Below are 57,671 nucleotides of genomic sequence, written 5' to 3'. Positions count from 1 at the left end.
ACCTACGATCGCCATTCTGTTTGTTGCTGCAAACACCTTAAAGCCTCCGCCGTCTCAACCTGCGGAAATTGCCCATAAAAGCGACTGACACTGTAAAAAGGGTGAGGAGTCTCCAGAACGATCAACTTATCGGCCATCTGGGCCAAAAATCCCATCAAATCTGCCGGGGCGACAGGCGCGCAAATCCACAAAGCCGCCGGTTGCTGCGACTCCACAGCCTTAGCCGCCACAGCCATCGTCATCCCCGTAGCAATGCCGTCATCTACCAAAATCGCCAAAGCCCCAGCCGCGCTGATATCTGGGCGTCCAGGAGACAAATCTGCCAGCAGAGATTGAGCATTATTTTGAGCCAGGGGCAATGCTGATTTTTGCAAGCGTAAATTGTGCTGCTTTTGCTTTTCCCAGAGGACGTGACCGTCAGCAGTTGCAGCCCCGATCGCCAATTCTAAATTATCTGGGCGAGTAATTTTCTTAGCAACAACCACATCCAAAGGACAGCCCAAGCGACGCGCCACGGGCACAGCAACGGGCAAACCCCCGCGCGGCAAGGCGTAAACAATCGGTTTCACCGCCTGCTGTGTCATTAAACTCAACTTGCCGAACTCGTCCACAACTGCCTCGGCCAGTTTTTCGCCTGCATCGGCGCGATCGTCAAAAAACGGGTTAGAGAACATATTTTTGCCTGTACGAGCTCAACCAAACAATTGGAGATTGTGCCAGTGTTAATTGGAGATTGTGCGATCGAGCGTAGCTATCCCGTAGCGAATCGACAGCATCGCACACAAGCATCTAGCCAATCTCAAATCACCAAACCCGATCTAAACTATAAACTCTAGACTCCAAAATCTCTCCCTAATTGTAAAATTTATGTCGAGCGACTTGCAACTCAGCCTTTTTGACAACAATCAAAGTGCCACTTTCCAAACAGACTCAATACCAGCAAATGCCAAAATTCCCATCCCTCCCGGCACTTATCAAAATATGGAACAAATCGGCGAGCACTGCAACCGCTGCTACCGCTGCGAATTGGGCAACAGCCGCACTCACGCCGTCATCGGGCGCGGCAATCCTCAAGCCTCAATTTTGATTGTGGGAGAAGCGCCCGGACAAAACGAAGATGAAACCGGATTGCCCTTCGTCGGGCGATCGGGCAAACTGTTAGATAAGATTTTAGAATCCGTGGGATTGAGTGCAGAAACCGACGTATTCATTGCCAACGTCATCAAATGTCGCCCTCCCAACAACCGCCCTCCGACAGCAAAAGAAATCGAAGCTTGCAAACCATACTTGCTCGAACAAATTCGCATCTTAGACCCCAAAATTATTTTATTAACTGGTGCAACAGCCCTCAAAGGTTTGCTAAGCGACAAGCGACCAATTAGTAAAATCCGAGGTCAATGGATTGAATGGGAAAATCGTTTGTGTATGCCAATTTTCCACCCGTCGTACTTGCTGCGAAACCCCTCCCGCGAACCGGAGACTCCGAAATGGTTTATGTGGCAAGATATGCAGGCAATAAAAGCCAAATTGGATGAATTTAAAACGGTAAGTTAAAGAGAACATGATAAATCTCGCTTTTACGAGAGTCTCGATCCCCCTAAATCCCCCTTAATAAGGGGGACTTTGACGCTCACTCTTGTCCCCCCCTTATTAAGGGGGGCTAGGGGGGATCGAGGGTCTAATCGTCAAACAGTAGCTTGTTGGCAACTGGTATTAAAATAAGTAAATTATGTTAATCTAAAAATATTAAACCAAAAAAATTTATGAGTCAATGCCTTAATCCCGACTGCCCGCATCCAAACCCACCCATCACCAAATTCTGCCAACGCTGCGGCAACAAACTGCTCCTCAGAGACAGATACCGTGCAGTTAAATACATTTCCGAAGGTGGTTTCGGCCGTACATTCAAAGCGGTAGATGAACATCGACTTGATACAATCTGTGTGATTAAACAATTTCTCCCGCAGCTACAAGGGAGTGCAGCTATTCAGAAAGCGACGGAGTTATTCAAACAAGAAGCAGTGAGACTGCGAGATTTGGGTAAACATCCTCAAATCCCTGATTTATTGGCATTTTTTGAACAAGATAAACGCTTCTATCTAGTACAAGAATTTATTGACGGTGAGGATTTATTAAAAGAATTACAGCAGCAGGGAAAGTTTAGCGAAATACAGATTAAGCAATTACTGACTGAATTGCTACCGATATTAGATTTTGTGCACAAGCAAAAGGTCATTCACCGAGATATTAAGCCGGAAAACATCATTAGAAATTCTTACGGTTCTCTAGTCTTGATTGACTTTGGAGTTGCCAAGGAATTGAGCGGTAGTGTTTTGACTAGAGTGGGAACTGTGACTGGCACTCCTGGTTATGCAGCACCGGAACAAATGCAAGGTCATGTTTTTCCAGCGAGTGACTTGTATAGTCTTGGTGTAACTTGCATTCGGTTATTAACCGGGTGTTTGCTGGAAGAAAATAATGGAACTTGGGTTGACGAACTTTTTGACCCGATGCAAATGGCATGGGTATGGAGAAATAAGGCAGTTTCCATCAGCAATGACTTGGGGCAAGTATTAGATAAAATGCTCCTGTTTCCAGTGGGTGCGCGTTATCAATCAGCAGCAGAAGTCTTGCAATCTCTTAATCCTGTCTCAGTATCACCTACTAAAATACCAGCGCCACCACAAGCAAAACCCTTTCAGTCTTTACAAGTAGCATCTACTCAAATATCAGCTAAATCTCAACGAAAACCCTCTCAGTTGCAATCCTTTACTGAAGATTGGGGTAATGGCATTACTCTGGAAATGATTGCTATTCCCGGTGGAACTTTCATAATGGGTGCGCCGAAAACTGAAGCAAAAAGCTTTGATAACGAAAAGCCGCAACATCGGGTAACAATTCAACCTTTCTTCATGGGAAAATATGCTATTACTCAAGCACAGTGGAAAGCTGTAGCTAAATTGCCAAAGATTCAATATGACCTCCACCCAGACCCCTTTAGATTCAAAGGTAATAATCGACCAGGAGAACAAGTTTGTTGGTATGATGCTGTGGAATTTTGTGCTAGGTTATCTAAAAATACCGGACACAATTATCGCTTGCCCAGTGAGGCAGAATGGGAATATGCTTGTCGTGCTGGTACGACTACGCCGTTCTATTTTGGTCAAACAATTACTACTAATCAGGTTAACTATCACGGCAACTATTCTTACAATAATTCACCAAAAGGTCAGTATAGAGAACAAACTACAGATGTAGGCAGTTTTCCCGCCAATGTTTTTGGTTTATACGATATGCACGGCAATGTTTACGAATGGTGCGCTGACCCCTGGCATGATAGCTATCACGGAGCACCGACTGATGGCAGCGTATGGGATGAGAATAGCAATGATCATCGTTATAAAAATTATCTTGATTTATTAGTCCAATCTAAAAATGATAACAAAGCTCGGCTCTTGCGCGGTGGTTCGTGGTACAGCAATCCGGGGTACTGTCGTGCGGGCTTTCGCCACTGGTATCAGCCATCTACCCGCAACAACAACATCGGTTTTCGGGTGGCTTGTGTTGCCGCGAGGACTTCTTAGCCCTTTACACTTCTCCTTTTGCATGACAATCTCGCAACCACAAACGAATCGCCTCAGCAATTGCGCTTTTCTCACTTTCTGGCGGCGACAACGGACGAACATCCGCCACTCTACTAAACCGAGAAACAATTTTTACTAATTCCCAGCCCTTCTCCGTTTTAGTTAAAAACAGCCAGTGATATTGCTGAATCTCCACTCGCTGTCCCCCGCGATACTGCCGTTCTAATGTAGTAATAAAAACTTGACTGGCATTTTCAGGAAGTACATCTTTAAATTTTAAAGGTAGCGGTTCAAACTCCGGGCGACCTGCTAAAATTATTTGACGCTGCACGTAACCGATCGCTCTAGAATTGTTAGGAGCAAAGCCCGATCGCACAATTACGCGATTAGCATAACTCGGCAAATCTTGCAACAGGCGATCGACCAAAGTTTCTAAATCAGCGGGACAGGGCGATCGCACTAACAAACCATACCGACTTGCATTGATACTGTTAGTATCATTAGTCACAAAATTAACTGCCCAAGTCGGAGTTCCAACCGCAGATATCAGCAGATAAACACAGATAAACGCAGATAAAATTTTATTGGCGTTCATCGGCTTTTATCGGCGGTAAAAAACAACATTTCTATTGTTACTCCAACTCTTCACAAATACGGGTAAAAGCCGCCACTGGATCGGGCGCAGCAGTAATTGGCCGCCCAATCACCAGATAATCCGCACCAGCTTTCAAAGCAGCCTTCGGAGTCATCGATCGTTTTTGATCGCCCCCATCAGCCCATTTCGGACGCACACCGGGACAAACTAACAGAAAATCATCCCCGCAACTCATTCTTAACTGTTCCACCTCTTGCGGAGAACAAACAGCACCAGCTAAACCCGTTTCCTTAGCCAACAATGCCATGTGCAAAGCAAATTCTGGCAACTCCAAAGGTATTTTCAACTCAAAAGCCAACTGTCGCGAATTCAAACTCGTTAACAGGGTAATTGCAATCAACTTAGGAGTCGGTTTATCCACAGCCGCCGCCCCTTCAGTCAAAGCCAAATGTGCCGCTTTCAAAGCATCTTTACCACAAGTAGAATGGATCGTCAATAAATCCACCTTATACTTAGCAGCAGCCCGACAAGCACCAGCCACAGTATTCGGGATATCGTGAAACTTCAAATCGAGAAAAATCCGCTTTTCCCGCTGTTTTAAAATTCCCAAAATCCCCGGCCCGGAACTCACAAACAGTTCCAAACCGACTTTCCAGAAAGATACATCAGGCAGTTTGTCCAGAAGTGCGATCGCCTCTTCTTGACTGGAAACATCCAAAGCAACAATAATTCGATTATCAGCGTTCATCAGCGTTCATCTTCAGTATTCATCTGCGGTTAAAAAAGAGATTCAAGACACCAATCGCACAAACTTATTCTTCCCAACCTGCAAAACCTTACCGCATAAATCAGCAGGTGATTCAAAAGCAATATTAACATCAGAAACTCGATCGCCCTCCAACTTCACCCCGCCGCCCTGCATCAACTTCCGCGCATCGCCGCTGCTTTTACAAAGCCCGCTAGCACTCAGAATATAAAACAACTTAGCCGGAAACTGGACATTTGCCAAAGAAAACTCGGGCACTGCATCAGCTTGTCCAGCAGCACCTTTAACCAGCGCCATTGCATCTTGTTGTGCGCGATCCGCCGCTTCCGAACCGCGATACTGGCGCACCACATCCACAGCCAAAAGTTTCTGTTTTTCTCGCGGATTTTCTGGCAATTCATCAAGTGGCAAATCTGTCAATAGTTCAAAATACTGGGCGATCGAACTATCAGCAATTTTCTCCAACTTAGAATACATCGTCAGCGGGTCTTCCGACAAACCCACATAATTGTTCAAAGACTTCGACATCTTCTGCACCCCGTCAGTCCCGATCAAAATCGGCATCAGCAAACCAAACTGCGGTTTCATCCCAAAATGCCGCTGCAAATCTCTCCCCACCGCAATATTAAACTTTTGGTCACTTCCCCCCAACTCAACATCAGCTTCCAAAGCCACCGAATCGTAACCCTGCATTAGTGGGTACAGAAACTCATGCAGATAAATCGCATTCTCCTGCTGCATCCTGTTATCAAATCCCTCTTTAGCGAGCATCTGCTGCACCGTCATCGTGCCTAGCAGTTCCAAAATCTTCGCCATGTCCAATTTTGACAACCACTCGGAGTTATAGCGAATTTCCAAACGTCCGGGCGTGTCAAAATCTAGAATCGGACGCACTTGGTCTAAATAAGTTTTGGCATTTTCCGCCACTTGTTCTGCCGTCAACTGGCTACGCATCTCCGACTTACCTGTGGGATCGCCAATTCTTGCGGTAAAATCTCCGATGACCAGTACCGCTGTGTGACCAGCATCTTGAAAAGCCCGCAGCTTGCGGAAGCAAATGCTGTGTCCCAAGTGAATGTCCGCCCCTGTGGCGTCAATTCCGAGTTTGACGCGCAAAGGTCGATCGACTTTTGCCATAAATTGGGCCAGATTTTCGTCAGGGTTGCTAGAATCAGGTCGATCAGGAAAAATCTCGCTGACGCCGCGGTAAAGCGCTGAAAGGTTAGGAGTTATCATCGGGGAGCGATCGTCCATCATATTATTTTGCCAAAGTGCAGCAGAATTAGTTACACTCACTGGTTGACGCATAAAAACATAACTATCAAGCTACTATAATCCCAAAGCTGACCGGCTTTCATTAGCTGACCCCGCCCAAAAACGGATACCAGCCCCCGACAACAGTCGTGGAGATCCCCAAATTTTAGACTCTTGTTCAAACTCCCAGATTCATCTGTGGAATCAATCTAAAATCTAAAATCTAAAATCTAAAATCGACTGACAGTCTCTAGGTTTCGCATCTAAAATTAAAAGTCTTAAACCCCAAATCGAGTGAGGAAGTGAAATCCACGTGTCAACCAACGCAGTCCGCAATAACACGGAAAACTCAGCCCCCGTATTCGAGTTTGTTCAGTCAGTCAGTAAAGTGACCGCCGGAACCATACTCAGCATGACAATGCTTGCCAGTTCCGTAGTCGCTGGTGGACTGGTTGGCTTAGCGATCAGCTTCCGCAATTTGCCAGATGTTCGGATCTTGCAAACCTACTCTCCCACAGAAACTACCCACATTTACGACATCAACGGCAAGCCGCTAGCCAGCATTCACGACGAAGCCAACCGGGATGTCGTACCCCTTGACCAAATCTCGCCGAACCTGAAACGAGCTGTTTTGGCGATCGAAGATAGCAACTTCTTCACCCACAAAGGCATCAACCCCGGCGGGATAGCCCGAGCTCTGATAGTCAACCTAGAGAAAGGTAGAACCGTTGAAGGCGGCTCGACTATGACTATGCAGCTAGTCAAGAACCTGTTTCTATCTCCCCAGTCAAAATTTAGTCGCAAGGTAGCTGAAGCGGTAATGTCTATCCGCTTGGAGCAAATTCTCAACAAAGACCAAATTCTGCAACTATACCTGAATCAAATCTACTTAGGGCACAACTTGTACGGCGTAGAGACAGCCTCTCGAAGCTATTTCAACAAATCAGCAAGTAATTTGACTCTTTCGGAAGCAGCGATGCTGGCAGGCTTAATTTCTGCCCCCGAAGAATACAGTCCTTTCGTCAATTACAAGTTGGCAAAAGAGCGGCAAACCCTCGTTTTAGGCCGCATGAAGGATCTTAAATGGATTACGCCGGCCCAAGAGACTGCTGCCCGCCAGGAAAAAATTAAGCTAGGCAAAATTACCTCTTTTGGGGGATCTCAAGTTCCTTACGTAACACAAGCCGTAGTCCAGGAACTAACAAGGCGTTTCGGGCGAGATGCCGTGGTTAAGGGAGGAATGCGCGTTCAAACCACGATCGACCTCAAAATGCAGCGCATAGCCGAAGAAACCGTGAAAGCGTGGCACAATCGGCTTTACTACCAAGGGCTGTTTTACGATCGCGAGGAAGGTCAAATTGCCCTAGCCGCCGTCGATCCCCGCACCCACTTCGTCAAAGCAATGGTTGGCGGCGTCGATTATGAAAAGAGTCAGTTCAACCGCGCCATTCAAGCACGCCGCCAGCCCGGATCTTCTTTTAAGCCTTTTATCTACTACGCTGCCTTTGCTAGCGGCAAATACGGCCCGGATTCAGTTGTCTACGACTCCCCTGTCGGCTACCGCGACGGCGACGGCTACTACTACCCTCAAAACTACGGTGGCGGCTTTTCCGGTGCCGTCAGCATCCGCAGAGCTTTAGAAGTATCTCTAAACATTCCCGCCGTCAAGCTGGGCCAAGAAGTCGGATTGAATAAAGTGATTGAGATTTGCCGCGTGCTCGGCATCAGAAGTCCGATGGAACCGGTGATTTCTTTGCCATTGGGTGCCGTTGACCTCACTCCTTTAGAAATGGCCGGAGCTTTTGCTACCTTTGCGAACAACGGCTGGCATTCTGACACCACGTTTATCGTGCAAGTTACTGACAGCAGCGGCAATGTCTTGCTCGACAATACGCCAAAACCCAAATTAGTTCTTAATTCCTGGGCTGCGGCATCTGTCAACAGCGCCCTGCAAGGGGTAATTAGCAGCGGAACGGCAAGGGCTGCTCAACTTGGGCGACCGGCTGCTGGGAAAACTGGTACAACTTCCTCAGAACGGGATATCTGGTTTGTGGGTTACGTGCCGCAGTTGTCGGTGGCTGTTTGGATGGGCAACGACAATTACAGACCGATGAGCTACGGTGCTACTGGCGGTACTATTGTCGCCCCTGTTTGGCGTGATTTTATGAGCCAAGCTTTGGAGGGAGTTCCCGCAGAAAGTTTCAAACCTGCTTCATCTTTTGAGCGGCCTTAATTATCAGTGAGTAGGCAGTAGGGAGTAGGCAGTAGTTGAAAATTACCCCTTAGTTGTTTTATCTTCCTTCTTCCTTCTTCCTGACATCCGTTACATCCGTTACATCCGTTACACAATCCGTTGCCGAACTTCCTTCTTCCTTCTGATCCCTAGGATTGTTTTTCCAGCTCAGATTTCATCCGCTCCAGCGTTGAGTTCATTTGCTCAAACATCTGCTGGGGCGTGATACCAAATTGATTGAGCTGTGTTTTTAACTGCTCTACAGTCATCTGAGCCATGAAGTCCTCCGACAGCTCAAAGCGCTTCATAAAAATACGGTAGCGCTCCATCATCGATTCCATCTGAGCGATGAACATTTTCTTGCCTTCGCGATCGAATTTGCCGTAATTGCCACCTAGTTTGATGAGAGATTGATAGTCTTCAAACAACAGCTTGGCTTCTTGCTGAACAATTTCTGAATCAAAAAATCCCATAGCTTTCCTAATTTTTTAATATTCTACTAATTTTGATCTAGGCGAGAAATCCCGCTGCTTTTTCTACTATTTTATCAGTTGCCGGAGGAAGTCCCTACCCCTTAAGGCGCAACAATAAGTAGAAATTTCCGTACAGGATAAGGCATGGGAATGGGGCATTGGGCATTGGGCTTGCGATGACAACAGTCAACTGTCAACAGTCAACTGTCAACAGTCAACTGACTTTAAACTTCCCCGATGCGTTCTAGAGGCCAAAACCGCACTACAGCGCGGCCGATGATATTCTGCTTAGGTAAAAATCCCCACCTGCTGGAGTCGTTGCTGTTGTTGCGGTTGTCTCCCATCACAAAGTATTCATTTTCTGGGACGCGATAAGGCCCCCACTGGTATTTAGGAGGTTCGGCAATATATTTTTCGACGAGGGGTTTGTCGTTGAGATAAACTAAACCTTTTTTAACAGCGACGGTTTGACCCGGTAAGCCAATTACCCGCTTGATGAATGCTTGGTCTTGGGTAAAGCCTTGTTCTTGCAACTTTTCGGGCGGGGCAAATACTACGATGTCGCCAGTTTTGGGAGGTTCGAGGTAGTAGGAGATTTTTTCCACTACGACGCGATCGCCCACGTGCAAAGTGGGTACCATAGAATCTGAGGGTATGTAGCGCGGTTCGGCGACCAAGGCTCGAATCACTATTGCTAAACTCAAAGCAATAATCACTATCTGAAGATTTTCTCGCTGCGACTTCCACGCTTTCTGCCACCAGCTTTCAGGCGGATTTTCTGCTACTTGTGTACCCACATTCTTTTTTTCAGATGTCATGAAAGTCCTCGCTATATAGTTGCCACTAATTATCTGATTAAGCTCGCTCAGCATTTAAATTGCATCTCAAGAAATAATCCAACCATGAGCGAGCTGGGCACGCGAACCCGCCCAAAATATACAATTTAAATGCTGTCCAGCTTACCATTGAAGTATGTCGCTGTTAATTACTAGACGTGAAGTGCAGGCATTCGCAAACAATCTTGAAAAGCATCTGCGTTGCATCTGCGGTTTCCCTATCAATCAAAGATTTATGCCATAACTCTCCTCTTGATATTAACTCATAAAAAAGGCAGAGAATTTAAATTCTCTACCTTTTTTATGTGAGGATTTTGAGTTGTTTGCGATTACGAGATAGGTTATTTCCAAACTTAACTCGCGATCGCACTTACTCAAACTTACTCAGCGCCTTGGGGCAGCAATTCCCGCTTTTGACCTTGCAGCACCTTAACAATTCCGTCCTCGCCCACATCCACAACAGCGGTGTCGCCGTCTTTGATACGGCCAGAAAGGATTTCCTCAGCCAAGCTGTCTTCCAGCAAGCGCATGATGGCGCGGCGCAGGGGTCGGGCTCCGTAGCTGGGGTTGTAGCCTTCTTCTACCAGCCGTTCTTTGAATTTTTCGGTCACTTCCAGGGTGATTCCCTGTTCTGTCAAACGACCGAACACTTCTTTGAGCATGATGACCGCGATTTCCTTGACTTCTTCCTTGTTCAACTGGCGGAAGACGATAATTTCGTCGAGTCGGTTGAGGAATTCGGGGCGGAAGTAGTTTTTGAGTTCTTCGTTAACCAAAGAACGAATGCGGTTGTAATTAGCATCGGCTTGGTTGTCGCTGAACTCGAAGCCGAGGCCGCCGCCGCCTTTTTCAATCACCTTAGAACCGATGTTTGAGGTCATGATCAGCAGCGTGTTTTTGAAGTCCACGGTGCGACCTTTGGCATCTGTTAAGCGGCCGTCTTCCAATATTTGCAAAAGCATATTGAAGACATCGGGGTGGGCTTTTTCGATTTCGTCGAACAGCACGACGGTGTAAGGACGGCGGCGGACTGCTTCTGTGAGTTGGCCGCCTTCGTTGTAGCCGACGTAGCCTGGAGGAGAACCGATGAGTTTGGAGACGGTGTGCCGTTCCATGTATTCGGACATATCCAACCGAATCATCGCGTCTTCGGAACCGAAGAAGTAGCCGGCTAGGGCTTTGGTGAGTTCGGTTTTGCCGACGCCGGTGGGCCCGGAGAAGATGAAACTGGCGATCGGGCGATTGGGATTTTTCAAGCCAACTCGAGCGCGACGGATGGCGCGGGAAACGGCTTTCACTGCTTCTTCCTGTCCGATCAAGCGCTGGTGCAAGGTATCTTCCATGTGCAGCAGCTTTTCCGATTCGGATTCGGTCAGTTTGTTTACCGGGACGCCCGTCCAGCTTGCCACGATTTGAGCGATATCTTCTTCGGTGACTACTGGCGATGGGTCGGTTTCGCCGGTGCGGGCCGAGTCGGTTTTTTTGGCTTGGGAAATAGCGCGAATTTCGGCTTTGATGGTCATTTCTCGATCGCGCAATTCGCCGGCTTTGTCAAAGTCTTGAGAACGCACCGCTTCGTCTTTATCTTTGAGGACTTGGCGGAGTTCTTTGTCAAGTTCTTTGGCTGCGGGGGGCAGTTGGGAGTTGATCAAGCGAACTCTAGAACCAGCTTCGTCTACCAAGTCAATTGCTTTGTCTGGGAGGAAGCGATCTGAGATGTATCGGTGAGAGAGTTTGGCTGCCGCTTCGAGGGCTGTATCCAAGATTTTCAGCTTGTGGTGCTGTTCGTAGCGTTCTCGCAGACCGAAGAGAATCTCGATCGTCTCGTCAACGGTGGGTTCGCCGACCATGACGGGCTGGAAGCGCCGCTCTAGGGCTGCATCGCGCTCGATGTGCTTGCGGTACTCGTCGAGGGTCGTAGCACCGATACACTGGAGCTCGCCTCTAGCCAAAGCCGGCTTGAGAATGTTGGCTGCGTCGATCGCCCCTTCAGCCGCACCTGCACCGATCAAAGTGTGCACTTCGTCAATCACCAAAATCACGTTACCCGCCGTGCGGATTTCGTCCATGATTTTTTTGAGGCGTTCTTCAAATTCGCCCCGGTATTTAGTACCGGCGACGAGCAAGCCGATGTCGAGGGTAACGACGCGCTTTTCTTCGAGGATGTCTGGGATGTCGTTGTTAGCGATGCGTTGGGCCAGACCTTCGGCGATCGCGGTTTTACCAACTCCGGGTTCGCCGATGAGCACCGGGTTATTTTTGGTGCGGCGACCGAGGATTTGAATTACCCGTTCGATTTCTTTTTGGCGTCCGACTACTGGGTCTAGTTTGCCATCGACCGCCATTTGAGTGAGGTTGGCTCCAAATTCGTCGAGAGTTGGAGTTTTGGTGCGAGCGCCGCCGCCAGTGGCTGCGACTTCTGCGGTTTCTCCCAGCATCCGAATCACTTGGGTGCGGACTTTCGACAAGTCTACTCCCAGATTTTCTAAGACTCTGGCCGCTACTCCTTCACCTTCGCGGATCAGGCCCAGCAGCAGGTGTTCAGTGCCGATGTAGTTGTGTCCGAGTTGGCGAGCTTCTTCTAGGGATAGTTCTAGAACCCGCTTGGCGCGGGGGGTGAACGGAATTTCGACTGCTACGAAGCCGGAACCGCGCCCGATGATTTTTTCCACTTCAATGCGCGCGTCTTTTAGGTTGACGCCCATTGATTTGAGGACTTTTGCTGCAACCCCGGTTCCTTCACCGATCAGACCCAGGAGGATCTGTTCTGTCCCTACGAAGTTGTGACCCAGGCGGCGAGCTTCTTCCTGGGCCAACATGATTACTTTTATTGCTTTTTCTGTGAAGCGTTCAAACATGATTTATTCCCATCACCTGCTGCTATGTGCCCGTTTCGAGGTCACGCTCGCACAACGAGCGTTTGTGTTCGAGTGTTAACTCGTACTGCTTATTCTAGCGCGACACTCCCAACCTATCTGCCGCACTCGGCTGCGGTTGCAGATTCCAGGCTCATGTTGCAGGGTGGCTTTCAACTGGGAAGACCCAAATGGTGGCTGACCTACAACCTCCCCTAGACTGCAAGAAGATTGCTCTTCTCGGCCCGTGCCCAACCTACGACTGCGTATTGATGGATTCTAGCATAATCTTTTTGGCTGTCATGCAGGCGCAAAATGGATATTTCTCCAAGTGACAGGCCAGGTTTTGTACAAAACTTATTAGTTAGATTCACGATCGATCCCCTAAACTCACCCTTAAGCTGTTGTCCATCTCAAGAATCTGTTGGTTTGGGAGGGCGAGAGCGAGCTGGGCTTTCTTTATCTAAAATTTTGCCCCCGATTCGTTGAAGATTTGGGTATTGTTCCTGTTGTCAGTTGTGCGATCGCTACTGAGCAATTAGTAAGTGTTGCTACACTCCGAAGGGTTTGGCTCAGACTATACTCTGCACGGTTCAAACGAGCGCGAAGCAAAGCGGTAAGTATGATGGTGCAGGCAGAGGTTTCTTCCCATGCTGAAGTTGATTGCCTATGAAGATTTTGAACTAAATTTATATCGAGTAACCCATTATTTGTCAATGCAACTTAAAGACTCAATAAATTACATTTAAAACTCAAAAAAATCGATCGCCAAATGCCAGTTTTTCTGATGCAGCCGCTCGCAAATTTGCACTTTCTCAACCGCTAAATATTGCAGAAATTCGGGTTTCTCTATGCCGCTGCGCCACATTACCAGAGCATCTTCTCCGGTGTCTTCGTAGTAGCGTTTCCGCCGTCCTGCCTCTTTAAAACCAAATTTTTTGTACAGTGACACTGCGGCTAAATTAGATTCCCGCACTTCTAAGGTTGCCCGTTCTAATTGTCTATAGTGAGCCTTTTTTAGTAAATCCCAAAGCAGAGCTTGTCCTAAACCCTGACCTTGAAAGCGAGGATGAATTGCCAAAATTGTAATGTGAGCTTCTTCTAAAATTGCCCACAGGCAACCCAAACCGATCAGGGTTGGGGTAAGTTTTGAGTTGGGAGTTGCTGGCGAGCATCTCTCAATACTGAGCGATTTTGAGTTGAGAATGCTGTTCGGCTCGATCGACTTCAGTTCGCTGTCGAATCTTTCTGATTCGCCGACCTCGGTTTCCGATGCCCACAAACCCAGTAAATCGCTGTTAGGACTGCCTAACTCGCGCCCATAGCCTTCTAAAGTCCACAGTCCGCCAAAACAGAGGCGATCGAGTTCGACTGCACTGTTGAGGTGTTCGGCGGCGAGATGTTTAATTTGTAGAAAACGCACGGCTGTAAATTGTACACTGGAAAACACAGTAGCGATTAGCTGTTTGTTGCTAGTTTTGAGTCATGACTCACAAGTCTCCAGACATTAGTCTACTGCCAACGACCAATGACTGCTGATTAATGACTGCCGACTGCTGACTGCTGATTAATGACTGCTGACTAATAACCTAGGATAGTTATTGCGCGATGGTATCAACTCAATCTTTCGGGGTCGAATCGGGACTTAAGTATCTGTCTGAGTCGAAGCCGGCCCTGCAAAATCGATCGCCCAATCAAGAACTGTTACCGCTGACAGCCAGTGTTAACAGCAGCGATCGGTTGGAAATCGGAGGCTGCGAGGTGACAGCTTTGGTGGAGCAATTTGGCTCGCCGTTGTATATTTTAGACGAAGAAACGCTGCGGGCGGCTTGCACCCAGTACCGGGATGCTTTCGAGCGTTACTATCCGGGCGAATCCCAAGTGCTTTATGCTTCTAAAGCTTGGAGTTGTTTGGCAATTTGCGCGATCGCAGCTTCCGAAGGCTTAGGCATAGATGTCGTATCCGCCGGAGAAATCCACACTGCACTGCAAGCCGGCGTCAACCCCGACAAAATCTACTTCCACGGTAACAACAAGTCTCGCGAGGAACTACAGCTAGCTGTCGAAAACGGCTGCATTACCGTAGCCGACAATTGGCGGGATTTAGAGACTTTAGCAGAGTTGGGAAAATTGGGTGTCAGCAGCCTCACAGGTGGACCGACACGAGTTATGGTGCGGTTTACTCCTGGAATTGAGTGTCACACCCACGAGTACATTCAGACGGGTCAAATCGACAGTAAATTTGGCTTCGATCCCAACTCGCTCGATCGAGTATTTACTTTCATCAGCCAACAGCCGTCGTTATTTTGCGTGGGAGTGCACGCTCACATCGGCTCTCAGATTTTTGAACTGCAACCCCATGACGATTTAGCCGAAGTCATAGTTCAGGCATTGACAAAAGCACAGAGTTATGGTTTGCCAGCAACAGAAATTAATATTGGCGGTGGGTTGGGCATTCGCTATACTGAAGCGGACGATCCTCCTAGCATTGAAGATTGGGCTCGTACGATTTGCAAGGCAGTGGTAGCAGCTTGCGAGCGGCAGCAATTGCCCTTGCCTAAATTGCTTTGCGAACCTGGTCGATCGCTCGTGGGTACAGCTTGCGTTACAGCTTACACCGTTGGCTCTAAAAAAGTCATTCCGGAAATGCGGACGTATATAGCTGTCGATGGCGGAATGTCGGACAATCCGCGTCCTATTACCTATCAATCAGTTTATCGAATCCTCGCAGCCGGCAAAATGTCTGCTCCCTTAACGGAAACAGTGACAATTGCTGGGAAACACTGCGAATCAGGCGATGTTCTGATTAAAGATGCCAAATTGCCAGAGTGTGGGGCCGGAGATATCCTAGCCGTTCCGGCTACAGGGGCATACAATTACAGCATGGCTTCTAACTACAACCGAGTGCCCCGACCGGCAGCGGTTTTAGTTAGAAATGGGGAAGTTAACACGATTATACAGCGGGAAACTTACCAGGATTTGCTGAGGCTTGACCGCCTTCCTGAACGACTCGGAGCTCAAAAGTTAAAAGTTAAAAGTTAAAAGTTAAAAGAAAGACAATCCATGTTTACTTAGTGATGATTGCCTTTTCACTTTTAACTTTTGCCTTGTTCAGTCACGCGATTAGATTGACACTCCCCGGTCTAAAAACACGGGGATTTTCAGCATATTCCTTATAACAACTGTTCATGGTTCATGGGTTCGAGTGCATCACGGTTCGCGGTTCACAGGCGGTAGCGTTCGATGAACCATGAACAATCAACAATCTGGCTTTGACTTGACCCTCGTTCAGTCCTTATTGATTCAAGGGATCGATATTGGACTGGTTTTTGCCCTTGCGTATTTGGTGCTCGTCATTGTTGGCGAGCGCAGAACGCTGTGGATGGTACGGGGATTTATTATTTTGATGCTGGCGGCGGCGGTGAGCAACTGGGCTGGATTGAGGCTGTTGCACGTTGCCCTCAACAGCTTGGTGACGGGTTCTGCTGTGGCAATGGCGGTAATATTGCAGTCGGAGTTTCGCCGATTTCTGGAACAATTGGGTCGGGGGGAATTTCGGCAATTGTTTGGACGCGATCGCCGACAAAAACCCGAACCGGACAGCGTAATAGATGAAATTGTGGACGCAGTAAAAGAACTTTCGCAAAACCGCACGGGCGCTTTACTAATTATAGAAACAGATTCTCCGATCGACGATCGAGATTTTTCGGTGCCGGGACTAAAGCTAAATGCTGAAGTTTCTAAAGAATTGTTGCAGACAATCTTTCAGCCGCAAACTTTGCTGCATGACGGAGCTGTTTTGATTCGAGGTTCGCGGATCGTGTCGGCGGGGGTAATTTTGCCTTTGTCCGATCGCACTGCGTCGCGGCAGTTGGGAACCCGCCATCGGGCGGCAATGGGGATTACGGAACGGGTGCAAGCTTGCGTGTGCGTGGTGGTGTCCGAGGAAACGGGTTCTATTTCTTTAGCCCAGATGGGAAGTTTAAATCGACCTTTGACTAGCAACAAACTTAAGGAATTGCTGGAAGCAAAGCTGTTTCCGTCCGAGGGAGAAAGAGCTGTGCCTCCAATTCCGATCGGCAATCTCGGACGCCAGATAGGATTGAAGGGAGTGACGCTGTTAAAACGGATACTGCGCCGTTAGTCGGGTAATCGGGAGAAACCATGAGTCAAGGAATTTGCTTGGAAAAGTTGCCGGAGGATCTGCAACAAGAACTACTGCCTAAGCACATAGCAGTGATTATGGACGGGAACGGGCGCTGGGCTCAGAAGAAGGGGTTGCCGCGGATTGCGGGACACCGCCGAGGAGCTAGCACTTTGAAGGAACTGCTGCGCTGCTGCAAAGATTGGGGGATTCCAGCTTTAACGGCCTATGCTTTTTCGACGGAGAATTGGGGGCGGCCGGCCGGGGAAGTGGATTTTTTAATGAGTTTGTTTGAGGGAAAGTTGCGGCAAGAATTGCGCGAGATGGTGGACGAGGACGTGCAAATTCAATTTATGGGGAATTTGCAGGCTTTGCCGAAGTCTTTGCAAGCCCAAATCGAGCGTTCTGTGACGGCCACTCAGCACAATCAGGGGATTTTGTTTACGGTGGCGACGAATTACGGAGGGCGTCAGGAGATTGTACAAGCTTGTCGGGCGATCGCCACTCAGGTGAAAGAGGGCAAGTTGCAGCCGGAGGAGATTGATGAGGTTTTATTTAAACGCTATTTGTATACTGCTGATGTTTGTGACCCGGATTTGCTGATCCGGACGAGCGGGGAAATGCGGTTGAGCAATTTTCTACTATGGCAAATGGCTTATTCGGAAATTTACATTACTGAGACGCTGTGGCCGGATTTTGATCGATCGGAGTTTCACCGCGCTTTGTCTGATTATCAGAAGCGCAGTCGCCGATTTGGCAAAGTCTAACGATTTTGGATTTTGGATTTTAGATTTTAGATTTTTTGGTTGATTTTTCAGTTTCCAAGTAGGTGTCGATTGTGACCGAGTATCTCCATGAAAGTAAAAAACGTTTTTACGCCACGTGCGATCGTCCTGCACAGCACAATACAGCGAGCGGGACGATCGCAATCTCATGTAAATGCTTGCACGGTTGATGCTTCTTACCTGGATTCCCCATCTAAAATCTCATACCAATTTCACTCATCTCCGGCTCAACATAACGATTTTAGATTTTAGATTGGAGGACAAATCTAAAATCTAAAATCTAAAATCTAAAATCTAATTAGGGGCCGGAGAAAACGGCCGCTTCAATGTCCTGACGTGAGAGGGAGTATTTGAATGCTCGCTGAATGTCTTGGCCGTCGGCTCCAGCATCGATGTAGCGGACGGTGAGTTGGTCGATATCGAGGGAGAGTTCTGCTTTCCATGTAAGTTGCTCGATCTGCCAGCAGTGGAGTTCTCGCCGATCTTGCTGGCAGCCGCGGCTTTTTAGCCACTGCTCGATTTCCGGGAGTGGATGGTTGTACAAAGGAGTGTCAGCGGAAGGAAGAGTCATACGATTTTAGATTTTAGATTTTAGATTTTAGATTGGGGATTTCGGATTGAGGATTTCCGATTTTAGATTGGAGATTTGGGATTTGAGGCTTTAATTGCCACGAATTAAGCCGATCGCGATCGCCAGTAACAAACATCCGATTAAGCTAGCTCCCATGATAAACAGGGCGAACATTTCTCCGGGGGAAAGAGGTCGATCCGTGGGGTCTAGGTAAGCGGAGTTGGAAGTTTTTTTGCCCGATCCCGAAACCGGAGTATTGAAACTGGGCGGCGGCTGAATCACGTTCACGCGAGAATAGCCTATTTTGAGGTCGTAGGCGAGGCGACGTTCTGGGTTGCTGAGGGTGGCGTAGGCGTTGTTGAGCTGCTGAAATTTGGCGGTGGCGACTGCAGGTGGCAGCTCGGTGGTATCGGGATGGTAGAGTTTGCTCAGTTCCCGGTACGATCGCCGAATTTCGATCGGCGATGCGGAAGGATGCAGCCCTAACAAGCTGTAATGAGTGGAGCCCAAGGGGGTTTTTCCGGGTATTTTTTGACTTTTGTTTTTTGCAGTTGCCTCGTTTCCTGCCACCGAAGCCCCTCTCTGCCTATTGTTAATAATATTTGGTTATTTTAGCTGAAATCTGAAGGAAGAGGAATTAACCGCAGAGGACGCAGAGAACGCAGAGGGAGGAGGGAAGAATTCTAAATTCTCCCGTTCTTCGTCTGTTTCTGCTGTCACGCGGTTTTTTATTCTTTATTGGGGTTGACTTTTTCTGAGGATTGTGAGTTGGCTAGGGCTAGCACTGGGGCGTCGGTGGGTGCTGGTCGATCGATACTGTGTTCGCCCTCAATGGGAATTTGGCAAGAAATCAGTTCTGTGACGATGCGATCGCCCAGAACATCTTCCCAATCCTGCAACTGTTCTCTGGCTTTGATCGGTGTATTGAGAGCCACGTCTACGCCCATTTGCTGAAGGTTGAGGCTGTGGGCTGTCGATCGGCGGTTGACCCACTCTACCAGCCAAACGCTCAATCCGACTGCTGCCATCAAAGGCAAGACAATTCGATAATCGCGGGTTAATTCAAACATCAACAGGATGGCTGTCAGCGGTGCTCTGGCGCTGCCGGCGAGGACGGCGGCCATTCCCACCATTGCGTAGGCGGCAGGACCGGCGACTCGATCGCTCATTGCCGGCAGCATTTCCAAAAAGAGGCCGTAAGCCGAACCCAGGGAAGCTCCCAAAAACATCGCCGGAGCGAAGATGCCGCCCACTAAACCGCTGCCGAGGCTGATTGCGGTCATCGCCAGTTTGACAAACAGCAGCAGCAGCAGCAAAGGCAAGGAAAATTTAACATCTTGAAGCATTGCTTGGACTGTTTCGTAGCCGACACCCAAAATTTGAGGCAATTGCAGGGCGACTAAGCCGACTCCGGCCCCGCCGATGATCGGGTGAAGCGGTCGGGGCAGTCGTCCGAGCCAAGCAAATCCTCGGACTTTTCCTTGAAAACAGCGATCGGCCAATTGAATTGCTTCTGTGTAGGCTAGAGACACTCCGCTAGCTAAAAGTCCCAATCCCATGTACAGAGGCAATTCTAGGGGGCTGCGGACATCGTAGACTGGCAAAGAAAAGGCAGGCTGAGCTCCCAAGCAGATTTGAGCGATGAGCGCGGAAACTACGGCGGAGAGCAAGACTACGCTGACTGACGAAGTAGCGAAGGTGCTGCCGAGCACGACTTCTAAAGCAAAGAAGACTCCGGCGATGGGAGAGTTGAACCCGGCAGATAAACCTGCTGCTGCTCCAGCGCCGAGGAGCAAGCGCTGCCGTTCTGGGGATAGCTGTAAAACTTGAGCCAGCAGCATTCCGAAGTTGGCGCCGATTTCGACGCTGGGGGCTTCCGGACCAAGGGAGGCGCCGGTGCCGAGGGAAACTGAGGCTGCCACCATTTTGGTGATGGGTTTGAGGGGGGAGAGTTCTTGCAGGCCGCGGGTGGCGGCAATTAAGGAAGACATATTCGGGCCAAAGTCGCGAAATCGCCACCGCATCAGCCCGATGATGACTCCGCCGAGGGTGGGAATGCAGGCTAGCGTCCAAGAGCCTTTCGACGCGATCGCCCCCATGAAGTCTTCCAGCATCAAGCTGTGGATGAAGTGGATTAGGTAGTGAAAGGTGACGACGCCTGCACCCGTAACTCCCCCGATGACTAGGGAGAGGATGAGCAGGAGGGTTTCTGGGCTCGGGTGCAGGCGGTTGAATAGCGGACTTAGTCGGGAGGCTTGGGGAGTTGCTGCGGTTGGCCCGGGTGGCGGCAGATCCACAGGAGGGATGGCTCTCATTTAGCGGTTAATTCTTCGGTGAGAAGTTATATAATATTACAATTTATTTCTTATTTTCATTTTGAGTGATTTTAGGGGAATTGACAACTTAATTAAGGCGTAATTTAGGGTAAATTTTTGGGGCTGGCTGCTGGGGTGGAATGACTGATTCTGAGGAGCGGCGGATTTGGCGTGATTGTATGCTCAGTTACATTCAAACTTAGATATACTCTGGCGATAATGCTAATTAACTATATTTACCGTGGGGGTGGTTAGGCCGATCGGATCAGTGAACTCGCAGTATCATATAACTCAGTAAAAAACAACTTTCAAATTAAAGAATTGGCGATTGGAGATTTTACCTTACAACCACAAATCTAGAACCACAAATCTCAAATCTCCAATTTTAAATCCGTTACTCGCGCATACTATCACATCGGTTGTTGACTGGGCGGGATTCTTGGTCGGGGTTTGGCGATCGACATTAGCGGATCGCCGATGGTGGCGACTTTCCAGGGAGGGGATTCTAGCTGGCGTGCTGCGATTAAAAAGGGTGCTCCTCGCTTCAGGCGATCGACCATTAATTTAGGTGGGATAAATGCCGATAAAAAAGGTTCGTTCACGCTGCCAATATATGCGTAAGCACCATTTTCTAGCCACCTCCCGGCCACGGTGTTTTTGTCATCTGGCGCTGCTGCTGACCAACTGTGGATCATGTGGATTGCTGCGGGAAATTGAAGTTTTGGTAGGTCTTCAACTGAAGCGTCGCCGTTGCCGACTTGGAATGATTTTGGATAGCCTTTGGAATTCATTAATATTAAGTCAAATGTCCACGGTTTTGAGGCTAAAATCCGCCACTTTTCCAAGCTAGATTCGGGTTTCTGCACTACTTCGACATTTAAACCTATGCTTTTTAGTCCGCTAGCTGCTTCTTCCATTTCATATTTTGCCCAATTTCCTTCCTTGGGGTAACTGTCATAAAGCATGGCTGTTTGGCTGTCTAGAAATATGGCACACATGGCTTGATAGATCGATCGTACCTCGGAACCGTAAATCCAGCCTGCAGCCGCCCAGCGTTCGCCGTTGGGGTGTCGTCCCAAACCGTCGGTAACGGCTAGTTGTTCGTCTGGTTTTTCAGGAGATTGATATTTGACTGCTAGTTGGCGTACAATAGTGATTGTGTCGATCGGGTCTGCGAGTTGAGAGTAAAAATATCCGGTTGATTCGACGGCTTTTGTCACTGCTAGTTGCAGAGTTTTCCACTGTGTGTTATTGAGGGTATCGTTGGGTTTTCCGAAGTTGCCTTCTAGAAAGACTAAAGGTTGACCGTGAGCGGCTGCTAAGGCAACTGCTGCAGAACGTGCCGGGTCGTTTTCTGATGTGATTACTACTCCTGGGGGTTCCCAGCCGAGTTTAGTCCATTTGGCCTTTAAGGTTTGAGTATCGGTGGCATTCCAGGCTGCTGCTGCTGCGTTCAGCATTAATTGCTGGAGTTTTTGATTTTTTGGCAGTTGCTGTTTGATGCTTGGCAAACGGACTATTTCTTCGGGTTGAAAGCGCTGCAAAAAGAGGGGCGCATATTTTTTGTCTTCGATGAGAATAGGCCAGTTTCCTTTGAGATTCCATTTTTGGATTGCTGCTAAGAATGTGGCTTCGTCTGGTACTAAAACAACGCGGTTGACTGTTGGTATGTTGTCGCGGACAATGGCTGCTCGGAGGCCTGTTTGAATTGGCCAGGGTTCTTGTTTGGCTGAGGCGGGAAGCTGAAAGGGTTTTGTGAGAAAGCTGCACGCCGTTAATTGTTGTGATAAGCATAAAAATAGTGTTAATGCTAGCAGTTTAAGTTGTAGGTTTTTGTTATAATTCATTTTTTTAACCGCAGATTGAAGCAGATTAACGCAGATGCAGAGGGGATCTGTTAATAGATTCCGGGAATTAGTTTTTTGACTCGCTGGCTGTATTCTGAATAGTCTGGATATTTTGCGGTTAACCAGGCTTCTTCGCGGCTGGCTTTGATGTCGAAAAATATTATTAATATTGCGCTGGCTATTAAATGGGATATGCTCATTTGAAAAAGTGTCCACCCGAGAGCGGCTAAAATTAAACCACTGTATAATGGATGCCGCACTATTCCGTAAATGCCTGTTTGGACTAATTCTCCGTTTTCTCGGGGATACGGTAAAGGTGTGAGATTTTTTCCTAAGTCTATCAATGCTTTGATGATTAAAATTAAGGCGCTTAAGCCGAGAAGAGTTGCTACAATCCAGGTAAGAGCAAGTAATTGAGTTGATTGAATTTTTAATCCTGGCAGTTGATAAACTGGTAAGATTACAAATCCTGTGAGCAATCCTCCTTGAAGCAGGACTAAATATTCGCCGCGGCTGTTATTGCGCCAGCCCTCGCGCGTGAAGCCCCAGTCAGTTAATATTTTCATAGTAAGAGGAAGAAGGAAGAGGGAAGAAGGAAGAGGGAAGAGGGAAGAGGGAAGGAGGGAGAAGGAAGAGGGAAGAGGGGAGAAGAAAGTGAACTTTAGGTTGGGTACAGTGAAGTAAAACCCAACCTACGGCGAACAGCGAACAGTCAACAGTCAACAGTCAACACTTAACAAATTTATTCTCGCCAAGGACGTGTCATTAATTCTAATTGATTGACTTCATCTTGGCTCAAATTCCAGCCTAATGCGCCTGCATTTTCTTGGGCTTGTTTGGCGGTTTTGGCGCCGGGAATGGGGATGACTCCGTTTTGGCATATCAACCAGTTTAGGGCAACTTGGGCGGGCGTGCGATCGCGCTTTCTGCCCATTTTTCGCAGGGTAGACATGACTAATTCAATTTTTTCGAGGCCACTTTTGCTGAAGCGGGAGTCCATTTTGCGGGCTCCTGTAGGTGGTTCTTGGGCTGTGTATTTGTCGGTAAGCAATCCTTGGGCTAAGGGGCTGTAAGCTAAAATTGTGACGCCCAATTCGCGGGCTGCACTCACAATTCCTTGTTTTTCTACTTGCCGCGACAGCAAGGAGTAACGGACTTGATTTGTTGCTAGGGGAACGCCTCTTGCTGCTAGTATTTTGTGGGCTTGGCGCATCTGTTCTACTGAATAGTTGCTGACTCCTACTGCTTGAATTCTGCCTTGTTTTACTTCATCGGCTAAGGCGTTCATCAGGGTTTCTTGACTGAGTAAAAAAGTGAAAGGCCAGTGCACTTGGTAGAGGGTTATTTGTTCTACTTGCAAGCGTTTTAAGCTGGCACTCAAGGCTTCGGAAACTGATTTTCCTGTAATCCGCCAAGGTACGGGGCCGAATTTGGTGGCTATTTGAACGGGCTGGGTGGTTTTTTTGAGAAACTGCCCCAGCAATTCTTCTGACAAGCCGTTACCGTAGACTTCGGCTGTGTCGAAGAAGTTGACTCCGCTTTCTAAGGATGTTTTGAATGCTGCTTCGACTTCGGCGGCGCCGTAGTTGCTGCCGTAGTTCCAAAATAGTTTGTCGCCCCAAGCCCAAGTTCCGACGCACAGGGGAATGACGGCTGGGCCATTTTGTCCTAGGGTAATGGTTGTCACAGTTGGTAAATCCACAGTTATTGATTCTCTTTATTTTTATATGAATTTATACGAATAATCGCGATCGAGCTTCTAGCCGGGGGAGGAAAGGCGGCGGGTTGCGATATCTCAGTTACTATAAATTCAAATGCTGTGTTTATTTGAATAGTTATGTCGATCGACCGTGTACCAGATTCAAGATTAACAGATTCCGCGACTCCTGCTATCAAGAGAGTTACCCTGCTGACTATGTTCCGGTTGGGTTTGTTTCAGATGGGATTGGGCATGATGTCGATTTTGACCCTGGGGGTGCTCAATCGCGTCATGATTAAGGAGTTGGCGATTCCGGCTACTGTGGTGGCGGGTACGCTGGCTATGCACCAGTTTGTCGCCCCGGCTAGGGTGTGGTTTGGGCAAATGTCTGATGCTAGGCCTTTGTTTGGCCATCACCGCACGGGTTATGTGTGGATGGGCGGGGTTTTGTTTGTGATTTCTGCTTTTTTGGCGGTGCAGGTGATGTGGCGCTTGGGTAGCAGTTTGGAGGCTGTGGGGTGGACTACTCCTACTTACGGTTGGGTGGGTTTGTTGGGTTTGATTTTTGCGCTTTATGGTATTGCTATTTGTTCGAGTTCGACTCCTTTTGCTGCTTTGTTGGTGGATGTTTCCGATGAGGAGGATCGATCGAAGTTGGTGGGTGTGGTGTGGTCGATGCTGATGGTTGGTATTATTATCGGGGCGATTATTAGCAGCGGTTTGCTGAAGCAAATTGATGGGGATGTGTCGCGGGAAGTATTGCAGGCTTCGATTAACGGTTTGTTTGTGAAGGTACCGGCGCTTGTTTTGCTTTTGGTGGGGATTGCGACTTTTGGGGTTGAGAAAAAGTATTCGCGGTACGGGGTGCGATCGTCCGCAGTGAATCGAGAAGATAAAATTACTCTGAGAAGTGCGCTGCGGATTTTGACTGCTAGCCGCCAAACCGGTTTGTTTTTTACTTTCCTGCTGATTATGACAATTTGCTTGTTTATGCAGGATGCGGTTTTGGAACCTTACGGCGGGGAAATTTTTAAGATGTCGATTTCGCAAACTACGCAGTTGAATGCTATTTATGGTACTGGTACTCTGATCGGTTTGAGCGCAACTGGTTTTTTAATTGTGCCGCGCATTGGCAAGCAAAATACGATTAGGTTGGGCTGTTTGTCGGTGGCTGCTTGTTTTGGCTTGATTATTTTATCGGGATTCACAGGTAATTCAATTGTGTTTAAGTCGGCTTTAATGTTGTTTGGTTTTGCTTCGGGAATTACGACGACGGGTGCGCTGAGTTTGATGTTGGATTTGACTGCTGCGGAAACTGCGGGGACTTTTATTGGTGCTTGGGGTTTGTCGCAGGCGATGGCGCGTGGTGTGGCGACGATTAGTGGCGGTGCTATTTTGGATTTGGGCAGAAGTTTGTTTGGGGTGCCGATGTTAGCTTACGGGTTGGTTTTTGCAGTGCCGGCGGTGGGTATGATTCTGGCTGTTTGGCTGTTGGGTAGGGTGGATGTTGGGGAGTTTCAGGATAATGCTAAAAGTGCGATCGCCACTATTCTTGAAAATGAATTAGACTAAGGTTTGTAGTGAGAGCTTTAGTCCTCATTCTCTTGTTAATCAAGGGCTTTTGTCCTTAATACAAAAAAACTGCAAATGAAAGATTTTTGGGATTCTATTTTAAGTTTTTCTCAGACTACTGTCAAGACAGTCGGCCAGCAGTTTTTGAAAGATTTTGGTTCTGCACAAGCAGATGAGAAGGATGATGGGAGTTTGGTTACGCAGTCTGATAATTGGGCGGATGCGGAGATTAGAAGTGCGATCGCATCTACTTTTCCCAGTCACGGAATTTTGAGCGAGGAAGGAGAACACGTTTTCCCAGATACGGAATGGTGTTGGGTTGTCGATCCTCTGGATGCTACGACTAATTTTGCTCGGGGAGTTCCGATTTGGGGGATTTCTTTGGGTTTATTGTATCGCGGAACTCCGGTTTTTGGCTGCGTGCATTTGCCGCCGGTGAATCAATCTTTTCACGGTTTTTATGCAGGGGATTTGGCGGGCGACAATGTATTGGCAAATATGCCTCAAGGTGCATTTTTGAACAATCGGCCGATTTGTCCCACTGCTGATAAAATGAGCGGAAATCATATTTTTAATTTGTGTTCCCGGAGTGTGGGAATCGGGCCTCATCTTCCGAGTAAAATTCGGATGTTGGGTATGGCTAGTTACAATTTTTTGACTGTGGCTTCGGGTGTGGCTATGGGTGGGGTGGAAGCGACTCCGAAAATTTGGGATATTGCGGGGAGTTGGGTAATTGTGAAGGCTGCTGGTGCGGTTTGGCTACCGCTGGAATCCCAGGCTATTTTTCCGCTGGAAGTGGGGAAGAATTACGGGAGGATTTGTTATCCAACTTTAGTGATGAATCGGCAGGAGTTGGTGTCGGTATTTTTGCCGTTTGTGGAGGCTTGGAAGAAGAGAAAAATGGGGTAATTTAGGTGCAGCGAAGCTATCCCGTAGGAAATCGAACAATTATTAAATAAAACGGCAGGGCAGGCGTGACGGAGGAGTCTCCCACGCCTGCCGTGCTGTTTGGAAGAAATATACCGACCGATGACCGATGGTTCAAGTATGCCTACTCTTGTCTATTTCTGCCAATCTGCGATCGGGTGGTTTTGTTTTACGTCGATCGGGTGATGTGGTGCTGGTAGAATTTGTGGTAAGTTTTCCACGATTTATTATCTCTCGTAAATAAAATTCTACCCGTTTTTAAGTAGAGGCACAAGGGTAAATAGATTTACTGAGGTGTGCGAAAAAGTAGATGAGTGGTATATTGGCTAGGTCGAAGAGTTAGCCTGTGGGAAGATACAAAAATAAACTTTGGAAGAAACTCGGAAAAGTCTGCGGTTTGCGATCGCACTTGATACAGCCAGCAAGATAACAGATACTAGGATTAGGGACACAACATTGCTGTGTCCCTACTGCAAAATGAATTTATTGCTTCAGGCGATTAATTTCGACAGCACATTAGACAACTTAGCACCGAGATTCTCAACAGCGTCCTGCTGTTTGGGATCTTTCATCGTACCGTCAGGATTAAATACTTCAAAAGCTTGGGGAATTGCTTTCTGATCCGGCAGCACCAATACGTTAATATTCCCCAGGATCGATCGCAAATGAACCAATCCCCGCAAACCGCCGATTCCGCCTGGGGAAGCACTCATAATGACCGCTACTTTGCCAGTAAATGCCACCAACCCCGGTTCACCCGGTGCTGGCCGCGATACCCAATCGATCGCATTTTTCAACACAGGCGTAATTGAACTGTTATACTCAGGGGAAGCTATCAAAAACCCGTCATGCGCTACCATCAATTCCTTCAAGTGGCGGGCATTTTCTGGCATTCCCTCTTTTGCTTCCAAATCTTCGTCAAATAGCGGCATCGGCAAATCGCGCAAATCTACATAAGTAACTTCTGCACCCGCCGCCGTAGCACCAGCCGCCGCAACTTTTACCAGCAGTTTGTTATAGGATGCTTCGCGGGTACTTCCGGCAAATGCGAGAATTTTTGGTCTGTTTGTCATTGATTTTTTCCTGATTATTGCTTGCGCGTATAATTGTACTATTTGGAGTGATTCCAAACAAAGTCAGCAATGGGTCTATCTGCCGATAAAGCAGGATTGTCACTGGAATTGAGTAAAACCGATCGCATTTTTACATTCCCGACTCCCAAACGCCTCTCGACGCGACTGGGAATGCCGTAACCGTAAATAATGTGTCCTTTACCCGCCAACACGACAACTTGATAGTCGGGGTTTGCTTTGACAAATTCAGCGATTTTTTCCGCCATAGTTTCGTCCCACAAAACTTGGGCTTGCAAGAATCTTTCAAAACCCGTACTATTTCCCTGTGCTGCCTTTTGGTGTTGCTGGAAAACTTCTAGCAGCAGTTGCCGGTATTCGGCGTTGTCGGTGCGAATTTCGGATATTGGCGGAATGTGCTTTTTTTCCTCTGCCGTGAGGCTTTCTAAACCTTGACTGGCAACTTTTCTCGTTACTTCGGATGGTGTATTTAAGGCGAGGACGGGTAGTTGATTTTCTTTAGCAAACCGCAAAATGGGGGCGTAAGATTCCCAGGGAAAGCGCCATCTGCGATCGTACTCTGTTTGCTCGACTAATTGCTCTTCAGTCAGTTTACCTGCTAAGTAGTTGTCGATCGCGCTTTGAAAGGGACGCTGAAACATTTCCATCGCGATCGCAATTTTCCGATTTTGCCGCTGCATTTCTCGGACAATCTTTAGTTGAGCTTGGTGGTCTTCCGCGCTATCGTGGGTTTCTCCCAGATACACGACTTTTGCCTTTACCAACTGTTGTAGAATCTCTTGGTTCGTGTAAGTCTGCCCAGGTTGAGGGTTCGCCGTCATTTGCGCTGTCACTACACTGCTGCACAGCAGGAAGATGCCGATCGATAAGGCGCACAGTTTGATGAGTTTGGTTGTTTTCATACAAATATTATGCCGTTTCTCGCAGCAGCAAGCACAGCCGAACTCTACTATTTTAGCTGAGCAGCTAGAAAGCTCAATGCTTAATTTAAGTTCATAATTATCCGTGGTTACTTCTAAAAATGTAAAGTTTAGTTGCAGGTACTTGCGCTTCTAGAAGAAGGTGCTAAATTAATAATATGAAGCGAACAAAAAGCTTCTCTGACAGATACAACCTCTAGATACCACAGCGAAGTTCACAATAGAATCTAAGGAGTAAAAACGCTGTTTAATCTCACATCTGTCTCATCAAAAACCAATAGCAGCACTCACCAACAAAGCTGATACTTCCTCAACTAATTAGAGGGGAGCAATGCAACTGAATCCGAGGATTATTGCAACTCCACATCGAAGTTGAAAAAGAGGAAATCACTCGGTACATATGGCTGGGTGCTGTTGTTGTTAAAAGAGATTTTCGGCTTGTGATGTTTTTTTCAGTAGAGGCAGAGCTTTTAGATAGGCGTTACCGGGCAGAGCCGGGTAACGAGCCTAAAATGAGAAAAACTAGAAAATTACTGGAAAATTGTCTCGTCTTCCTTTCGCCACGCGGGATCGACAATACAAATAAATATTAGCGGCTCTGTGCCACAGTTGTAAATAAACTGCTTGGCGTTTGGGGGAATGTAAACTGCATCTCCGGCTTCCACGAATTGATTTTCGTCGTCGATGTGCATTTCCCCAACGCCGCTGAGGATGTAGTAAACTTCAGAAGTCGTCAGGGAGTGCAGCGCAGAAGTTTGTCCCGGTGGCAAAACGGCGTGGGCTAAACTGTAACGCAAATCCACAGCTTGTTTGTCTGGATGCAATAATTCTCGCAGTTGAGTACCGTCGCCAGCAATAAACTCATCGCAGGCATTTAGCTTTTGAATTAGCATTCTTTCCCCTCTCCTGAAAATCTCTTTACCACAACTTAAGTTTAATTGAAAGAGCCAGAGATGTTAAGAAATATGTAAAGCAGCGGCCGGATTTTTTAACCGTAAATTCCCGAATGCCCTCGATAATCAGGACAGTCGATCGCATCTTCAGATAAAGCTATAGTAGGCTGAACGGGACACTTGAGGTGGTAGTCGCCGGTGAAAAATACGCAGTTAGCACAAGGGATTTGGTGCATCCGCTGAGCTCGACGCAGGGAGTCGGTGACAGTACGCCCGACACTCAAAAAAAGCAAAAAAACTAAACCCCAGGCGGACACAAAACACAGCGGGACTAAAATAGGCTGTATTGCCTTCAGCAGAAAGTAAAGCATAGGAAGAAAATTTAGCGGTATAAGCCACACATACATTACAGTAGTGGAATTGCCGATCGATCGACCAAAAAGTTTAGAATCCTTTACAGCTCGATCGAGAAACCGGGCAATTATGGCATGATAAGGAACAGTCCTTAAATAAAATTAGAGGAAATCCGTTATGACTCTGCGATTAGGCGATACAGTTCCCAACTTTACCCAAGCTTCGTCTGAAGGCGAAATCAATTTCTACGACTGGGCTGGGGATAGCTGGGTCGTGTTGTTTTCTCACCCGAAAGACTATACTCCAGTTTGCACCACAGAACTCGGTGCAGTGGCCCGTCTAAAGTCTGAATTTGAAAAGCGGGGCGTCAAAACCATTGCCCTCAGCGTCGATGATGTGGATTCTCACATGGGCTGGATTAAAGATATTGAGGAAACTCAAAATGTCACCCTCAATTATCCGATTTTAGCAGATGGCGATCGTAAAGTCTCCGACATTTACGACATGATCCATCCCAACTCGCTGAACAACTTAACAATCCGCACAGTTTTTGTAATTGACCCGCAAAAGAAATTGCGTTTGAGCATTACTTATCCGGCGAGCACTGGTCGGAATTTTAATGAAATTTTGCGAGTAATTGATTCCTTGCAACTTACGGACAACTACAGCGTTGCGACTCCAGTTGATTGGAAAGACGGCGACGATTGCGTAATCGTACCTTCGATTACCGACCCGAAAGAGTTGGAAGAGAAATTTCCTAAAGGTTATACGCCGATTAAGCCTTATTTGCGGATGACTCCTCAGCCGAATAAATAGGTTTAACATTCCTGGACGCAGAACCTAATTATGTAAGGTGTGCAGTGCACACCTTACCTCTATAATTCGCGCGTCAAACCACCTTGTAGTTAGGACTTGAGTCCTTAACCTGGTTTTTGAGGAGTCAAGTCCTCACTACAAAAAAAATTGTGCAATCTTGTGTAAACACTTTAGATTTGAGGAAAGGCAAAATGCTGTCATCAACAATTGTGTTGCGAATACCGCCCAAATTGCAAATGACAGACGAGGAGTTTTTCGAGTTCTGTCAAATCAATAGTGAATTACGCATTGAACGCAACAAATCGGGAGAATTGCTAATTATGCCCCCTACTGGTGGAACAACAGGAAATCGCAGCGGTAGCGTCTTTGGAGAGTTGTATATTTGGGCCGGGCAAGATGGAACCGGTATGTGTTTTGACTCCAGTACGGGATTTAAGCTTTCAATGGGTGACAAGTCTCCAGATACCTCGTGGATTAAACTGGAACGGTGGAATGCTTTGTCACCAGAACAGCAAGATAAATTCCCACCTATTTGCCCGGATTTTGTAGTAGAACTGAGGTCTGCTTCTGACAATCTCAAGCCATTGCAAGAAAAAATGCAAGAATATATGAGAGAACCTGGAGTGCAATTAGGCTGGTTAATTGACCGCAAAAATCGCAGAGTTTATATTTACCGTCCTGGTTGGCCAGAGGAATGTTTGGAGAATCCCGCGACAGTCAGCGGCGACCCCGTTTTGCCGGGATTTGTACTCAATATGAGCAGGATTTGGTAAGCTGAGTATAGGAGCCAAGATCGAGGAAATCAATTATGTTGACATCAACAATTGTGTTGCGAATACCGCCCAAGTTGCAAATGACAGATGACGAGTTTTTCGAGTTCTGTCAAATTAATAGTGAGTTACGCATTGAACGCAACAAATCGGGAGAATTGCTAATTATGCCTCCTACTGGTTCGGAGACGGGAAACCGAGAAGGTAATATATTTGGGCCGCTGTGGGTTTGGGCAGAACAAAATGGTACTGGTTTAGCGTTTACTTCGAGTACAGGATTTACTCTGTCAACAGGTGCACAAAAGTCGCCGGATGCTGCTTGGATAAAATTTGAAAGATGGAATGCTTTGTCACCAGAACAAAAGCAAAAGTTTGCCCCGATTTGCCCGGATTTTGTAGTAGAACTGAGGTCTGCTTCTGACAATCTCAAACCATTGCAAGAAAAAATGCAAGAATATATGAGAGAACCCGGAGTGCAGTTAGGGTGGTTAATTGACCGCAAAAATCGCAGAGTTTATATTTACCGTCCTGGTTGGCCAGAGGAATGTTTGGAGAATCCCGCGACAGTCAGCGGCGACCCCGTTTTGCCGGGATTTGTACTCAATATGAGCAGGATTTGGTAAAAGTGGTAGCAATAAATATCAACTTATTGTAAAAATTAATCATAGGATACACACAGGCAAAAAATATGGATATTAAAAATGGCTTTGTAGGCACAATCGGCAACACACCACTAATTCGCTTAAACAGCTTCAGCGATGAAACTGGCTGTGAAATTCTCGGCAAAGCAGAGTTTCTAAATCCAGGCGGTTCCGTTAAAGATAGGGCCGCTTTATACATCATCAAAGACGCAGAAGAAAAAGGCTTGCTGAAACCGGGCGGCACTGTTGTTGAAGGCACCGCCGGCAATACAGGCATCGGTTTGGCCCACATTTGCAACGCTAAAGGTTACAAATGTTTGATTGTGATTCCCGATAACCAATCTCAAGAAAAAATCGATGCTTTGAAAACCTTGGGCGCTGAAGTTCGGACTGTTCCCGCTGTTCCTTACAAAGACCCGAATAATTATGTCAAATTGTCGGGAAGATTGGCTTCAGAAATGGAGAATGCAGTCTGGGCAAATCAGTTTGACAATTTAGCCAATCGCCGAGCTCATTACGAGACAACGGGCCCGGAAATTTGGGAACAAACCAACGGGAAAATTGATGCTTGGGTAACAGCTACTGGTACTGGCGGCACTTTTGCTGGCGTAGGAATGTTTTTGAAAGAAAAAAATCCTGCTGTTAGAATTGTCTTGGCAGACCCGATGGGCAGCGGGCTTTACAGTTATTTCAAAACTGGGGAAATTAAGACTGAAGGTAGTTCGATTACTGAGGGAATTGGCACCACTCGCGTCACTGCAAATATGGAGAATGCCCCGGTAGACGACGCCATTCAAATTGATGATACTGAAGCTGTCCGGGTGATTTACCAACTGCTGAGGAAAGAAGGGCTGTTTATGGGCGGTTCTGTGGGGATTAATGTAGGGGCGGCTGTGGCTTTAGCGAAGCAAATGGGGCCTGGACATACGATTGTTACGGTACTCTGCGACGGTGGGGCTCGGTATCAGTCGCGTTTGTTCGATCGACAATGGTTGGCTTCCAAAGGTTTGTCACCAGATTAACCGTAGGGTGCGCTGCGGCGCACCTTAAAATCTGGCTCTATATAAAATCTGGGCGTATATGCGCGCACCTATTCCCATGATAAAAAATAGCATATATGCAGCAGAATGTCAAGTAAAAAATATGAAAATTATCCAATCTTCTAGGCAAGTTCTTGTTTGTCAAAACCGCACTTGTCGCAAGCAAAATTCAGCAAAGGTACTGGCAGCTTTTCAGAAATTGTCGCCCTCAGAAGTTGAAGTTGTTGCTAGCAGTTGTTTGGGACAGTGCGGCAACGGGCCGATGGTGTTGGTGCTGCCAGAAGAGGTTTGGTACAATGGCGTTTGCCCTGAAGAAGTGGCGACAATAACTGAGCAACATTTGCGGGGAGGAAAGCCGGTGGAGAGGATGCTTTACCGCAAGTTTCACCGACTTTCTAATTAGTCGATCGCCCGCCTTTAAAATTCTTCCGCAAACAACCGGCGGAGAATCTCGGTGACTTCGGCGGCGACTCTAGCGTCTTGTTCGATCGCCAAGCGATCGACACTGCTGGAACCGCCTACAGCTTTTTCTGCCCGCAAACTCATCGCCAAAGTTCTGACTTTTGCCGGCTTTCCCGCCGCCTTCGGCCGCTCGTCAACAAACCGCACTAAAGCCACATAAACTGTTTCTAGAGTTCCCCGGATCGAGCTCAGTCCGTAACCCAATTTTGAGATAATTACTGGAGAAGTGATCAGGCCTTCCATCCCCAAAGTTTTAATTGCTACGTCCACATATCGAGCGCTGTCGTGTCCCATTGCTCTGACAATGCTTTCTAAGCTGTTCCACTGAGATGCTTTCATGCGCGATCGCTGTTCGATGTGGAAGTGCCATCCTAACATGGAAATTAGCCTGGTCAAGTCATAAGCAGATACGGAATTTTTTTGTTTGGTGCTGTTTACTGCGGCACTTAAAAGCACTTGTTTTTTGGTGAGATCGAATATTTTTGGGTTGGTGAGATAAGGATTTTCGCCGTAATCGCCGCGAAAAATTAGGTCATTATTGCCAGTAGCGCTTTTCAGCCATTGCTCTAGTCCTATGCGAGTATCGAAGCGTTTGAACATCGCAGCTAAGGAGTTTGAACTTCCTATATTTGAGGCATAGCTAATCATGTCTTTTGCTACATCGTAAAAGTAAAAATCGTGTCTTAGCCCGTTGCCATCTCTAACAACGCAGTTGTCAATATCGCAGTCGGGATATTTGCTATTTATTTGACTGACGATATTAAGGAGTGCGATAATTTTAGTGGCACTCCACTGCTCAGCATTGGTAAGTGCGTTTTTTCCCAGCCACTGCGCCTGAATTTTGCCGTCTACAAAAGTACCAATGCAAACGCAGGCTTCCTTAATTTCTGCGTGCAAAAAATTTAAAGCTTGAGAGTTAATTTGAGGTAGTTCTACCACGCTGGGAAACGGGGTAAGTTTGAGGGGATTATTGGGGCCGGGAATAGAGCTAATTACTTTTAAGCCGTCGGGTTTCTGTTTGAGATAATCGGGATAGTTTTTAATGTGTTGTTGGTAAGGTGATTTTTCAATGCCCCTGTCTAAAAAAGCTAGTTTGTTTATGTTAGCTTTGGCATCTATTTCCATTTGGAGGTAGTTTTTGAAGATGCGCGCTCGGTCTTTTGCGAGTTCGAGGGAGGTGAGGTTCATGATAATTGTTGGCAGCTTGTTACCAATAAGTAAATCACTATACTAGGATTTACGCAAACAAACCGGGTTTCTCTGTAAAATTTTGGGTTAAGGAACGAAAAATTTATGAAGAAACCGGGCTTCAGACAGTAACTGCGTCCCGGAGTATATATCTGATTTCTGGCCCTACGATCGAGCTTTTTTGCCGCGTACTTGAATACGTTTGTCGGTTTTTTGTTTCTTAATCCAACAGACAAATTTCTGGAGTTCAGGGTCATTTTTGAGCTTTTCCAGGGTGTCGAGCTCTTGGGCGAGGTGTTTGTTGTCAAATAGAGAGTGAATCTGGCGGTGACAGGCTGAGCAAATGTCGATTGTCTGGCTTGGATCTTCGTTTTTCCGCTTGGTGTTTTGTTTGGGGATGAGGTGATGGGCGGTTAATGCTTCCATTTGTCGATCGCACAATTCGCACTGCATAATTTTCTCAATGCTGCTGGATAGGAGAATTGCTACTTTTAGTTTAGCGCGATCGGCTTTGAGGAGGTGAATGAAAGTCGATCGCACTCTCCAAACAATAAAAAAACCCCCAATTGGGGGTCGTACAAATCTCTTGTGGCAGAGGTCGAGAAGCCTCTGGGATCACAAAATATACAGCAGCAAAAACAAAACAATCCAAATCACATCGACAAAGTGCCAGTAAATCTCAGTCGCTTCGATTCCAAAGTGGTGCTCGCTAGAATAATGGCCTTGCGCGCGCGATCGCCACACCACCGCCACCATAAACAGCACTCCCAAGGTAACGTGCAAGCCGTGAAAAGCAGTCAAAACGTAAAAACAACTGGCATACAAATTAGTCGTCAAGCCAAACTCTAAATGAGCGTATTCGTAAACCTGACCGAACAAGAAAACTGCGCCCATAGCAATAGTTACGAGCAACCAATTCCGCATTCCGGCGGCATCATTCTTTTTAATTGCAGTATCCGCATTATGAATCACAAAACTGCTAGCAATCAGAATTACCGTATTGATTCCCGGCAGCAATAACTCGCGCTCCGGCGTACCTTCAGGAGGCCACACGGGGGCCATCGCCCGATAAATCAAATAGGCGGCAAACATACCGAAAAATATCATGCCTTCAGCGCACAGGAACACAATTACACCTAACATTCGGTGGTCGGGATGCTCGACACCGTGTGCTTCTACTTCGCCCTCGTGGTGGTAATTCAGGGCTGTTTTTGCCGGATCGATCGCTGGAATTTGCATAAGAAATTGGTAATGAAGAAGTCAGTTGTCAGTTGTCAGTTGGCAGTTGGCAGTTGGCAGTTGGCATTAGTCATCAGTCATTAGTTAACAGTCAACAGTCAACAGTCAACCATGCCTAATGACTGATGACTAATAACTATTCGCCATCTTGACTTTCATCAGCAGGAGAATCAACATTTACCTCTGATTCAGGAGCGACCAAAGTTGCAGTACCGCCAAAGAAAGTTGAAGCTTGAGCCTCCGCAATAGGGATACCTGTTTTCTGGGTATTGCGGGTGGCATTTTCCCTCAGCTTGAGCCTGAGACGTTCCCCTGTATTCTGAATTTTTTCCATGCCGTAATCGTAAGGCCCCGTTGCCAATACTGGCACTCCTTCAAAATTTTCGATCGGAGGTGGCGAAGTCGTCATCCATTCTAAACTCAAAGCTTGCCAAGGATTGTCACCTGCTTTCGGGCCGTACCTCCAGCTCCAAATCACATTAATGATAAACGGGATTGTAGACACTGCCAGCATATAAGCACCGACAGTACAAATGACATTAATTGTGGTAAATTTTGGGTCGTACATTGCCACCCGCCGGGGCATTCCTTGCATACCTAAAGCGTGCATCGGCAAGAAAGTTACAGTAAAGCCAACATAAGTTAAAACAAAGTGAACTCTACCCCAAAATTCATTAATCATCCGCCCCGTCATTTTGGGGAACCAGTGGTAAAAAGCAGCGTAAATTCCAAACACTGAGCCGCCAAACAGCACGTAGTGTAGGTGAGCGACGACAAAATAAGTGTCGTGAACGTGAATGTCGAAAGGTACGGAAGCCACCATGATTCCGGTGATGCCGCCGAGCACAAATGTTGAGATAAAACCCATCCCAAATAGCATCGCGCTGACAAGCCGGAGTTTTCCTCCCCAAATAGTTGCCAACCAGCTAAATATTTTAATCCCAGTTGGTACGGCGATGATCATAGTCGTGATCATAAAAAACATCCGCAGCCAGCCGGGAGTGCCGCTGGTAAACATATGGTGCGCCCACACGATCAAGCCCAAAAAGCTGATCGCGAGACTGGAATATGCGATCGCCAAATAACCAAAAATTGGCTTGCGCGAATGCACCGGCAAAACTTCTGAAATCACCCCGAAAAAGGGCATAATCATAATGTAAACTGCCGGGTGCGAATAAAACCAGAATAAATGCTGGTAGACGATGGGATCGCCGTTGCCTGTCGGGTTAAAAAATGCCGTCCCCGCTAACAAGTCAAACGACAGCAAAATCAAAGCTGCGGCTAAGACTGGAGTAGCAATCAAAGTGAGCGCTGAAGTCGCAATCATCGCCCAGCAAAACAAAGGCATTTCATTGAGACTCATGCTCGGAACGCGCATGGTAAAGATGGTAACGGCAAAATTCACCGCCCCCAAAATCGAAGAAGTTCCGAGAATCAAAACGCTGAGAATCCAAATTTCTTCCCCCGCTTGAGCAGTAACTAAGCTCAAAGGCGGATAGGAAGTCCAACCCGCCTGTGGAGCTCCCACCAAAAAACTGCTCAACAGCAACACGCCGCCTACGGGAATTAGCCAAAAGGCAAGGGCATTCAGTCTGGGAAATGCCATGTCTTTTGCCCCAATCATTAAGGGGATCAAAAAGTTAGCAAATCCGGCTCCGGCGGGTACGATCCACAGGAAGATCATCACCGTCGCGTGAACAGTAAATAAACTGTTGTAGAGTTCGGGGGTGACAAAATCGGCGTCGGGGGTGGCGAGTTCTGTTCGCACCAAGGTTGCCATCACGCCGCCGATTAGATAGAAAATAAATGTTGTTACCAGGTATTGAATACCGATGACTTTGTGATCGGTATTAAAAGTGAAGTAGTCGCGCCAATGTCTATCAGCGGGCGCTGTTCCGCGAGCCTCAGTGTTTGCACTTTCTTGGAACTGTGCTTGTGTCATAGTTATTAGTCATTAGTTATTAGTCATTAGTTAATAGCTCAGGATAAAATACCCAGTGGCCAGAACTAATGACTATTTTTAGTGATGAGTTGGGTGAAGTTGTTCTAGGGCTTCGGAATTAATTTTTATTTCCCTGACGTAGGGAGCCAAAAATTCTCCATCTGACAATTCCCCAGGATTGACTGCAACTGCTTGCTCTAAGTTTTGACTGCTAGCAACTTGCTGGCTTTGCAGCCAAGTGTCGAATTCTTCTGGCGTGTGAACGACTGCTACAGCTTTCATCGCTCCGTGATAAGCGCCGCACAATTCAGCACAAACAACCCGGTATTCGCCGGTTTTAGTTGGTGTAAATCTCAGTTCGCTCGGCCGGCCGGGAATTGCATCTTGTTTGAGGCGAAATTCCGGCAGCCAAAATGCGTGCAGCACGTCTTGAGCTGAGATATTTAGCTGTACGTCGCGGTTGACTGGCATATGCAGTTCGCCAGAACTAACGCCGCTTTCTGGATAGCTAAAAATCCAGGCGTACTGCAAACCTGTGACATTTACAACTAAGTCTGCTGGTTTGTCTTCATTTTCTGGGGAAGCGCCTACGCCTAAAGCAACGAGTTTTTGAGATGGAATTTGAGGGGCGTTTTGGGGTGTATCTGAGAGTGTGGCTGCGATCGCACTTCCCCGCATTTTAGAGTGCGCTTGCATGGTTCCGTGGTCGTGATTGCCCATCGGATCGAGGCCTCCCATTGAGTTGTAAATCTCAAAACTGTAGACTCCGATTCCTAAAATAATCACTGCCGGCACGGCTGTCCAAAGAATTTCTAAGGGAAAGTTGTCATGCCAAGGCGGCCCGTCTGTGTTGTCTCCTTGACGGCGGCGATATTTAATTGCAGCAAAGATCAGCACTCCCTGGACCATGATAAATAATCCAGTGGAAATGGTCATCATTGTATTGAAAAGTGCGTCTATGTCGGATGCTTCGTCAGAGGCGGCGATCGGCATCAAACCGTGATTCTGCCCGTACCAGAGACTGATCAGAGTCACTACGATGCCGGCGAGCATGGTGAGGATGGAACTTGGAATGTTCACGCTGGTACTTCTTAATAGCGACACTTCTTCGCTTGAAAAATGAAGGAAGCGCCTCTGGGTTATCAATTTTTAATTGTAAATGGTATTTTTAGTAAAATGTCTATCTTAAGGGTTACTTAAGGCTTAGTATGTTTGACCGAGCGATCGCGAGCCTCAAAAATACGTCTTTTGTACCTTGACAAAAATGAGTAAAAATGGTACACAATCGCTCTGTTTGGCTGCTAAATTTGAGATGGTTTCTCAAACACCATCAAATGCTGCTGGGGTAACATATCTTTTGTCTCTTTCCATACTAAACCGACGGCTGCCATTTCTTTTTTCACCTGCTTCTGCGTCATTTTGTGCAAACCTTTAATGGGAATCATCGGGTTTTCGCCGCGATACTCGATCGATACCGTGCGGCCTCCCGGTTTGAGTGCTTTCACAATTCCTTGCATCATTTCTCTGGGATATGCAAATTCGTGATAAGCATCGACCATCACAACTAAATCTACGCTATTTTCCGGCAAATTCGGATTGTCGATACTTCCCAAAACTGGCTCAACGTTAGCAATATTTTTTTCTTGTTTATTCAATTTAATAAAATTAATCATTTCCGGCTGCACGTCAACTGCCAAAACCTTTCCTTCTGGAACTAAGGGAGCGATGCGAAAGCTAAAATATCCTGTTCCCGCTCCAATATCGGCTACAATATCGGTTGGTTTTAAATCGAGATTGTTGACTAATCGAGCTGATTTTTCCTCCATGCCGCGAGACGGTCTTTCCAGCCAACCAGCACCTTCATATCCCATGACTTGAGCAATTTCTCGACCCATGTAAAATTTGCCGGTTCCGTCGGGATTGTGGACGGTTCGCTGCTGATAAATTGGGTCGCCATCGGCGGTTTTACTTACGGCTGCACAGGCATTGACCGGCAATATGCAAATTATTGCTAAGATAATTGCTGCTAGATGTTTGAGGAATAGTCGGTTTTTCACGATCGTCCTAATTGTATGTTTAATTCTGTCATTACCAGGCTCTGCGCGGTAATGCAGAACCAGAGGAACAGCCGAGCGAATATCGAGAATAGTTTAAGATTTAGCTGACAGCGGATTCTAATAATCTGATTGTACCAGAGTCAGCGTCGATTTCGACTTCTTGACCGATCGGCAAAGTGAACTGTTCCCGGATGTGTCCCACCATTGAACCGTACCACGCGGGAATCTTCAAAGGGCGAATGTGGTCGGACAAGACTTGAGGTAAGGTTAGGGACTCTTGCGGTTTTTCAGCTTCGCACTTGGTACACTGTCCGAAAATAAAACCTGATATTTTATCGAGAATGCCCGCTAATTTGAGCTGCGTCAACATTCTATCGATGCGATACACTTCTTCGCCAACTTCCTCGACAAACAAAATACTGTTTTCCCACTGCGGTAAATATGCAGAACCCACCATTGCTGCGATTACTGATAAATTGCCGCCGATTAGTTTTCCGCTAGCTGTGCCCCGCCCGATTGTTTGAACTTGCACGCTTTTGGAGTTTTGCATCGTCACAGAACCTCCGTCAAACAAAACTTTTTTGACGTAATCCACTGTAAAAGGACTCCAAGTTGACGCACCTAAAGGGCCGTGAAAAGTAACTCTATTAGTTTTAGCATAAATCGCCAATAACAGCGCCGTAATATCGCTAAATCCCATAATAATTTTGGGGTTGTTGCCGATAATATTGTAATCCAGGAGCGGCAATATCCGAGCACAGCCCCAGCCGCCCATCCCGGTAAAAATAGCTCGCACGGAGTCATCGGCAAAGGCTGCGTTGACATCGGCCGCGCGATCGGCATCCTTGCCGGCTAAATAGCCGTAGCGATCGTAAAAATGCTCTCCCAATTTAACTTTTAAACCCAGCTTTTCCATAACTTTAAAAAAATCCTCAATTTCTTTTTTGTAGTTGAAAGCAGCAGGATTGATTAAAGCTACTGTATCGCCAACTTGCAGGCGGCGCGGCTTAACGATCGCACTTTTGGGAGATAGGTTGGTTTGCGCGATCCGATTCGAGGGCTTCGCTAACGGCACAAGCTGAGTACCAATAGCAGTCAGCCCAAAAGTTGTCAGCAGAGCACGGCGGCGGAGAGTCATAGCTGTTAGGTAATTTTTGCTATAATTGTAAAGGAAAATTTCTGCAATATCAGTTTAAAATTGCCAGTTTCAAATGAAAACAGACACTAAAATCTCAGCTAAAAAATCTTGGGCTCAAGCTTTAGCCCGTCCGGCTGCGGAATTTCCGCTGACTCAGTTATCCGTTAAAAGCGGTAAAATTCCTGCAGGATTGCGCGGCAGTCTCTACCGCAACGGGCCCGGACGTTTGGAACGCGGCGGTGTTGCTGCGGGACACTGGTTTGATGGCGACGGTGCAATTTTGGCAGTACATTTTACCGATGTCGGTGCTACGGCTGTTTATCGCTACGTGCAAACAGCGGGATATCTAGCTGAAGAAAAAGCTGATAAATTTCTCTACAGTAATTATGGCATGACAGCACCGGGCCCTGTGTGGTTGCGGTGGACTAAAACTGTTAAAAATGCTGCCAATACTTCTGTTTTAGCTTTGCCCGATCGCCTTTTGGCATTGTGGGAAGGTGGCCCGCCTCACCGCCTCGATTTGCAAACCCTGGAAACTCAGGGAACGGACGATTTAGGCAGTTTAGATAGTAAATTTGTTTATTCTGCTCACTGCAAGCGCGACCCGATTACTGGCAATATTTTCAACTTTGGAATTACCAACGGTGCGACTACAAAGTTGAATCTGTATAAAAGCGATTTTACGGGCAAAGTCGTGCAACAATCAACATTTGCTTTAGATGGAATTTACGCGCTCCACGATTTTGTTTTTGCGGAAAAGTATCTGATATTTTTTATCCCGCCGGTGCAAGTCAATTTTTTGCCATTGTTAACGGGAATTAGCAGTTATAGCGAGTCGTTTAAGTGGAAACCGGAGTTAGGTACTCAGATATTAGTTTTTGACTCAGAAACTCTATCTTTAGTTAGTCGCGGCGAAACAGAACCTTGGTTCCAGTGGCATTTTGCTAACGGTTTTGTCAAGGAAGATGGTTCGGTGGCTGTAGATTTTGTGCGCTTCGCTGACTTTCAAACTAATCAGCGGCTGAAAGAAGTAGCGACAGGTGAAACTCGCACTGATGCGGAGGGGACTCTCTGGCGGGTGCATCTCAATCCTCAGACGGGGAAAGTGACAGCAGCCGAAGAATTGTTGGATCAACCTTGCGAATTTCCGACGGTACCTGCTTCAGAAATAGGGCAAGACTCACGATATATTTATCTGGCAATGTATCGGCCTGACGTTGATATTGTACCGGAACGTTATGGCGCGATCGCCCGTTTGGACACGCAAACCCGCAATCTCACAATTGCCGACTTGGGCGAAAATCGCTATCCCGCAGAGCCCATCTACGTTCCAGATATTTCCTCGGAGAAAGGTTGGATAGTAACAGTTATTTATGACGGCAATTCTGACAGCAGCGAAGTCTGGATATTTGACAGCGACGGACTTTCCCGCGAACCTGTTTGCAAGCTAGAATTGCCCAGTGTCATACCTTTGGGCTTTCACGGCACTTGGAAATCGGCAGTATGAGAAAATTGTAAAGAAGTGTTGCGGAAGATTTATTAAAAATTGTTGCCGCTTTAACTTCTAGTTGTTAAGGTGTGTGTAGATAGGAAATTCTCATATCTAGGAGGTGTGGAATTGATAATCTGCATTGCTCAATTATCCTGTGCCAATTCGCACGAATCCCCGGCGATTTTAAGTCGCGGTTGCACAGGATATCGTCTGCCTCTGCGGACTACAAAAAGAAGGGTAATTAAGCCCTGGCGAATAACCAATCCGGGCGAATATTCCCGGCCAATTTATTCGCAGCTACCAGGCAAAATCCGCCTCCACGGAGTGAAGAAAGAGGGGTTCTCCAACCCCGGTAAATCACAAATTCGTGGATAACCAATCCCCGGCGAGTTTATTCGCGGCTACACAGGCAAAGTCCGCCTCCGCGAACTGAAGAAACAGCGGTAATAAAGCCCGCTTGACCATGATTTCCGACTCGGTTTTCTCATTTCAGCTTGGTCTGCTGGAATGAGGTTAAATGACCAGATAATTGACTGATTTCTGGCAAACCCAAAGTTTAGTTCAACTCACGCGCACGTTAGCGATTCAACAGTTTTTGGTTTTGAGTTAACCCCACAAGTAAATGAGGTCTATCGAAACAAGATAGCCTTTTCAACAATTATGAATTATGAGTTGTTACCGCCAAAACATTCAACTCATAACTAATAATTCACAACTCACAACTCATAACTCCGTGCCGCGGTGAGCATCAACCAAAAGGTTTAATCTATGCAACTTCAAGGAAAAACAGCTCTTGTTACAGGGGCTTCGCGCGGAATTGGGCGATCGATCGCCCTGGAATTAGCGAGACAAGGAGTCAAACGTTTGTTGATTGTGGCGCGCAACCGCAAGCAATTAATTGAACTGGCAGAGGAAATCGATCTTTTTGGCACAGAAGTAGTGCCGTTAGCTTTGGATTTAACTCAGTCAGTAGCGGTAAATATTGCGATCGCCCAAGCTTGGCGAGATTGCGGCCCGATTCACCTGCTAGTCAACTGTGCGGGCGTAGCGCACCAAGCATCATTCTTGCGTTCTCCGCTGCCGTTAATCGAGGAAGAAATCGCCTTAAATTTGCTCGGAACCTACACAATTACCCGCTTGATAGCTCGGCGAATGGCGACTCAAAAAGAGGGAACAATCGTCAATGTTTCCAGCTTGATGGGAAAAATTGCTGCGCCCACAATGGCCACTTATTCTGCTACCAAATTTGCGATTTTGGGATTCACCCAAGCTTTACGCAGCGAGTTAACTCAGTACAATGTTCGAGTCACAGCTTTGCTGCCATCTTTAACAGATACCGACATGGTGCGAGACTTGGAGCAATTCCGGTGGGTAGTGCCCACAACTCCCGAAAAAGTTGCCCTAGCACTTGTCGCGGGATTGCACAAAGATGCGCCTGAAATCTTGGTAGGATGGCAAAGTCATCTAGCAGTTTGGTGTCACCGAATTGCGCCTTGGTTGCTGGATTTTGTGTTGCGGATGGCGACTCCAGAACTTCGGGATAAATCGCGGGGCCGCAAATTGCGGGAGGCTTTAGCTAGCGGGCGATAAACTCTTTTGTGGGCGGGATCTTCGGCCCACCCCACAAGAAAACTCATTCTTTGTGGAACGGGCATCTTGCCCGTTCCTAAGCGCACCTTACATTTGGCAAACACTCTAACTGTTAGTCATATCGTTTGCGGTTGCATCGGAATGATATAGAGGACACGGCACTGCCGTGTCCCTACCCCTATTAATTGTCAGGAGGACACGGCAGTGCCGTGTCCTGACCGTGAGTAATATTAATTCCGATGCTACCGGAGTTGATATCATTTCCATTCCCCCTGCAACGTAAAAGCCGCCCAATAATAGGGCGATTTCCATTTTTCCTCCTGCATCATTTCCATCTGCGCCGCCCTCAAAGCTGCCGCCGGCGCTAACTTTTGCTGCACCATTTTTTGATAAAACTTCTGCATGAACACAGCAGTTCCTTCATCATCCACACTCCACAAACTCACCGCCACCCGCTGCGCCCCCGCATACATAAATCCCCTAGTTAATCCCACCATTCCTTCGCCTTTAACATTCTGTCCCATTCCCGTCTGACAAGCACTTAAAACTACTAAATTTGCCGCCAGTTTCAAGTTGAAAATATCCGTGAGTCGCAAGAAACCATTGACAAGATTGCCCTTTTCATCTACCGTAGACATCAGAATTCCTGACAGTTCGGGATTTTTGCTGTTGGCCATGCCGTGGGTGGCGAAGTGAATGATTTGATAATTGACTAAATTTCCATCGGTAGCAGTAGTGCGACTGGCCTCAAAATCAAGTATTTGACGGGTAGAAACTGAGGGGAATAAGCTAGATATTGTTTGGGCTTCTTGGCGGCTAAATGCGAGACGTTCGGGTGGCCATTGCCGATTAGAAGCACGAAGCGATTGATTTAAACCGAGGTTGTTTGCTTCTAATTTTTCTGTTGTTGCTTGGGTAAGTTGTCCTTTAACTCTTTCATCGTCTGGACTGAAAACAGGATCGGCTAAAATTGCTAAAGTTTGGCCCGGTGGTTTTCTATCTCCGTAATTTTGCCGTAAAATGGCGAGACTTGAGGCGGAAGGCAGGGTAATAATTTCATGTTCGGCAATTAAGGGAACATTGGTATTGTGTCCCCGGGTTTGGGAAATAGTTAACGCCGAAAAAGGGGTATAGTGCAGCACGCCGTCGGGAACAATTAATAAGCGTTTGTTTCCTAATTGGGCGGAGGCCGGCTGTAAAATTAATTGACCCAGATTGGCACTCGCTTCGGCCACTTGTTGGGGAATATCTCTTTGGATTGGGCTAGTTGCTGCGTCTCGGAAATTGCGGGCTGCTGTTTCAATGTCTGCGCGTTTTGGCAATTCATAGCTAGTTAGTCCTGTTGATGTCACAACCCACAAATAACTCCGGTTTTTGCCAAGGGAATACTGCAATAAAATCGTGTTTTCATCGAGAATCTGTTTCTGAATTTCTGGCAGTGTTAAAGGTTGGGGTTGGGTGAGGGCAGCGTAGCGGGGGCTGGCGGTACGAATCTGGGCTTGAATTTGCTGATATTGTTGCAAAAGTGCGAGCCGCTGTTTGTCGATTTCAGCTATTTTAGTTTGATTGGGATTGGGGGTGCTGATTGTTTCGATGCGCTGCTTTTCAATGGCATCGAGTTGCTGTTGCAAGCTCTTTTCTTGTTGCAGTAAATCGGGGGAAATACCTTCGCGAATGTTGGCGTTACTTTCAAAGAGGAGTTCGAGGAGGCTGCGGGCCCTCGAACGTTCGCTGGCTTCTAAGGCTTTTGTATCATAACCGGATTTAGGATTAGTTTTGTGCAGTTGCATTAACAAATCGATGTAGAATTCGTAGTAGTTCTGGACTGTGGCAAAGTATGAGGTGCGGAGTTCTGGGCTGGCAATTAGGGTGCGGAGGTTTTCGATGATTTTGAGAGAGGATTCAATATCGTTGAGGGCTTCGGTAAGATTGTTTTGGTCGCGTTTGACAGAAGCTATATTGTAAAGGGTGCTAGCTTCCCCGCTGCTGTCGCCCACGACCCGAAATAGGGGAAGCGACTGGCTGTAATACTCTAGCGCTTTCTGTTTTTCTCCCAATTCTGAGTAGACAGTGCCGATGTTGTTGAGGGTGAGAGCTTCCCCATCGCGACCGCCGGTTGCCCGACTCAGGGGAAGCGATTGGCTGTAATACTCTAGCGCTTTCTGTTTTTCTCCCAAATCTGAGTAGACATTGCCGAGGTTGTTGAGGGTGTTCGCTTCCCCACCGCGATCGCCGGTTGCCCGAAATAAGGGAAGCGACTGGCTGTAATACTCTAGTGCTTTCTGTTTTTCTCCCAATTCATGGTAGACAATGCCGATGTTGTTGAGGGTGTCAGCTTCCCCGCCGCGATCGCCGGTTGCCCGACGCAGGGGAAGGGACTGGCTGTAATACTCTAAAGCTTTCTGTTGTTCTCCCAATTGAGAGTAGACAGTGCCGATGTTGTTGAGGGTGGTAGCTTCCCCGCTGCGATCGCCTACTGCCCGTCTCATGGGAAGCGACTGGCTGTAATACTCTAGCGCTTTCTGTTTTTCTCCCAATTGAGAGTAGACTTTGCCGATGTTGTTGAGGGTGACAGCTTCCTGTGTGCGATCGCCTACTGCCCGACTCAGGGGAAGCGACTGGCTGTAATACTCTAGCGCTTTCTGTTTTTCTCCCAATTGAGAGTAGACATTGCCGAGGTTATTGAGGATGGCCGCTTCCCCGCTGCGAGATCCTACTGCCCGACCCAGGGGAAGGGACTGGGTGTAATACTCTAGCGCTTTCTGTTTTTCTCCCAAATCTGAGTAGACATTGCCGATGTTGTTGAGGGTGGCAGCTTCCCCGCCGCGATCACCCGTTGCACGTCTCAGGGGAAGGGACTGGGTGTAATACTCTAGTGCTTTCTGTTTTTCTCCCAATGCTGAGTAGACGAAGCCGATGCTGTTGAGGGTGCTAGCTTCCCGGGAGTGATCGCCTACTGCCCGAAACAGGGGAAGGGACTGGTTGTAATACTCTAGCGCTTTCTGTTTTTCTCCCAATTGAGAGTAGACAGTGCCAATGTTGTTGAGGGTAACAGCTACCTCACGGCGATCGCCTACAGCCCGCAATAGGGGAAGCGACTGGCTGTAATACTCTAGCGCTTTGAGTTTTTCTCCCAATACTGAGTAGACATTGCCGAGGTTGTTGAGGGTGGTAGCTTCCCCGCTGCGATCTCCTACTGCCCGAAATAGGGGAAGCGACTGGCTGTAATACTCTAGCGCCTTCTGTTTTTCTCCCAAATCCTCGTAGACAGTGCCGATGTTGTTGAGGGTGGCAGCTTCCCCGCTGCGATCTCCTACTGCCCGAAATAGGGGAAGCGACTGGCTGTAATACTCTAGCGCTTTGAGTTTTTCTCCCAAATCTGAGTAGACACTGCCGATGCCATTGAGGGTGTAAGCTTCCCGGGAGCGATCGCCTACTGCCCGAAACAGTTTTAATGCTTCTTCAAATTTGACGATCGCACTTCTTTTTGCTTTCGCCGTTCCTTGCTGGTACAGTTGTGCTCCTTCTTTGAAAGCTTTTTCAGCAGCCTCACTACTGCTTGTTTGCGCTGTTTGTACGACTTTACCAACGGGCACGGCTGCTGCAACTGGCTGACTTAGCTGAACCGAAAGTGCGATCGACATACCAGCCAAAACCCATTGAGTGCGATCGAGCATAGCCACCCCTTTTGTATTTTTGTCAATTTTACTCACTAGCTCGCTTAGTGTAAAGGCAGGAAGAAGTAAGGGCGATCGGCATTTTTGCTAGAGTTAACGAGTAGTGCGATTCCCTGCGGGATCGCTACGCCGCGCGTACTTTTTCCCAGCATGAACAACATCCCAACTACCCCCGATCCCGTAACCAGCCACTGGGATTGCCCCGAATGCGGCGGCACCGGTACCCTCAGCCCAGAAATTTGCCCTGTTTGTCTCGGAGCAAAATACATCGATCTCGCTACAATAACGAACTGGATGCTCGATTTTATGGAATCTCGCGGCTGCGATCGAGCTGAGATCGATCGATTGCGAACCGAAAGCCCAGACCCCCTAACATTAACTTTTTGCCTCGAAGTTTGTATCGCCCTGAAATAAACAACGATATCAAGTCTGCTTAATTACTTATAAATCATTTACGGGCATGGGGCATCGGGCATGGTCGGAAAAAAAACGCACTCTACAAGTTGATTTAACTGAAACGAAATAATGCCCAATGCCCTATTCCCAATGCCCTATTCCCAATGCCCTATTCCCAATATTCAGTGTCCCTTAACCGGATGTTGCCCGTAAAAAGGCAAAGCATCCGACCAATCAGGACGACTTCCCATTTGCCACTCCAAATAAGCCAATTCCAACACACTAGAAACCGACCAACCCAACTCGCTACCAACTTCAATTAACTGATAAGAATTCCCCCAATTATCCAACTTTTCATGCCAAGATTCAGGAGTCATCACCGTATCAGGAAACAACTCAGTTAAACCCAAATCTTTGTTAACTGAATAAACCGCCCCAAATAATTGTCCCCGCTGTGCAGGCATTTGCAGCGCCATCTCCTGATTTGAGATAGATTTTTTACTGCTGCTGCAAGCGACAGCCGCCAAAGTTGAAACCGCAAAAACCGGAATATCCAACTGTTGAGCCAAAGTCCGCGCCGTCACCATACCCATCCGAGTCCCCGTGAAACCTCCGGGCCCCTTCGCCACTGCAATAAAAGCCAAATCCCCCCAAGTTTGTGGCCCAATAAACTCGACTAAATACTGATGCAAATGAGTGGCTAAATCGCGATCTAAATTCCAAGTTTGGCAGCGAGAATCCCCGGCAAAATTGCTGATAGCTAAACCGAGCTCGCGACTAGCTGTGTGCAGGGCTAAGCCGTATTTTTTAACTAATGTTCCGTCTTGGGGATTGCTATTCACGATTAGTGGTAATTTTCCTTAACAAAAAACAGCGGCAAAGCCACAACTAAACAACCCAAAAGAATGCCAAATATTCCCGTATTTAAAATCCGGGAATTACCCAGGCCGCCACTCATCAAAAACAGCACTACTAAACTTCCCAATAAATTTTTATTGGCAAATTCTTTGTGTTGAGAAACTTGATGCTTCACCGTCATAAAACCCGACGTAACTATTAGCGCAAACCAAGAATTAAAAATGACTATTTGAGAGCCAAAGATAAACCAAACTAAGGCAAACATTAGCGCATCTATCCAAAAATCCTGAGTTTTCAACTTCGGCAGCCAAAATTCTTTGGTAGTAACAGAGGCGATTTTCTTGAGTAATTGATGGTGCTGCAGCCGCACGAGTTTGTTTCTCAATTTAATCTTGGGATCGATTTGCAATATTTGCTTCCACTCCGGGCGGCGAGAATTGTTAACTCTTCCCAACAGCTTCACGGTGGCGACTTTATTTAACTGCAAATCGGTGAGTCTGGTGGCAATTATTTGAGATAAGTGCGGATAGTAAACGGGGTTGTCTTCGGTTCTGTTGATGACTATATTGAGCTGTTGCTTAGCTTGACTTACTTGGATTGTAACATTGTAGGGGGCGAGATCCTCTTGCAAAGCTTGCTGAATTTCGGCTTGCTGTTGGCGAGTGAAAAGCGACACACCGGGCGCAGGTGTAACCACCCGTTCTGCGGGCGTTTCCGGCGCGTCTAGCACGGGCTGTGCGTCTAAATACACCGGTTTGGGGTTCAAGTGCCGGATGACTGCTGATGCTGAGCTGTAGCGCCGATTGGTGGCACTTTGAAGCATGGTGTCGAGGATGCGGCCGAAATCGTCGCTAACAGCAGTCTTCAAATAATTTCGCCAAGCCCAAGAATCCTCTGTACTGTCGAACAAATCGAAGGGAGGAATTTCGGTCAGCAAGTGAATGCAGGTAACACCCAAACTGTAGATATCGCTAGCAAAAACTGCTTTCCCCATCAATTGTTCTGGGGCTGTATAAGCAGCACTGCCGATAATTGTACCAGTTTGTGGCAAACCGGTTGCTGTTACTTTCTTCGCTGCACCAAAGTCTACTAAAACGATATCTTTTTGGAAAGGAGAGGGTTGATAGGAATTTTCTAAGGCGGGTAAAGGGGCTGGAGATAGCCTGCGGCGAATGATATTTTCGGGTTTGATATCGCGGTGAATGACTTTGGATTTGTGGACGAAGTGGAGCACTGGCAATAAATCGTTGAGGAGCTGCCGAATTTGAGTTTCGGTAAAGGCTCCTTTTTGTTCTAATTCTCTGGCTAGGTTTTTGCCGTCTATAAATTCTTGTACTAAATACTGTCTCCCGTCTTGTTCAAAATGCGCGATTAATTCTGGAATCTGAGGATGTTTTCCCAAGGTTTCTAGCTGTGCTGCTTCTTGGTGAAATAGTTGAGCGGCTTTTTCGGCTGAGGTATTTTGCGGGAAAAATTGCTTGATTACGCACTGCGAAAAAATCAGGGGTTTAGTTTCATCAACTGCTAGAAATGTTCTGCCAAAGCCTCCTTGCCCGATCGGCTTTATGGTTCGGTAGCGAGATGCTGATGGCGTTTCTGCGTCAAGAGTTAACAACAATTTGGAGCCGCAACTTTGGCACAATTCTGCATCCCCTGGGTTGTGCGGATTCTGACAAGTTGGGTTTAAGCAATAGCACATTGGATTTTAGATTTTAGATTTTAGATTTTAGATTTGTAATTGGGAATGGGGAATTGGGCATCGGGCATCGGGAATTTGGAATTAGGAATTGGTTATTGGTTGTTATCGTTAACAACTCACAAAAAAACTATAAAAAACAACAAATAGCAACCAACAACCAACAAATAACTAATGACTACTGACTAATGACTAATGACTTCTGCCTTAAGTCGGGACGAGTTCGCCTGGCCGCAATTTTGCCCATTTGCCGGTCTCTTGCTTGAAACTATGACACCCAACTACATCCCATTCCATTTCAATTTCGTCTTGGCGGGGGCGGATGTTGACGTTGATGGTGGGTTCTACAGGGTCGAAATCGGGTGTTTCGGTGAGGTGAAGCTGTTCGTGCTGTTCTTCTACGGCGTGGTAGGTGAAACAGCGGTCTACATAGTGGCAGTTAATACAAATACACATTCTTGATATCCTCTGTGCATTTCAAAAAGATTGGTGAAAATTGAGCTTTCTGTTAATCTAGCGTAGCAAGAGTTTAATTGTTTGTAAGGAAAGTAGATTTTTGTTGCGATGCCGATTAATTTGCCCTCTTCATTATCTCCTGATACTTGGCCTTTTGATTTGGAACTGCTGACACCGCCTGCTTATCTGGTGGGCGGTGCGGTGCGGGATGCGCTGCTGGGGAGGCGATCGCACTATTTTGATTTAGATTTCGTTATGCTAACACGGGCCGTGAAGACTGCTCGAAAAATTGCCGATCGCACGAAAGGTGGATTTGTCTTGTTGGATGCCGAACGCCAAATTGCGCGGGTGGTGTTTGCGGGCGGTACGGTGGATTTGGCGCAGGCGGAAGGGGGGAGTCTGGAGGGGGATTTGCTGCGCCGGGATTTTCGGATAAATGCGATCGCCTACAATCCTTTTACAGGAGAAATCATCGATCCTTTGGACGGTCAAACTGATTTGCGGTTGGGTGTGCTGCGGATGGTTTCGCGGTCAAATTTGGAGGACGATCCGCTGAGGTTATTAAGAGCTTACCGCCAAGCGGCACAGTTGGGTTTTGCGATCGAACCTGAAACTGAATCGGCGATTCGGGAATTAGCGCCGCTGTTGAGCCGGGTAGCGGTGGAACGGGTGCGGACGGAATTGGGTTATTTGTTGAGCAATCCTAACGGTGTTCCTTGGATTTGTCGCGGTTGCGAAGACGGTTTGTTTTCGATTTGGTTTGAAAGTGCGATCGACCGTTTCGATATTTTGACAAAAATTGACGCATCTGCTGACAAATTAGCTGCAATTTACCCGGAATTAGGGAAGGAATTCGGCCATCAGATTCGAGATACAATTAAAACGCCTTTGTTGGCTGTCGCGAAGCTGGCTATTTTGGCAGATTCCGACCCGACAATGGCTGAAACGCAGTTGCTGCGGTTGAAGTACAGCAATGCGGAGATTAAAAGTGCGATCGGGCTTTTGAAATACTTGCCACAATTGCAAGCAAAACCCATCGCGGAAATGTCTTTGCGGGAACAGTATTTTTTGTTTCGGGATGTGGGAATAGCATTTCCAGTTTTAGCGGTTTTGGTCGTGGCTGCGGGAGTTGCGGTTGATGAGATTTCACTGTTAATTAATCGCTATCTTGATGCTGATGATATTATTGCTCATGCCACACAATTAGTTAGCGGCAATGATTTAATGGAATATTTGAAATTGCCCAGAAGTCCGCGCATCGGTCAATTTTTAATGGAGATTCAATTAGCGCGGGTGGAGGGGAGAATTGCGACTCGCGAAGATGCGCTGAAATTGGCGGCAGAGTTGGTTAATCAGTCAGTTTAAATGGATATATTTCAGAAGTTAGAACGGGCAAGATGCCCGTTCCACAAAATTCAACTTTCCCGTGGGGTGGGCTTCTAGCCCGCCCTAAAAAGTTAGTTTACAATGCTAAAAAATCAGAATCTTAAACAACATTTTTTAATTCTTCCGGCAATTCAAACTTGCCATCGGCACCCGGTTCAAACTCAACAACTTTCAACACAGCATCAACATTCAGCGGCCCGTAAATGTGGGGGTAATTTTCACCGGCAGCATATTCATACTTAAGTTCAGCTTCTACTTTGTCCGAGTCAATCCAAAGCAGCAGCAATCCTGTTTGTCCCACAAAAAATTTATTAGCAGATCTAAGAACTTGTGTCAGAGTCGAACAGTGGATAAATCCTTCTGTATCTAGCGTATCTCCGCGATAGGATTGAACTTGTTTTGCTTCTTCCCACTGTTGGCTGCGGGTGATGTGAAAAATAATGCTCATAATTGAATAAGTTCTAGGTTTAATTGACAATTGGCAGCAAAATTTGAGACGGACAATTCCCGCCACAACTTACTGTCAGCGTGATAATTTTAGCATCGATCGCCCGCGCTTCACCGTCCGGCGCACCCGTTCCCGGATTCACGCCGTAAGCGGGAAAACAAGCCGCACTCAAACTCAGACGCAAGGCATTACCTTTGGCAATTTGCATACAAGTTGCTTGCAGCACAATTCTTACAGGTGTTTCACCTGAATTCACCCGGACGTAACCTTGACTAAAATTGTAGACGCGGCCGCTATCTTTTATCTCAGAAAGTATGGCACACAAATCAAAACTCGGCGCATCTGCTGTACAAAATACTTTGAGAATTATATCTCCAGCTAAGTGCAAATCTGCTGTTAGCGGTGCCGAAGTGTATGTTAACACATCGGTGCGGCAGTCAATTGTCGATCGCTCGATCGCACCTGCAGGAAATCCAGCGTGACCTCCCAATGATGGCACCGGCCGCCAAGGGTCATGGACGAATATATCCTCAGTGCAAACATCCGGGCAACAATCTGTTAAAATACCCGTATCTTCTCTCATCGCGGCAAGTCCATTACTTGCTAAAAAATAAGATTTATGATTATTATTAGGCAATTTATCAAATTTCCGCCAATCATTCCTCCCCATCTCAAATAGCGAAATCGGCCGCTCGTCTAATATTCCTGTATCAACTCCTTTGAGGAAGCGATCAAACCAGCGAATTTGCAACTCATCCACAGGATTTAAAGCTGCAAAACCATAATCCAAAGCTCCAACTTTTCGCCCCCAAGGTAAATGCGCCCAAGGGCCAATTATTAAATGCTGCGGACAGGAACTCCGGCTCGCCATTTCCTTGTAAAGATGGATTGTTCCCCGCAAATAAGTATCAAACCAACCGCCCAAGTGGAGCATGGGCAAGTCTAAATCTTTGATGTTTGGCGATAACTTTTCCCAATAGTCGTTCGGTCGATAATTATCCAACCAATCGTGATAATGTGAGTTGGGTGCCAGATTTTTAATAATCTCAGGACGGGCCGGCACGCTATCGTATAGCGGGAGATTTCTCGAAGCTGCATACAAGGCTTGATAGGCAGAAATATCGCCTTTTAATCGAGCGGTTTCGGCGGCTAGCTGAATTGCCCAGCCGAGATTTGATTGCAGACAAAACGCGCCGCCTTCATAGGCCCAATCTGTGTATAAATTGCAGCCTACCATTGCCGGACAAATTGTGATTAATGCGATCGGTTTAGCAGCCGCCGCGTAGAGTTGAGTCATGCCTTGGTAGGAAAAACCATACATTCCGACTTTGCCGTTACTTCCCGGCAGATTAGCTGCCCAATTGACGCTATCAAAACCGTCTTGTGTTTCGCTAACAAATAGGTTAAATTCGCCTTCGGAAGTGCCGCGTCCCCGCACGTCTTGGATGACAACGATGTAGCCGTGTTTGGCGTACCATGCGGGATGGGAATATACTACTGTAGAGGCGAGATCCCTTCCGTAAGGTTGCCGCATTAACAATACTGGAAATTCGCCCTCCGCATCGGGGCGGTAGATGTCAGCATCTAAACGCAGGCTATCTGTAGTTAGCATTGACGCTGTTTCTTTCGGACAAAGTTTCAGCATAAATCCTAAAAAACATCAAATAAAAAAGTTTGTAGTAACTGAGATGTTCCACCATTCTCGATAAGCATTTTATGAACAGGCAAGATGCCTGTTCCACAATAAAATTCATCTCTTGTGGAACAGGCATCTTGCCTGTTCTTGAGGGGCAGGATGGCCAACCCCTACTCCCCACAATAAAATTCACTCTTTGTGGAACAGGCATCTTGCCTGTTTTTGAGAATGGTGCAACATCTCAGTAGTAAGGGCTTTAGCTTTTTCTCTAAGCACTCAAGTTCTTACTACAAATCTAGGACTCAAGTCCTTACTACAAACCTAGCACGATACGAGTACATCCGATCGCCCAAGAACTCTCATATCTTCCTCATCGAGTTCGACTGGTGTACCGCTGCGAATTAGTTCCACAAAATCCTCATTCGGCACCATGATGCACAAAGCGTACAAACGTTCACTTCCCGTATTCTCAATTACGTGAGTGCCTGTTGGAGGCACTAACAAACTATCTCCAGGTTGAATACTAACTGTTTTGCCGTCGCAGGTTGCTTGCCCTGTTCCTTTGAGTACAAAAAACATTTCTACTGCGAATTGATGGCGGTTGGGAGGAGTTTTGCCACCCGCATCGAAAATCTCCACGCAAACTGTTAATGAAACATTAGCTGTTACCGGATCGAAGACGATAGCTAATCTATTAGTATCACCCGGACTGATGCGAAATGCTTGGTAGTCTTTCGGAGACTTTATAACAGGAATCATGCACTGGTTTGTCATTTTTTTATTGTTAGTTGTCAGTTGTTATGTTTCTGGTGTCATTACTGAGGATCCAGAGTCATTAGTCCGCCGCTCAACCTCCAAAGTTTATTGATTTCACAGGAGAGTTCGCTGTCAGAGCAGGAAGCGAGATATATAGGCTTTGCTGTGCGGGACTCTCGCACTCCTAAAAAACGCTTTTTATACTCCAGAGGGATACTCCCCTGATGACTGCTATTTAATTGCTTCTAACATAGCCTGAGAATCCGACAAAAAGCCAAAACATTGTTTAACGTTATAAAGAGTAGCTTGCCAGCAATACTCGGGAGATGTCGTAGCTGTACAATCTTTGACTAAAATACAGTCGTAACCGAGGAAATTAGCATCTTGCAGGGTAGCCATGACGCACTGATCGGCGTTTACTCCTCCGAAGAAAAGTGTAGTTCTGCCGAGGTTCCGCAAGATACTATCTAAAGGAGTATCCCAAAAGCCGCTCATCCGATATTTATCAACGCAAATATCCTCCGGTTTGGGTTTTAATTCATCGACAACCTGCGCCGCCCAACTCCCTGCCATCAGTACAGGTGCGTTGTTTTTTGGCAGCGGATCTCCCAAACCTACGCCGTCGCCTGTGGGATTGTAAACGTGACGGGAAGCTGCACTAATATTGAGTAAATCGGGGCGGTTTCCCCAGTTTATCCAAATAATTGGTACTGCGTGCGATCGCAATTTTGGCAGCAAATTTGTTAAAGGATTAATTGGAGTTCTTGCGGGCGTTACATCTACGCCTATATGTGCTAGCCAACCGTCGGGATGACAGAAATCGTTTTGCATATCTATCACCAACATTGCTGCTTTTGCTAAGTCCAAACGCAGGGTTTTAGTTTCTGTTTCCATGGTAACAGGTTGAGGCGCGATCGGCGATCGGGTGATATCGGCAATTTTGGCATCAACTTTCCAAGCATTCGGCGGTACGCCCAAAGTGCGGAGAGAATCAGGATTCATATAGATTGTGACTCAAAAACAATTTCAATCTTATAACTATTTGATTGTTATTAACTTGTCATATCTTAAATTTTTGTTATAATTAAGTATTCAGGGTAACTTTTTGATTGAATTTAGAATTTATTAACTTTATTATTTTTGGGCGATCGCCCATGTTAGCGCCTGGGAATCATACAATAAAAATCAATATAAATTTACAGGGTAGTTCTTTTATGTAAAGGATGGAGGATAATACCTCTATGTCCAGTCTTTTGAGGAGTCTCATCATGAAACCCTATCTAATTTGTCCCACTTGTGGTTCTGACGATGTGATGAAAAATGGGATGACTCGTCGGGGAAAACAAAACCACAAATGTCGCGAATGTGGTCGGCAGTTTGTCGAAAACCCTCAGTGGAAACCCAAAGACACCGACACTTTGGCAAAAATTGAGTTACTTCTGTTGGAGCGGATTTCCCTGGCTGGTATTGCCCGAGTCATGGGCGTTTCCCAGAGCTGGCTGCAAAATTATGTGAACCAGTTGTACGGTGCAATAGAACTCAAAGCCACAGTCATTCCAAAAGAAATTGGAAAACACACAGTCCAAATGGATGAACTCTGGTCTTTTGTAGACGCCAAAGGGAATAAACAATGGGTCTGGTTAGCAATGGATACCAAGACTCGGGAAGTGATCGGATGTCATATTGGAGACCGCTCCTCGAAATCGGCTCTTGCATTATGGGATTCACTACCAAGTGTCTATCGCCAATGTGCCAAGATTTATACCGATTACTGGGAAGCCTATGCCGTAGTTTTACCAAGTAAAAGGCATAAGTCCGTCGGCAAGGAAAGCGGATTAACCAGTTACATTGAACGATTAAACAATACTCTCAGGCAACGAATTTCGCGATTAGTCAGAAAGACGTTATCGTTTTCTAAAAAGTTGGAGAATCACAAGGGTGCTATTTGGAACTTCATTCATGACTACAATCACCAAATCAGATTAGGAATGCTGAAAGTTCAACAGCCTCAATTTTCTCCATCCTTTACATAACAATACTCCGGACAGTTTTTAGGCAGCCAGAGTACCATAAGACAAGACTGAAGGAAGATTTGGATGATTTAAAATCAAATCCGGGTCTAAATCTAACTTATCAATAAAGGTAGAAAGTAGATGCTTATTGAATTCTAGGCGTTTATAAGAAGCCATTGAAAAGACAAACGACTTGGCAGATGAATGACAACTAGAAAGTTCATGTTTGGCTAAGTTTAAGGCAATTAGACTGGCATTAAA

At 46.9% G+C, this 57,671-nt stretch carries 51 protein-coding genes and 1 pseudogene; 18 read left to right on the top strand and 34 right to left on the bottom strand.

Annotation, left to right across the window (positions count from 1 at the left end; all coding sequences use genetic code 11):
* Positions 1-2: 2 nt before the first annotated feature.
* Positions 3-674 carry a phosphoribosyltransferase family protein gene (locus QUA25_RS16815; RefSeq protein WP_333039733.1) on the bottom strand — a complete coding sequence of 224 codons (672 nt, stop codon included), beginning with the start codon at positions 672-674 and terminating at the stop codon, positions 3-5.
* Positions 675-867: 193 nt separating this feature from the next.
* Here QUA25_RS16815 and QUA25_RS16810 point away from each other — a divergent pair, with 193 nt between their 5' ends.
* On the top strand, positions 868-1,554 hold the full coding sequence (locus QUA25_RS16810; RefSeq protein ID WP_190740773.1) for a uracil-DNA glycosylase: 687 nt from the start codon (positions 868-870) through the stop codon (positions 1,552-1,554).
* A 209-nt stretch (positions 1,555-1,763) separates the two neighbouring features.
* The gene (locus QUA25_RS16805; RefSeq protein WP_333039731.1) at positions 1,764-3,584 is read left to right on the top strand and encodes an SUMF1/EgtB/PvdO family nonheme iron enzyme; all 1,821 of its coding nucleotides are present in this window, start codon (positions 1,764-1,766) and stop codon (positions 3,582-3,584) included.
* 4 nt (positions 3,585-3,588) lie between these two features.
* On the opposite strand, the gene QUA25_RS16800 is transcribed toward QUA25_RS16805, so the two are convergent.
* The 3 genes from QUA25_RS16800 to tyrS are packed head-to-tail and all read right to left on the bottom strand — an operon-like array spanning position 3,589 to position 6,202.
* Positions 3,589-4,179 (bottom strand): hypothetical protein, encoded by a 591-nt coding sequence (locus QUA25_RS16800; protein ID WP_333039729.1) that lies wholly within the window; start codon positions 4,177-4,179, stop codon positions 3,589-3,591.
* A gap of 37 nt (positions 4,180-4,216) precedes the next feature.
* On the bottom strand, positions 4,217-4,927 hold the full coding sequence (gene pyrF, locus QUA25_RS16795) for an orotidine-5'-phosphate decarboxylase (protein ID WP_333039727.1): 711 nt from the start codon (positions 4,925-4,927) through the stop codon (positions 4,217-4,219).
* 42 nt (positions 4,928-4,969) lie between these two features.
* The gene (gene tyrS / locus QUA25_RS16790) at positions 4,970-6,202 is read right to left on the bottom strand and encodes a tyrosine--tRNA ligase (protein WP_333039774.1); all 1,233 of its coding nucleotides are present in this window, start codon (positions 6,200-6,202) and stop codon (positions 4,970-4,972) included.
* 310 nt (positions 6,203-6,512) lie between these two features.
* On the opposite strand from tyrS, the gene QUA25_RS16785 reads away from it, so the two are divergent.
* The gene (locus QUA25_RS16785; protein ID WP_333039726.1) at positions 6,513-8,432 is read left to right on the top strand and encodes a transglycosylase domain-containing protein; all 1,920 of its coding nucleotides are present in this window, start codon (positions 6,513-6,515) and stop codon (positions 8,430-8,432) included.
* Between the two features lie 149 nt (positions 8,433-8,581).
* Here QUA25_RS16785 and QUA25_RS16780 read toward each other — a convergent pair whose 3' ends face one another.
* The 4 genes from QUA25_RS16780 to rimI all read right to left on the bottom strand — a co-directional run bounded on the left by QUA25_RS16780 (position 8,582) and on the right by rimI (position 14,019).
* Entirely contained in the window at positions 8,582-8,905 is a 324-nt protein-coding gene (locus QUA25_RS16780; RefSeq protein ID WP_006632589.1) for a DUF1825 family protein, read from the bottom strand.
* 224 nt (positions 8,906-9,129) lie between these two features.
* A complete protein-coding gene (gene lepB, locus QUA25_RS16775) occupies positions 9,130-9,723 on the bottom strand; it encodes a signal peptidase I (protein WP_333039725.1) in 594 nt (197 codons plus the stop codon).
* Positions 9,724-10,121: 398 nt separating this feature from the next.
* Positions 10,122-12,599, bottom strand: coding sequence for an ATP-dependent Clp protease ATP-binding subunit (locus tag QUA25_RS16770; RefSeq protein ID WP_006632591.1), 2,478 nt, complete (start codon positions 12,597-12,599; stop codon positions 10,122-10,124).
* 742 nt (positions 12,600-13,341) lie between these two features.
* Positions 13,342-14,019: a ribosomal protein S18-alanine N-acetyltransferase gene (rimI, locus tag QUA25_RS16765; RefSeq protein WP_333039723.1), complete on the bottom strand. Its 678-nt coding sequence runs from the start codon at positions 14,017-14,019 to the stop codon at positions 13,342-13,344.
* A gap of 185 nt (positions 14,020-14,204) precedes the next feature.
* Between rimI and lysA the strand changes: the two genes are divergently transcribed.
* The 3 genes from lysA to QUA25_RS16750 all read left to right on the top strand — a co-directional run bounded on the left by lysA (position 14,205) and on the right by QUA25_RS16750 (position 17,507).
* Entirely contained in the window at positions 14,205-15,638 is a 1,434-nt protein-coding gene (gene lysA / locus QUA25_RS16760; protein ID WP_333039721.1) for a diaminopimelate decarboxylase, read from the top strand.
* A gap of 208 nt (positions 15,639-15,846) precedes the next feature.
* Entirely contained in the window at positions 15,847-16,740 is an 894-nt protein-coding gene (gene cdaA, locus QUA25_RS16755; RefSeq protein ID WP_333039719.1) for a diadenylate cyclase CdaA, read from the top strand.
* 20 nt (positions 16,741-16,760) lie between these two features.
* On the top strand, positions 16,761-17,507 hold the full coding sequence (locus QUA25_RS16750) for an isoprenyl transferase (protein WP_333039718.1): 747 nt from the start codon (positions 16,761-16,763) through the stop codon (positions 17,505-17,507).
* 316 nt (positions 17,508-17,823) lie between these two features.
* On the opposite strand, the gene QUA25_RS16745 is transcribed toward QUA25_RS16750, so the two are convergent.
* From QUA25_RS16745 to QUA25_RS16720, 6 genes are all read right to left on the bottom strand, one after another.
* A complete protein-coding gene (locus QUA25_RS16745) occupies positions 17,824-18,096 on the bottom strand; it encodes a DUF3143 domain-containing protein (RefSeq protein ID WP_333039717.1) in 273 nt (90 codons plus the stop codon).
* A 90-nt stretch (positions 18,097-18,186) separates the two neighbouring features.
* Entirely contained in the window at positions 18,187-18,666 is a 480-nt protein-coding gene (locus QUA25_RS16740) for a J domain-containing protein (protein ID WP_333039716.1), read from the bottom strand.
* Between the two features lie 158 nt (positions 18,667-18,824).
* Positions 18,825-20,411, bottom strand: a complete 1,587-nt coding sequence (locus tag QUA25_RS16735) for a chloride channel protein (RefSeq protein ID WP_333039714.1) — start codon at positions 20,409-20,411, stop codon at positions 18,825-18,827.
* 410 nt (positions 20,412-20,821) lie between these two features.
* Positions 20,822-22,258, bottom strand: a complete 1,437-nt coding sequence (locus tag QUA25_RS16730; protein WP_333039712.1) for a hypothetical protein — start codon at positions 22,256-22,258, stop codon at positions 20,822-20,824.
* Positions 22,259-22,308: 50 nt separating this feature from the next.
* Positions 22,309-22,824 carry an isoprenylcysteine carboxylmethyltransferase family protein gene (locus QUA25_RS16725; RefSeq protein WP_333039711.1) on the bottom strand — a complete coding sequence of 172 codons (516 nt, stop codon included), beginning with the start codon at positions 22,822-22,824 and terminating at the stop codon, positions 22,309-22,311.
* 176 nt (positions 22,825-23,000) lie between these two features.
* Positions 23,001-23,945 (bottom strand): aldo/keto reductase, encoded by a 945-nt coding sequence (locus QUA25_RS16720; RefSeq protein ID WP_333039773.1) that lies wholly within the window; start codon positions 23,943-23,945, stop codon positions 23,001-23,003.
* Between the two features lie 150 nt (positions 23,946-24,095).
* Here QUA25_RS16720 and QUA25_RS16715 point away from each other — a divergent pair, with 150 nt between their 5' ends.
* Together QUA25_RS16715 and QUA25_RS16710 are read left to right on the top strand one after the other, a co-directional pair.
* Entirely contained in the window at positions 24,096-25,529 is a 1,434-nt protein-coding gene (locus QUA25_RS16715) for a BCD family MFS transporter (protein ID WP_333039710.1), read from the top strand.
* 75 nt (positions 25,530-25,604) lie between these two features.
* Entirely contained in the window at positions 25,605-26,438 is an 834-nt protein-coding gene (locus QUA25_RS16710) for an inositol monophosphatase family protein (RefSeq protein WP_333039709.1), read from the top strand.
* 509 nt (positions 26,439-26,947) lie between these two features.
* Here QUA25_RS16710 and QUA25_RS16705 read toward each other — a convergent pair.
* The 4 genes from QUA25_RS16705 to QUA25_RS16690 form a co-directional block, all read right to left on the bottom strand.
* Positions 26,948-27,529 (bottom strand): NAD(P)H-dependent oxidoreductase, encoded by a 582-nt coding sequence (locus tag QUA25_RS16705; RefSeq protein WP_333039708.1) that lies wholly within the window; start codon positions 27,527-27,529, stop codon positions 26,948-26,950.
* Positions 27,530-27,567: 38 nt separating this feature from the next.
* Positions 27,568-28,449: a ChaN family lipoprotein gene (locus tag QUA25_RS16700; RefSeq protein WP_333039706.1), complete on the bottom strand. Its 882-nt coding sequence runs from the start codon at positions 28,447-28,449 to the stop codon at positions 27,568-27,570.
* A 548-nt stretch (positions 28,450-28,997) separates the two neighbouring features.
* Complete coding sequence (locus QUA25_RS16695) at positions 28,998-29,360, bottom strand: cupin domain-containing protein (RefSeq protein ID WP_333039703.1); 363 nt, start codon at positions 29,358-29,360, stop codon at positions 28,998-29,000.
* 95 nt (positions 29,361-29,455) lie between these two features.
* Complete coding sequence (locus tag QUA25_RS16690) at positions 29,456-29,731, bottom strand: hypothetical protein (protein WP_333039701.1); 276 nt, start codon at positions 29,729-29,731, stop codon at positions 29,456-29,458.
* 160 nt (positions 29,732-29,891) lie between these two features.
* Between QUA25_RS16690 and QUA25_RS16685 the strand changes: the two genes are divergently transcribed.
* The 5 genes from QUA25_RS16685 (at position 29,892) to QUA25_RS16665 (ending at position 33,384) form a co-directional block, all read left to right on the top strand.
* A complete protein-coding gene (locus QUA25_RS16685) occupies positions 29,892-30,530 on the top strand; it encodes a peroxiredoxin (RefSeq protein ID WP_333039700.1) in 639 nt (212 codons plus the stop codon).
* Between the two features lie 191 nt (positions 30,531-30,721).
* Positions 30,722-31,303, top strand: a complete 582-nt coding sequence (locus tag QUA25_RS16680; protein WP_333039697.1) for a Uma2 family endonuclease — start codon at positions 30,722-30,724, stop codon at positions 31,301-31,303.
* A 35-nt stretch (positions 31,304-31,338) separates the two neighbouring features.
* Entirely contained in the window at positions 31,339-31,923 is a 585-nt protein-coding gene (locus tag QUA25_RS16675; RefSeq protein ID WP_333039696.1) for a Uma2 family endonuclease, read from the top strand.
* A gap of 65 nt (positions 31,924-31,988) precedes the next feature.
* Entirely contained in the window at positions 31,989-32,963 is a 975-nt protein-coding gene (locus tag QUA25_RS16670) for a cysteine synthase A (protein WP_333039694.1), read from the top strand.
* 121 nt (positions 32,964-33,084) lie between these two features.
* Entirely contained in the window at positions 33,085-33,384 is a 300-nt protein-coding gene (locus QUA25_RS16665) for a (2Fe-2S) ferredoxin domain-containing protein (RefSeq protein ID WP_333039692.1), read from the top strand.
* 14 nt (positions 33,385-33,398) lie between these two features.
* Here the strand turns inward: QUA25_RS16665 and QUA25_RS16660 are convergent, their stop codons facing one another.
* The 7 genes from QUA25_RS16660 to QUA25_RS16630 form a co-directional block, all read right to left on the bottom strand.
* Positions 33,399-34,631 (bottom strand): hypothetical protein, encoded by a 1,233-nt coding sequence (locus QUA25_RS16660; RefSeq protein ID WP_333039690.1) that lies wholly within the window; start codon positions 34,629-34,631, stop codon positions 33,399-33,401.
* A gap of 165 nt (positions 34,632-34,796) precedes the next feature.
* The gene (locus QUA25_RS16655) at positions 34,797-35,171 is read right to left on the bottom strand and encodes an HNH endonuclease (protein ID WP_333039689.1); all 375 of its coding nucleotides are present in this window, start codon (positions 35,169-35,171) and stop codon (positions 34,797-34,799) included.
* 75 nt (positions 35,172-35,246) lie between these two features.
* Entirely contained in the window at positions 35,247-35,870 is a 624-nt protein-coding gene (locus QUA25_RS16650) for a heme-copper oxidase subunit III (RefSeq protein WP_333039688.1), read from the bottom strand.
* A gap of 136 nt (positions 35,871-36,006) precedes the next feature.
* The gene (gene ctaD, locus QUA25_RS16645; protein ID WP_333039685.1) at positions 36,007-37,812 is read right to left on the bottom strand and encodes a cytochrome c oxidase subunit I; all 1,806 of its coding nucleotides are present in this window, start codon (positions 37,810-37,812) and stop codon (positions 36,007-36,009) included.
* A 78-nt stretch (positions 37,813-37,890) separates the two neighbouring features.
* Positions 37,891-38,892 carry a cytochrome c oxidase subunit II gene (locus QUA25_RS16640; RefSeq protein ID WP_333039683.1) on the bottom strand — a complete coding sequence of 334 codons (1,002 nt, stop codon included), beginning with the start codon at positions 38,890-38,892 and terminating at the stop codon, positions 37,891-37,893.
* A 221-nt stretch (positions 38,893-39,113) separates the two neighbouring features.
* Positions 39,114-39,872 (bottom strand): class I SAM-dependent methyltransferase, encoded by a 759-nt coding sequence (locus QUA25_RS16635; protein ID WP_333039771.1) that lies wholly within the window; start codon positions 39,870-39,872, stop codon positions 39,114-39,116.
* A 97-nt stretch (positions 39,873-39,969) separates the two neighbouring features.
* A complete protein-coding gene (locus QUA25_RS16630; RefSeq protein ID WP_333039681.1) occupies positions 39,970-41,007 on the bottom strand; it encodes an LD-carboxypeptidase in 1,038 nt (345 codons plus the stop codon).
* 73 nt (positions 41,008-41,080) lie between these two features.
* On the opposite strand from QUA25_RS16630, the gene QUA25_RS16625 reads away from it, so the two are divergent.
* Both QUA25_RS16625 and QUA25_RS16620 read left to right on the top strand, forming a co-directional pair.
* Positions 41,081-42,514, top strand: a complete 1,434-nt coding sequence (locus tag QUA25_RS16625) for a carotenoid oxygenase family protein (RefSeq protein ID WP_333039680.1) — start codon at positions 41,081-41,083, stop codon at positions 42,512-42,514.
* Positions 42,515-43,267: 753 nt separating this feature from the next.
* A complete protein-coding gene (locus QUA25_RS16620; RefSeq protein WP_333039678.1) occupies positions 43,268-44,089 on the top strand; it encodes an SDR family NAD(P)-dependent oxidoreductase in 822 nt (273 codons plus the stop codon).
* A gap of 257 nt (positions 44,090-44,346) precedes the next feature.
* Here the strand turns inward: QUA25_RS16620 and QUA25_RS16615 are convergent, their stop codons facing one another.
* On the bottom strand, positions 44,347-47,766 hold the full coding sequence (locus tag QUA25_RS16615) for a tetratricopeptide repeat protein (RefSeq protein WP_333039768.1): 3,420 nt from the start codon (positions 47,764-47,766) through the stop codon (positions 44,347-44,349).
* A gap of 84 nt (positions 47,767-47,850) precedes the next feature.
* On the opposite strand from QUA25_RS16615, the gene QUA25_RS16610 reads away from it, so the two are divergent.
* Complete coding sequence (locus QUA25_RS16610; protein ID WP_333039676.1) at positions 47,851-48,180, top strand: hypothetical protein; 330 nt, start codon at positions 47,851-47,853, stop codon at positions 48,178-48,180.
* A 164-nt stretch (positions 48,181-48,344) separates the two neighbouring features.
* On the opposite strand, the gene tsaB is transcribed toward QUA25_RS16610, so the two are convergent.
* From tsaB to QUA25_RS16595, 3 genes are all read right to left on the bottom strand, one after another.
* Entirely contained in the window at positions 48,345-49,004 is a 660-nt protein-coding gene (tsaB, locus tag QUA25_RS16605; RefSeq protein WP_333039674.1) for a tRNA (adenosine(37)-N6)-threonylcarbamoyltransferase complex dimerization subunit type 1 TsaB, read from the bottom strand.
* 2 nt (positions 49,005-49,006) lie between these two features.
* Positions 49,007-50,719, bottom strand: a complete 1,713-nt coding sequence (locus QUA25_RS16600) for a serine/threonine-protein kinase (RefSeq protein WP_333039673.1) — start codon at positions 50,717-50,719, stop codon at positions 49,007-49,009.
* 204 nt (positions 50,720-50,923) lie between these two features.
* On the bottom strand, positions 50,924-51,172 hold the full coding sequence (locus tag QUA25_RS16595) for a Ycf34 family protein (RefSeq protein WP_333039672.1): 249 nt from the start codon (positions 51,170-51,172) through the stop codon (positions 50,924-50,926).
* A 108-nt stretch (positions 51,173-51,280) separates the two neighbouring features.
* Between QUA25_RS16595 and QUA25_RS16590 the strand changes: the two genes are divergently transcribed.
* Complete coding sequence (locus QUA25_RS16590; protein ID WP_333039671.1) at positions 51,281-52,537, top strand: CCA tRNA nucleotidyltransferase; 1,257 nt, start codon at positions 51,281-51,283, stop codon at positions 52,535-52,537.
* A gap of 121 nt (positions 52,538-52,658) precedes the next feature.
* Here QUA25_RS16590 and QUA25_RS16585 read toward each other — a convergent pair whose 3' ends face one another.
* The 4 genes from QUA25_RS16585 to QUA25_RS16570 form a co-directional block, all read right to left on the bottom strand.
* The gene (locus QUA25_RS16585; RefSeq protein WP_333039669.1) at positions 52,659-53,006 is read right to left on the bottom strand and encodes a DUF952 domain-containing protein; all 348 of its coding nucleotides are present in this window, start codon (positions 53,004-53,006) and stop codon (positions 52,659-52,661) included.
* 19 nt (positions 53,007-53,025) lie between these two features.
* Positions 53,026-54,618 carry a CocE/NonD family hydrolase gene (locus QUA25_RS16580; protein ID WP_333039667.1) on the bottom strand — a complete coding sequence of 531 codons (1,593 nt, stop codon included), beginning with the start codon at positions 54,616-54,618 and terminating at the stop codon, positions 53,026-53,028.
* Between the two features lie 345 nt (positions 54,619-54,963).
* Entirely contained in the window at positions 54,964-55,401 is a 438-nt protein-coding gene (locus QUA25_RS16575) for a cupin domain-containing protein (protein WP_333119778.1), read from the bottom strand.
* A gap of 228 nt (positions 55,402-55,629) precedes the next feature.
* Positions 55,630-56,400, bottom strand: coding sequence for a cysteine hydrolase family protein (locus QUA25_RS16570; protein ID WP_333039664.1), 771 nt, complete (start codon positions 56,398-56,400; stop codon positions 55,630-55,632).
* 266 nt (positions 56,401-56,666) lie between these two features.
* Between QUA25_RS16570 and QUA25_RS16565 the strand changes: the two genes are divergently transcribed.
* On the top strand, positions 56,667-57,431 hold the full coding sequence (locus QUA25_RS16565; protein ID WP_333039662.1) for an IS1 family transposase: 765 nt from the start codon (positions 56,667-56,669) through the stop codon (positions 57,429-57,431).
* 18 nt (positions 57,432-57,449) lie between these two features.
* Here QUA25_RS16565 and QUA25_RS16560 read toward each other — a convergent pair.
* Positions 57,450-57,671, bottom strand: a pseudogene (locus tag QUA25_RS16560) (transposase); the annotation flags it as partial.

This window comes from Microcoleus sp. Pol17C6 (genome assembly GCF_036701145.1).
In the GTDB taxonomy this organism is placed as follows: Bacteria; Cyanobacteriota; Cyanobacteriia; order Cyanobacteriales; family Microcoleaceae; genus Microcoleus.
This window is presented reverse-complemented; position numbering and strand designations above follow the sequence as displayed.

Excerpts from the sequence above, each read along its gene's own strand:
- QUA25_RS16615 (WP_333039768.1), bottom strand. The coding sequence starts at position 47,766 with ATGCTCGATCGCACTCAATGGGTTTTGGCTGGTATGTCGATCGCACTT.
- QUA25_RS16750 (WP_333039718.1), top strand. The coding sequence starts at position 16,761 with ATGAGTCAAGGAATTTGCTTGGAAAAGTTGCCGGAGGATCTGCAACAA.
- QUA25_RS16625 (WP_333039680.1), top strand. The coding sequence starts at position 41,081 with ATGAAAACAGACACTAAAATCTCAGCTAAAAAATCTTGGGCTCAAGCT.
- QUA25_RS16600 (WP_333039673.1), bottom strand. The coding sequence starts at position 50,719 with ATGTGCTATTGCTTAAACCCAACTTGTCAGAATCCGCACAACCCAGGG.
- QUA25_RS16805 (WP_333039731.1), top strand. The coding sequence starts at position 1,764 with ATGAGTCAATGCCTTAATCCCGACTGCCCGCATCCAAACCCACCCATC.
- QUA25_RS16675 (WP_333039696.1), top strand. The coding sequence starts at position 31,339 with ATGTTGACATCAACAATTGTGTTGCGAATACCGCCCAAGTTGCAAATG.
- QUA25_RS16570 (WP_333039664.1), bottom strand. The coding sequence starts at position 56,400 with ATGAATCCTGATTCTCTCCGCACTTTGGGCGTACCGCCGAATGCTTGG.
- tyrS (WP_333039774.1), bottom strand. The coding sequence starts at position 6,202 with ATGATGGACGATCGCTCCCCGATGATAACTCCTAACCTTTCAGCGCTT.
- QUA25_RS16710 (WP_333039709.1), top strand. The coding sequence starts at position 25,605 with ATGAAAGATTTTTGGGATTCTATTTTAAGTTTTTCTCAGACTACTGTC.
- QUA25_RS16580 (WP_333039667.1), bottom strand. The coding sequence starts at position 54,618 with ATGCTAACTACAGATAGCCTGCGTTTAGATGCTGACATCTACCGCCCC.
- QUA25_RS16595 (WP_333039672.1), bottom strand. The coding sequence starts at position 51,172 with ATGTGTATTTGTATTAACTGCCACTATGTAGACCGCTGTTTCACCTAC.
- ctaD (WP_333039685.1), bottom strand. The coding sequence starts at position 37,812 with ATGACACAAGCACAGTTCCAAGAAAGTGCAAACACTGAGGCTCGCGGA.
- QUA25_RS16735 (WP_333039714.1), bottom strand. The coding sequence starts at position 20,411 with ATGAGAGCCATCCCTCCTGTGGATCTGCCGCCACCCGGGCCAACCGCA.
- pyrF (WP_333039727.1), bottom strand. The coding sequence starts at position 4,927 with ATGAACGCTGATAATCGAATTATTGTTGCTTTGGATGTTTCCAGTCAA.
- QUA25_RS16665 (WP_333039692.1), top strand. The coding sequence starts at position 33,085 with ATGAAAATTATCCAATCTTCTAGGCAAGTTCTTGTTTGTCAAAACCGC.
- QUA25_RS16700 (WP_333039706.1), bottom strand. The coding sequence starts at position 28,449 with ATGAAAACAACCAAACTCATCAAACTGTGCGCCTTATCGATCGGCATC.
- QUA25_RS16650 (WP_333039688.1), bottom strand. The coding sequence starts at position 35,870 with ATGCAAATTCCAGCGATCGATCCGGCAAAAACAGCCCTGAATTACCAC.
- QUA25_RS16800 (WP_333039729.1), bottom strand. The coding sequence starts at position 4,179 with ATGAACGCCAATAAAATTTTATCTGCGTTTATCTGTGTTTATCTGCTG.
- QUA25_RS16680 (WP_333039697.1), top strand. The coding sequence starts at position 30,722 with ATGCTGTCATCAACAATTGTGTTGCGAATACCGCCCAAATTGCAAATG.
- QUA25_RS16745 (WP_333039717.1), bottom strand. The coding sequence starts at position 18,096 with ATGACTCTTCCTTCCGCTGACACTCCTTTGTACAACCATCCACTCCCG.
- QUA25_RS16705 (WP_333039708.1), bottom strand. The coding sequence starts at position 27,529 with ATGACAAACAGACCAAAAATTCTCGCATTTGCCGGAAGTACCCGCGAA.
- QUA25_RS16575 (WP_333119778.1), bottom strand. The coding sequence starts at position 55,401 with ATGATTCCTGTTATAAAGTCTCCGAAAGACTACCAAGCATTTCGCATC.
- QUA25_RS16770 (WP_006632591.1), bottom strand. The coding sequence starts at position 12,599 with ATGTTTGAACGCTTCACAGAAAAAGCAATAAAAGTAATCATGTTGGCC.
- QUA25_RS16660 (WP_333039690.1), bottom strand. The coding sequence starts at position 34,631 with ATGAACCTCACCTCCCTCGAACTCGCAAAAGACCGAGCGCGCATCTTC.
- QUA25_RS16690 (WP_333039701.1), bottom strand. The coding sequence starts at position 29,731 with ATGCTTTACTTTCTGCTGAAGGCAATACAGCCTATTTTAGTCCCGCTG.
- QUA25_RS16620 (WP_333039678.1), top strand. The coding sequence starts at position 43,268 with ATGCAACTTCAAGGAAAAACAGCTCTTGTTACAGGGGCTTCGCGCGGA.
- QUA25_RS16810 (WP_190740773.1), top strand. The coding sequence starts at position 868 with ATGTCGAGCGACTTGCAACTCAGCCTTTTTGACAACAATCAAAGTGCC.
- QUA25_RS16780 (WP_006632589.1), bottom strand. The coding sequence starts at position 8,905 with ATGGGATTTTTTGATTCAGAAATTGTTCAGCAAGAAGCCAAGCTGTTG.
- QUA25_RS16695 (WP_333039703.1), bottom strand. The coding sequence starts at position 29,360 with ATGCTAATTCAAAAGCTAAATGCCTGCGATGAGTTTATTGCTGGCGAC.
- QUA25_RS16585 (WP_333039669.1), bottom strand. The coding sequence starts at position 53,006 with ATGAGCATTATTTTTCACATCACCCGCAGCCAACAGTGGGAAGAAGCA.
- QUA25_RS16670 (WP_333039694.1), top strand. The coding sequence starts at position 31,989 with ATGGATATTAAAAATGGCTTTGTAGGCACAATCGGCAACACACCACTA.
- cdaA (WP_333039719.1), top strand. The coding sequence starts at position 15,847 with ATGAACAATCAACAATCTGGCTTTGACTTGACCCTCGTTCAGTCCTTA.
- QUA25_RS16685 (WP_333039700.1), top strand. The coding sequence starts at position 29,892 with ATGACTCTGCGATTAGGCGATACAGTTCCCAACTTTACCCAAGCTTCG.
- QUA25_RS16730 (WP_333039712.1), bottom strand. The coding sequence starts at position 22,258 with ATGAATTATAACAAAAACCTACAACTTAAACTGCTAGCATTAACACTA.
- QUA25_RS16565 (WP_333039662.1), top strand. The coding sequence starts at position 56,667 with ATGAAACCCTATCTAATTTGTCCCACTTGTGGTTCTGACGATGTGATG.
- QUA25_RS16725 (WP_333039711.1), bottom strand. The coding sequence starts at position 22,824 with ATGAAAATATTAACTGACTGGGGCTTCACGCGCGAGGGCTGGCGCAAT.
- QUA25_RS16815 (WP_333039733.1), bottom strand. The coding sequence starts at position 674 with ATGTTCTCTAACCCGTTTTTTGACGATCGCGCCGATGCAGGCGAAAAA.
- QUA25_RS16630 (WP_333039681.1), bottom strand. The coding sequence starts at position 41,007 with ATGACTCTCCGCCGCCGTGCTCTGCTGACAACTTTTGGGCTGACTGCT.
- QUA25_RS16715 (WP_333039710.1), top strand. The coding sequence starts at position 24,096 with ATGTCGATCGACCGTGTACCAGATTCAAGATTAACAGATTCCGCGACT.
- QUA25_RS16590 (WP_333039671.1), top strand. The coding sequence starts at position 51,281 with ATGCCGATTAATTTGCCCTCTTCATTATCTCCTGATACTTGGCCTTTT.
- lysA (WP_333039721.1), top strand. The coding sequence starts at position 14,205 with ATGGTATCAACTCAATCTTTCGGGGTCGAATCGGGACTTAAGTATCTG.
- lepB (WP_333039725.1), bottom strand. The coding sequence starts at position 9,723 with ATGACATCTGAAAAAAAGAATGTGGGTACACAAGTAGCAGAAAATCCG.